62 protein-coding genes, 1 tRNA gene and 1 pseudogene (3 of these 64 running past the window's edge) are annotated in these 55858 nt (G+C 44.2%); 31 read left to right on the top strand and 33 right to left on the bottom strand.

What is annotated here, in order from left to right:
* Positions 1-6, top strand: the final stretch of a protein-coding gene (locus AC08OG_RS00885) for an 8-oxoguanine DNA glycosylase (protein ID WP_482929873.1). Its footprint begins 873 nt before the window's first position; only the last 6 of its 879 coding nucleotides appear in the window; its start codon lies off the left edge, out of view; it ends in the stop codon at positions 4-6.
* Here AC08OG_RS00885 and AC08OG_RS00880 read toward each other — a convergent pair.
* The 9 genes from AC08OG_RS00880 to rpsU all read right to left on the bottom strand — a co-directional run.
* Positions 1-633, bottom strand: the 5' portion of a protein-coding gene (locus tag AC08OG_RS00880; RefSeq protein WP_482929872.1) for a nitroreductase family protein. Its footprint begins 60 nt before the window's first position; only the first 633 of its 693 coding nucleotides appear in the window; its start codon is at positions 631-633; its stop codon lies off the left edge, out of view. The genes AC08OG_RS00885 and AC08OG_RS00880 overlap by 66 nt on opposite strands.
* On the bottom strand, positions 614-1207 hold the full coding sequence (locus AC08OG_RS00875; RefSeq protein ID WP_482929871.1) for a 7-cyano-7-deazaguanine synthase: 594 nt from the start codon (positions 1205-1207) through the stop codon (positions 614-616). Before AC08OG_RS00875 ends, AC08OG_RS00880 begins: the two co-directional genes overlap by 20 nt.
* Positions 1204-2433 (bottom strand): PfkB family carbohydrate kinase, encoded by a 1230-nt coding sequence (locus AC08OG_RS00870; RefSeq protein WP_482929870.1) that lies wholly within the window; start codon positions 2431-2433, stop codon positions 1204-1206. Before AC08OG_RS00870 ends, AC08OG_RS00875 begins: the two co-directional genes overlap by 4 nt.
* A gap of 14 nt (positions 2434-2447) precedes the next feature.
* A complete protein-coding gene (locus AC08OG_RS00865) occupies positions 2448-2774 on the bottom strand; it encodes a hypothetical protein (protein WP_482929869.1) in 327 nt (108 codons plus the stop codon).
* A gap of 267 nt (positions 2775-3041) precedes the next feature.
* Positions 3042-3118 (bottom strand) — tRNA-Ile (locus AC08OG_RS00860).
* Positions 3119-3128: 10 nt separating this feature from the next.
* Entirely contained in the window at positions 3129-4967 is a 1839-nt protein-coding gene (gene rpoD / locus AC08OG_RS00855) for an RNA polymerase sigma factor RpoD (protein WP_292358692.1), read from the bottom strand.
* Positions 4968-5062: 95 nt separating this feature from the next.
* Positions 5063-6787, bottom strand: a complete 1725-nt coding sequence (gene dnaG / locus AC08OG_RS00850) for a DNA primase (protein ID WP_482929868.1) — start codon at positions 6785-6787, stop codon at positions 5063-5065.
* Positions 6788-6855: 68 nt separating this feature from the next.
* Complete coding sequence (locus AC08OG_RS00845) at positions 6856-7317, bottom strand: GatB/YqeY domain-containing protein (RefSeq protein ID WP_292358689.1); 462 nt, start codon at positions 7315-7317, stop codon at positions 6856-6858.
* Positions 7318-7340: 23 nt separating this feature from the next.
* The gene (gene rpsU / locus AC08OG_RS00840) at positions 7341-7556 is read right to left on the bottom strand and encodes a 30S ribosomal protein S21 (protein WP_014705573.1); all 216 of its coding nucleotides are present in this window, start codon (positions 7554-7556) and stop codon (positions 7341-7343) included.
* A 151-nt stretch (positions 7557-7707) separates the two neighbouring features.
* Between rpsU and tsaD the strand changes: the two genes are divergently transcribed.
* Positions 7708-8724 carry a tRNA (adenosine(37)-N6)-threonylcarbamoyltransferase complex transferase subunit TsaD gene (gene tsaD / locus AC08OG_RS00835; RefSeq protein ID WP_292358687.1) on the top strand — a complete coding sequence of 339 codons (1017 nt, stop codon included), beginning with the start codon at positions 7708-7710 and terminating at the stop codon, positions 8722-8724.
* Here tsaD and plsY read toward each other — a convergent pair.
* Complete coding sequence (gene plsY, locus AC08OG_RS00830) at positions 8716-9312, bottom strand: glycerol-3-phosphate 1-O-acyltransferase PlsY (RefSeq protein WP_292358686.1); 597 nt, start codon at positions 9310-9312, stop codon at positions 8716-8718. The genes tsaD and plsY overlap by 9 nt on opposite strands.
* Before the next feature lie 76 nt (positions 9313-9388).
* Between plsY and folB the strand changes: the two genes are divergently transcribed.
* Both folB and folK read left to right on the top strand, forming a co-directional pair.
* A complete protein-coding gene (folB, locus tag AC08OG_RS00825; RefSeq protein WP_292358684.1) occupies positions 9389-9742 on the top strand; it encodes a dihydroneopterin aldolase in 354 nt (117 codons plus the stop codon).
* Entirely contained in the window at positions 9739-10266 is a 528-nt protein-coding gene (gene folK, locus AC08OG_RS00820) for a 2-amino-4-hydroxy-6-hydroxymethyldihydropteridine diphosphokinase (protein WP_292358683.1), read from the top strand. The genes folB and folK overlap by 4 nt, the downstream gene beginning before the upstream one ends.
* Here folK and AC08OG_RS00815 read toward each other — a convergent pair.
* Positions 10198-10917: an SDR family oxidoreductase gene (locus AC08OG_RS00815; RefSeq protein ID WP_292358681.1), complete on the bottom strand. Its 720-nt coding sequence runs from the start codon at positions 10915-10917 to the stop codon at positions 10198-10200. The genes folK and AC08OG_RS00815 overlap by 69 nt on opposite strands.
* 16 nt (positions 10918-10933) lie before the next feature.
* Between AC08OG_RS00815 and AC08OG_RS00810 the strand changes: the two genes are divergently transcribed.
* Positions 10934-12097 carry a class I SAM-dependent methyltransferase gene (locus AC08OG_RS00810; RefSeq protein WP_292358679.1) on the top strand — a complete coding sequence of 388 codons (1164 nt, stop codon included), beginning with the start codon at positions 10934-10936 and terminating at the stop codon, positions 12095-12097.
* A gap of 53 nt (positions 12098-12150) precedes the next feature.
* Here the strand turns inward: AC08OG_RS00810 and AC08OG_RS00805 are convergent, their stop codons facing one another.
* The 6 genes from AC08OG_RS00805 to AC08OG_RS00780 are packed head-to-tail and all read right to left on the bottom strand — an operon-like array spanning position 12151 to position 15619.
* Complete coding sequence (locus tag AC08OG_RS00805) at positions 12151-13026, bottom strand: hypothetical protein (protein WP_292358678.1); 876 nt, start codon at positions 13024-13026, stop codon at positions 12151-12153.
* Positions 13027-13050: 24 nt separating this feature from the next.
* Positions 13051-14085 carry an NAD(P)H-dependent glycerol-3-phosphate dehydrogenase gene (locus AC08OG_RS00800; protein ID WP_292358676.1) on the bottom strand — a complete coding sequence of 345 codons (1035 nt, stop codon included), beginning with the start codon at positions 14083-14085 and terminating at the stop codon, positions 13051-13053.
* Positions 14086-14094: 9 nt separating this feature from the next.
* On the bottom strand, positions 14095-14577 hold the full coding sequence (secB, locus tag AC08OG_RS00795) for a protein-export chaperone SecB (RefSeq protein ID WP_292358674.1): 483 nt from the start codon (positions 14575-14577) through the stop codon (positions 14095-14097).
* 22 nt (positions 14578-14599) lie between these two features.
* The gene (gene grxC / locus AC08OG_RS00790; protein WP_439503074.1) at positions 14600-14857 is read right to left on the bottom strand and encodes a glutaredoxin 3; all 258 of its coding nucleotides are present in this window, start codon (positions 14855-14857) and stop codon (positions 14600-14602) included.
* 16 nt (positions 14858-14873) lie between these two features.
* On the bottom strand, positions 14874-15293 hold the full coding sequence (locus tag AC08OG_RS00785) for a rhodanese-like domain-containing protein (protein ID WP_292358670.1): 420 nt from the start codon (positions 15291-15293) through the stop codon (positions 14874-14876).
* A gap of 35 nt (positions 15294-15328) precedes the next feature.
* Positions 15329-15619: an ArsR/SmtB family transcription factor gene (locus tag AC08OG_RS00780; RefSeq protein ID WP_292358701.1), complete on the bottom strand. Its 291-nt coding sequence runs from the start codon at positions 15617-15619 to the stop codon at positions 15329-15331.
* Between the two features lie 158 nt (positions 15620-15777).
* Between AC08OG_RS00780 and gpmI the strand changes: the two genes are divergently transcribed.
* The 5 genes from gpmI to AC08OG_RS00755 are packed head-to-tail and all read left to right on the top strand — an operon-like array spanning position 15778 to position 21205.
* Positions 15778-17310 (top strand): 2,3-bisphosphoglycerate-independent phosphoglycerate mutase, encoded by a 1533-nt coding sequence (gene gpmI / locus AC08OG_RS00775; RefSeq protein WP_292358669.1) that lies wholly within the window; start codon positions 15778-15780, stop codon positions 17308-17310.
* Between the two features lie 8 nt (positions 17311-17318).
* Positions 17319-18467 (top strand): murein hydrolase activator EnvC family protein, encoded by a 1149-nt coding sequence (locus tag AC08OG_RS00770; protein WP_439503076.1) that lies wholly within the window; start codon positions 17319-17321, stop codon positions 18465-18467.
* Positions 18468-18491: 24 nt separating this feature from the next.
* On the top strand, positions 18492-19823 hold the full coding sequence (locus AC08OG_RS00765) for a S41 family peptidase (RefSeq protein WP_318989100.1): 1332 nt from the start codon (positions 18492-18494) through the stop codon (positions 19821-19823).
* Between the two features lie 11 nt (positions 19824-19834).
* Positions 19835-20389 carry a DJ-1 family glyoxalase III gene (locus AC08OG_RS00760; protein WP_482929867.1) on the top strand — a complete coding sequence of 185 codons (555 nt, stop codon included), beginning with the start codon at positions 19835-19837 and terminating at the stop codon, positions 20387-20389.
* A 12-nt stretch (positions 20390-20401) separates the two neighbouring features.
* Complete coding sequence (locus AC08OG_RS00755; RefSeq protein ID WP_292358661.1) at positions 20402-21205, top strand: response regulator; 804 nt, start codon at positions 20402-20404, stop codon at positions 21203-21205.
* Here the strand turns inward: AC08OG_RS00755 and AC08OG_RS00750 are convergent.
* Entirely contained in the window at positions 21202-22098 is an 897-nt protein-coding gene (locus AC08OG_RS00750; protein WP_292358659.1) for a LysR family transcriptional regulator, read from the bottom strand. The genes AC08OG_RS00755 and AC08OG_RS00750 overlap by 4 nt on opposite strands.
* Before the next feature lie 100 nt (positions 22099-22198).
* On the opposite strand from AC08OG_RS00750, the gene metE reads away from it, so the two are divergent.
* The gene (gene metE / locus AC08OG_RS00745; RefSeq protein WP_292358657.1) at positions 22199-24478 is read left to right on the top strand and encodes a 5-methyltetrahydropteroyltriglutamate--homocysteine S-methyltransferase; all 2280 of its coding nucleotides are present in this window, start codon (positions 22199-22201) and stop codon (positions 24476-24478) included.
* Between the two features lie 60 nt (positions 24479-24538).
* Here metE and AC08OG_RS00740 read toward each other — a convergent pair whose 3' ends face one another.
* The 4 genes from AC08OG_RS00740 to AC08OG_RS00725 are packed head-to-tail and all read right to left on the bottom strand — an operon-like array spanning position 24539 to position 27820.
* A complete protein-coding gene (locus AC08OG_RS00740; protein ID WP_292358655.1) occupies positions 24539-25246 on the bottom strand; it encodes a (5-formylfuran-3-yl)methyl phosphate synthase in 708 nt (235 codons plus the stop codon).
* On the bottom strand, positions 25236-25820 hold the full coding sequence (locus tag AC08OG_RS00735; protein ID WP_292358653.1) for a DUF447 domain-containing protein: 585 nt from the start codon (positions 25818-25820) through the stop codon (positions 25236-25238). Before AC08OG_RS00735 ends, AC08OG_RS00740 begins: the two co-directional genes overlap by 11 nt.
* The gene (locus tag AC08OG_RS00730) at positions 25792-27267 is read right to left on the bottom strand and encodes a DUF6513 domain-containing protein (protein WP_292358651.1); all 1476 of its coding nucleotides are present in this window, start codon (positions 27265-27267) and stop codon (positions 25792-25794) included. Before AC08OG_RS00730 ends, AC08OG_RS00735 begins: the two co-directional genes overlap by 29 nt.
* On the bottom strand, positions 27260-27820 hold the full coding sequence (locus AC08OG_RS00725) for a flavoprotein (RefSeq protein WP_292358649.1): 561 nt from the start codon (positions 27818-27820) through the stop codon (positions 27260-27262). The genes AC08OG_RS00730 and AC08OG_RS00725 overlap by 8 nt, the downstream gene beginning before the upstream one ends.
* Before the next feature lie 138 nt (positions 27821-27958).
* Here AC08OG_RS00725 and AC08OG_RS00720 point away from each other — a divergent pair, with 138 nt between their 5' ends.
* A complete protein-coding gene (locus AC08OG_RS00720) occupies positions 27959-29272 on the top strand; it encodes an NAD(P)/FAD-dependent oxidoreductase (RefSeq protein WP_292358647.1) in 1314 nt (437 codons plus the stop codon).
* Between the two features lie 68 nt (positions 29273-29340).
* Here AC08OG_RS00720 and AC08OG_RS00715 read toward each other — a convergent pair whose 3' ends face one another.
* From AC08OG_RS00715 to AC08OG_RS00695, 5 genes are all read right to left on the bottom strand, one after another.
* Positions 29341-29898, bottom strand: a complete 558-nt coding sequence (locus AC08OG_RS00715; RefSeq protein WP_292358646.1) for a cytochrome b — start codon at positions 29896-29898, stop codon at positions 29341-29343.
* Positions 29899-29991: 93 nt separating this feature from the next.
* Positions 29992-32406: a DNA topoisomerase (ATP-hydrolyzing) subunit B gene (gene gyrB / locus AC08OG_RS00710; protein ID WP_292358644.1), complete on the bottom strand. Its 2415-nt coding sequence runs from the start codon at positions 32404-32406 to the stop codon at positions 29992-29994.
* A gap of 74 nt (positions 32407-32480) precedes the next feature.
* Entirely contained in the window at positions 32481-32696 is a 216-nt protein-coding gene (locus tag AC08OG_RS00705) for a hypothetical protein (protein ID WP_482929866.1), read from the bottom strand.
* A 5-nt stretch (positions 32697-32701) separates the two neighbouring features.
* Entirely contained in the window at positions 32702-33556 is an 855-nt protein-coding gene (recF, locus tag AC08OG_RS00700) for a DNA replication/repair protein RecF (protein WP_482929865.1), read from the bottom strand.
* A 113-nt stretch (positions 33557-33669) separates the two neighbouring features.
* Complete coding sequence (locus AC08OG_RS00695) at positions 33670-33834, bottom strand: rubredoxin (protein WP_292358641.1); 165 nt, start codon at positions 33832-33834, stop codon at positions 33670-33672.
* A 140-nt stretch (positions 33835-33974) separates the two neighbouring features.
* On the opposite strand from AC08OG_RS00695, the gene AC08OG_RS00690 reads away from it, so the two are divergent.
* Positions 33975-34886, top strand: coding sequence for a hydrogen peroxide-inducible genes activator (locus AC08OG_RS00690; RefSeq protein ID WP_292358639.1), 912 nt, complete (start codon positions 33975-33977; stop codon positions 34884-34886).
* Here AC08OG_RS00690 and AC08OG_RS00685 read toward each other — a convergent pair.
* The gene (locus AC08OG_RS00685) at positions 34883-35371 is read right to left on the bottom strand and encodes a hypothetical protein (protein ID WP_292358637.1); all 489 of its coding nucleotides are present in this window, start codon (positions 35369-35371) and stop codon (positions 34883-34885) included. The genes AC08OG_RS00690 and AC08OG_RS00685 overlap by 4 nt on opposite strands.
* Before the next feature lie 187 nt (positions 35372-35558).
* Here AC08OG_RS00685 and murJ point away from each other — a divergent pair, with 187 nt between their 5' ends.
* Entirely contained in the window at positions 35559-37103 is a 1545-nt protein-coding gene (gene murJ, locus AC08OG_RS00680; protein ID WP_292358635.1) for a murein biosynthesis integral membrane protein MurJ, read from the top strand.
* A gap of 46 nt (positions 37104-37149) precedes the next feature.
* Here the strand turns inward: murJ and AC08OG_RS00675 are convergent, their stop codons facing one another.
* On the bottom strand, positions 37150-37830 hold the full coding sequence (locus tag AC08OG_RS00675) for an OmpW/AlkL family protein (RefSeq protein ID WP_292358633.1): 681 nt from the start codon (positions 37828-37830) through the stop codon (positions 37150-37152).
* 100 nt (positions 37831-37930) lie between these two features.
* Complete coding sequence (fnr, locus tag AC08OG_RS00670) at positions 37931-38680, bottom strand: fumarate/nitrate reduction transcriptional regulator Fnr (protein ID WP_292358631.1); 750 nt, start codon at positions 38678-38680, stop codon at positions 37931-37933.
* Positions 38681-38777: 97 nt separating this feature from the next.
* On the opposite strand from fnr, the gene hisB reads away from it, so the two are divergent.
* From hisB to tatC, 10 genes and pseudogenes are all read left to right on the top strand, one after another.
* Positions 38778-39371: an imidazoleglycerol-phosphate dehydratase HisB gene (gene hisB, locus AC08OG_RS00665; protein WP_292358629.1), complete on the top strand. Its 594-nt coding sequence runs from the start codon at positions 38778-38780 to the stop codon at positions 39369-39371.
* Between the two features lie 49 nt (positions 39372-39420).
* Positions 39421-40056, top strand: coding sequence for an imidazole glycerol phosphate synthase subunit HisH (hisH, locus tag AC08OG_RS00660; RefSeq protein WP_292358627.1), 636 nt, complete (start codon positions 39421-39423; stop codon positions 40054-40056).
* Between the two features lie 25 nt (positions 40057-40081).
* A complete protein-coding gene (gene hisA / locus AC08OG_RS00655) occupies positions 40082-40831 on the top strand; it encodes a 1-(5-phosphoribosyl)-5-[(5-phosphoribosylamino)methylideneamino]imidazole-4-carboxamide isomerase (protein WP_292358625.1) in 750 nt (249 codons plus the stop codon).
* Between the two features lie 64 nt (positions 40832-40895).
* Positions 40896-41605 (top strand): annotated as a pseudogene (hisF, locus tag AC08OG_RS00650) (imidazole glycerol phosphate synthase subunit HisF).
* Positions 41602-41985, top strand: a complete 384-nt coding sequence (hisI, locus tag AC08OG_RS00645) for a phosphoribosyl-AMP cyclohydrolase (RefSeq protein ID WP_292358622.1) — start codon at positions 41602-41604, stop codon at positions 41983-41985. Before hisF ends, hisI begins: the two are co-directional and overlap by 4 nt.
* Positions 41982-42302 (top strand): phosphoribosyl-ATP diphosphatase, encoded by a 321-nt coding sequence (locus AC08OG_RS00640; RefSeq protein WP_292358620.1) that lies wholly within the window; start codon positions 41982-41984, stop codon positions 42300-42302. Before hisI ends, AC08OG_RS00640 begins: the two co-directional genes overlap by 4 nt.
* The gene (locus tag AC08OG_RS00635) at positions 42299-42637 is read left to right on the top strand and encodes a histidine triad nucleotide-binding protein (RefSeq protein WP_292358618.1); all 339 of its coding nucleotides are present in this window, start codon (positions 42299-42301) and stop codon (positions 42635-42637) included. The genes AC08OG_RS00640 and AC08OG_RS00635 overlap by 4 nt, the downstream gene beginning before the upstream one ends.
* Positions 42638-42646: 9 nt before the next feature.
* Entirely contained in the window at positions 42647-42892 is a 246-nt protein-coding gene (gene tatA, locus AC08OG_RS00630) for a Sec-independent protein translocase subunit TatA (RefSeq protein ID WP_292358616.1), read from the top strand.
* A gap of 5 nt (positions 42893-42897) precedes the next feature.
* Positions 42898-43221, top strand: a complete 324-nt coding sequence (tatB, locus tag AC08OG_RS00625) for a Sec-independent protein translocase protein TatB (RefSeq protein WP_292358614.1) — start codon at positions 42898-42900, stop codon at positions 43219-43221.
* Positions 43211-43954: a twin-arginine translocase subunit TatC gene (tatC, locus tag AC08OG_RS00620; RefSeq protein ID WP_292358612.1), complete on the top strand. Its 744-nt coding sequence runs from the start codon at positions 43211-43213 to the stop codon at positions 43952-43954. Before tatB ends, tatC begins: the two co-directional genes overlap by 11 nt.
* 51 nt (positions 43955-44005) lie before the next feature.
* On the opposite strand, the gene AC08OG_RS00615 is transcribed toward tatC, so the two are convergent.
* On the bottom strand, positions 44006-44350 hold the full coding sequence (locus tag AC08OG_RS00615) for a pentapeptide repeat-containing protein (protein WP_292358609.1): 345 nt from the start codon (positions 44348-44350) through the stop codon (positions 44006-44008).
* A 12-nt stretch (positions 44351-44362) separates the two neighbouring features.
* Positions 44363-44611 carry a hypothetical protein gene (locus tag AC08OG_RS00610; RefSeq protein ID WP_292358608.1) on the bottom strand — a complete coding sequence of 83 codons (249 nt, stop codon included), beginning with the start codon at positions 44609-44611 and terminating at the stop codon, positions 44363-44365.
* 173 nt (positions 44612-44784) lie between these two features.
* Here AC08OG_RS00610 and AC08OG_RS00605 point away from each other — a divergent pair, with 173 nt between their 5' ends.
* From AC08OG_RS00605 to AC08OG_RS00590, 4 genes are read left to right on the top strand one after another with little or no spacing between them, the layout of a single operon-like run.
* Entirely contained in the window at positions 44785-45579 is a 795-nt protein-coding gene (locus AC08OG_RS00605) for an ABC transporter substrate-binding protein (RefSeq protein ID WP_482929864.1), read from the top strand.
* Between the two features lie 2 nt (positions 45580-45581).
* A complete protein-coding gene (locus AC08OG_RS00600) occupies positions 45582-45731 on the top strand; it encodes a hypothetical protein (RefSeq protein ID WP_482929863.1) in 150 nt (49 codons plus the stop codon).
* Positions 45732-49709 (top strand): sensor domain-containing protein, encoded by a 3978-nt coding sequence (locus tag AC08OG_RS00595; RefSeq protein WP_292755106.1) that lies wholly within the window; start codon positions 45732-45734, stop codon positions 49707-49709.
* 25 nt (positions 49710-49734) lie between these two features.
* The gene (locus AC08OG_RS00590) at positions 49735-49971 is read left to right on the top strand and encodes a TIGR02647 family protein (protein ID WP_292358603.1); all 237 of its coding nucleotides are present in this window, start codon (positions 49735-49737) and stop codon (positions 49969-49971) included.
* On the opposite strand, the gene folA is transcribed toward AC08OG_RS00590, so the two are convergent.
* Positions 49968-50453, bottom strand: coding sequence for a type 3 dihydrofolate reductase (gene folA, locus AC08OG_RS00585; RefSeq protein ID WP_292402503.1), 486 nt, complete (start codon positions 50451-50453; stop codon positions 49968-49970). The two genes, AC08OG_RS00590 and folA, sit on opposite strands and share 4 nt — an antisense overlap.
* A 98-nt stretch (positions 50454-50551) precedes the next feature.
* Between folA and AC08OG_RS00580 the strand changes: the two genes are divergently transcribed.
* The 3 genes from AC08OG_RS00580 to argS form a co-directional block, all read left to right on the top strand.
* Positions 50552-52165, top strand: a complete 1614-nt coding sequence (locus tag AC08OG_RS00580) for a Na/Pi cotransporter family protein (RefSeq protein ID WP_482929862.1) — start codon at positions 50552-50554, stop codon at positions 52163-52165.
* Positions 52166-52398: 233 nt separating this feature from the next.
* A complete protein-coding gene (locus AC08OG_RS00575) occupies positions 52399-54573 on the top strand; it encodes a primosomal protein N' (RefSeq protein WP_482929861.1) in 2175 nt (724 codons plus the stop codon).
* A 77-nt stretch (positions 54574-54650) separates the two neighbouring features.
* Positions 54651-55858, top strand: the 5' portion of a protein-coding gene (gene argS, locus AC08OG_RS00570; RefSeq protein ID WP_482929860.1) for an arginine--tRNA ligase. 556 nt of this gene lie beyond the right edge of the window; the window shows 1208 of its 1764 coding nt (coding positions 1-1208); it begins with the start codon at positions 54651-54653; its stop codon lies off the right edge, out of view.

The following is a 55858-nucleotide window of genomic DNA, read 5'->3' as shown; positions in this document are numbered from 1 at the left end:
ATTTGAAAAAATTTTAGCCTGGTCGCCCCCTATTACCCCAAGCATGCAAAACGCCAAACCATAATTTTCTGCTATAAGGCTCTGAATCGCTGCTAATGCTCCAGACTCTCTGAGAGCCAATGACTCAGCGTTTTCATATTTACAATTTAATCTATCCATATCGCACACATACCAGATTAGATACGCAGAATCAGAACAATCAATTAAGGCCTTACATTCCCGTTTAAATTGCTTGAGTAAAGAAGCATTGACATTGAGCCGGTCAAATGTGTGGCTTCGTGAGTTATAGACATACCATATATCACTCTCGAACTTAGAAACCATACAATCTATTGTATGCATAGCACCACATGAAGGAGAATTACGTTTCTCTATAACCAATCCGTAATCGTTCGTCGTCGAGCATTTTGTACGGCTAGAAAAATAAAACAGGGGTCCAAGCTTTTGAAGGGGAATATTAGAAAAGTCCCTTCTTGAGCTCCTGGATTCGATGACTTCTAAAAATGTATTTGAATCATCGTTGTCATAGCTGGGTAAATTCAAACGTGTCAAAACGTTATACTTAAAAGGCTCCAAAGGGATAATTTCATCTTTTACCTTAGCTTCCCTAATTCTAGCCATTGTAATGGCCAAGCTCCTTTAAGGTCGAGTAATGCTTGTTACATCCTCTGCAGTTAGCACAAGGTAAATTTGCTTTGTGACATGAGTGACTTAATGCCAATAATTCAAAAGGCACATTTGAACTTCTTATTAATTCGGTAGTAGTCAAATTTATGTCCGGCGCCTCAATTTTGAGGCCTCCTTCTTGACTAATCATCAATTGATTTATATTTCTAACAAATTCCGGAGTTCCATCTGTATGGTATTGATCTGACTTGACTGTACCAATCAATATAGATGAACAATCGAATTCAACAGCTTTCATTGCGCAAAGTGTAATTAATAATTGGTTTCGAAAAGGCCACCAATCACTTTTTGGCGCAATGCCAATAGCTGGTCGACCAGTTAGATCCCCACTTCCTAAATCAGAGCAATCAATCTCAATACTGATTAATTTGATGCTGAGGGCATCACAAACAGCATGAGCAGCTCTATTTTCAGCCTCAGCAGCACACTGTCCGTAATTAATATTAAACGCTATGTCCGGTTTATGTTTATAAGCAAGTGCTGTTGAATCTAAGCCACCAGATAATAACAATCCTTTCATGGCGTCAACCACGCTAAATGATAAATTGATGTTGAGAAATCACTAAGAATGTTACAACCAGAACCATCGTACATTTTTAACTCTTCAGCCTTTGGGTTTTCTGCCAAAATAATCACAGGTTTATTAATGCTTCGCGCATACCCTATTTCAAATAATGTTCCTGGATCTGTGCCATCAAATAGCGAATACATTACATCGCACTGAGCAATTGCTTCTATATCTTTGTGCACTACCTCTTCTGCAGTTCCGACTCCCAACTCGTGATATGGTGAAAAAACTGTCATCCCAAGAGACTCTATATGTTGTTTTGCCTCATTGATCATCCACAATTCTGCTAATGTGAAAAAAGGCCCTGCTAAGTAAACCTTTTTCTTTTTTGGGTTGAATGTCACTGGTTCTAGATTGTTACTAAACAGTCTAAGACCTTCTTCATTATTCATCATTCCATTACTTACATAATAAGCAGCAGCAATACTTGAGTTTCGAGCAGCATCAAGGAAGCTCATTTTTTTTACAAGCAGATAGTAAGCAAACGCCGCAACAAAGGAGTCCCCGGAGCCTATAGGAAATACTGTTTTTGTCTTATAAGGAGAAAGCCAACCTTTTTCGTGCTCTGAATATACAAATAACCCTTTTTGTCCACATTTAACAATGACAGCTTTAGCTTTTTCGAAGTTTGATAGCCACTCCGCCATCTCTTCAATAGCATCTATTTTCGCTTTCTCTCTTTTGTAAAATATAGACAACTCATTACTGTTGGTTACATATACCAAAGTATTAGCAGTACTTTCTGTTTTAGAAAATAAAACAGGATCATATGTGTTTTGCGGGTCATAAATTGCCATTTTACAATTTACAGCTGGTGTTGCTTCAATCATTCCAAAGATCACAGCTGAATTAAATAAAGTGGCGGTTAAGTCAAATATAGGCAAGATACCGCATGTAACATTCGGGGATATTCTCGGTTCAGAGAGTGGGTGTAAATATTCAAATGAAGTAGTGCTGTCACAATCAGTTACCTCCAGTTCACATTTCTCATTGAATGCAAAAACCTCTTCTAATTTTGACTTATCATTTATAGATATCCTCGCATGAAGTTTAATATCTAAAGTAGGATCAAGTTGCGATAAACATAGAGCCGCTCGCCCAGCAGATCCTTGCAGCGTTGAGTATTCAGGCCATGCACAGGATTCTTTATACGTTCCCCCAACAATATTAATTGTCACAAAATCTCCTTATTTTATGCAGATTCAACATATATCTTTACAGCAGCACCGGAAATACTTCTCACAGTAGCAGTGAATTTAAATCCCTTATCTAAACATTGTTTGAGGCTAGGAGCGCGATCAACTATTCCTCCAACTACATTACTTCCATTTAAAACCTGGACAACTTCAACAGTGCCACGAATTGCCAGCACAATTTCTAAGATATCTCCTACACTCAATTTAGCTACTTCTGTCGGATCTGGGCTATTGATATGAGTCTCAAAAGAAAATTTACTGCAATCTATGTGACCACCATTTCCACCTGAACCGAAACCTCCACTTGAACCACTTCCTGACATGATTATTCTCCCTCATAATTTTTATGTGCTCAAAAACTATAAACAACCAGAGCATTTATATCCACTTTGTATATAAATCTGTCTAATCGCATTACCCAGATGGAATAAATCTGTAAATGAAATTTTAGGAGTTAATTTGATTGATGTAGCCACATATGAATTATGTTTATCGCATACCTTCTAAACAGATTTTGTCTACATAGTGTCTACATGGGATAAAAACAAAAAAGCCTTAGAGCTAAAAACACTCTAAGGCTTTGATTTAATTGGTGGGCCCACCAGGACTCGAACCTGGGACCAAGGGATTATGAGTCCCCTGCTCTAACCAACTGAGCTATAGGCCCGATTTTGAAATCAGCTGTCTGAGTCGAGGAAGCTTCTCAGTTGATCCGAGCGTGATGGGTGGCGCAGTTTACGTAACGCCTTGGCTTCGATCTGACGAATGCGCTCACGGGTAACATCAAATTGTTTACCAACTTCTTCGAGCGTGTGGTCAGTATTCATATCAATACCAAACCGCATACGTAGTACTTTGGCTTCTCGCTCGGTCAGGCCATTCAAAACGCCCTGAGTGGCTTCTCTAAGGCCTTCGATAATAGCAGAGTCTGCTGGTGACATAACGTTGATATCTTCAACGAAATCGCCCAGATGTGAATCTTCATCATCACCGATTGGGGTTTCCATCGAAATCGGCTCTTTGGAAATCTTCAGTACTTTACGTACTTTGTCTTCCGGCATTTCTACACGTTCTGCCAATTCATCCGGAGTAGGTTCACGGCCCATTTCCTGGAGCATTTGACGGGCAACACGATTGAGTTTGTTGATGGTTTCAATCATATGTACCGGAATACGAATGGTACGTGCCTGATCGGCAATCGAACGGGTAATCGCCTGACGAATCCACCAGGTTGCATAGGTAGAGAATTTATAGCCACGTTGATATTCGAATTTATCAACCGCTTTCATCAGACCAATGTTACCTTCCTGAATCAGATCCAGGAATTGCAAACCACGGTTGGTATATTTTTTAGCGATAGAGATAACCAGACGCAAGTTGGCTTCGACCATTTCTTTCTTGGCACGACGCGCTTTGGCTTCAGCAATCGACATCTGACGGCTGATTTCTTTAATCTCGGAAATATCCAGTCCACGATCTTCTGCAATTTCCGCTAATTTGCTTTGTGCAGCCAGAATATCATCAAGATTTTTCTTGATGGTGGATGAATAATGTTTTTTAGCGCGAATGAATTTATCTGACCATTCAAGATTACTTTCATTACCCTGGAATGCATCGATAAAGTCACGGCGATTCATACCCGCCTGCTCTACAACGATGTCCATAATGATTTTTTCTTGTTTACGCACTTCGGCGATGGTTTCTGCCATCAAGCCATTCAAGTAAAGCAGTGTTTTTGGTGTCAATTTGAATTCCATAAACAGGTTACTAGCCTGTTCACGAGATTCGATCATGGCGTCACCTTCGGTGGCCAGAACGTTTTTGTATGCTTCTTTCAACGCGGTAAAGCGAGCTCGGGCTTCTTCTGGATCGATTTCACCAGAATCATCTTCATCATCGCTTACGCCACCAACATCATCGTCATCATCGTCATCGCTGTCAGAATCATCGGAATCTGAGCTGCTGGTAACATCATCATCGTCGTCATCACTTGCGACCAGTTCTTCAGGTGCCACAAAACCACGAATAAGTTCATTCAGGCGCATTTCGCCTGCTTCAACCGCATCGTAGAATTCAAGGAATGACGAAATAACCGGTGGGTAAGTTGACAGCATCAGCAGACTTTCGCGGAGACCTGCTTCGATGCGTTTAGCGATAACGATCTCGCCTTCGCGAGTCAATAATTCAACAGAGCCCATCTCGCGCATGTACATGCGCACAGGATCGGTTGTACGACCAAACTCACCGTCGGAACTTGCCAGGACAGCTGCAGCTTCTTCATCAGAGACTTCGTCATTTGATGAAACAGCTTCGGCGAGACGTTCCATCTCATCGGTATCCATCCCATCTTCATGGACCATGATACCCAGGTCGCTGAACATACTGACGATGTCTTCGACCTGATCCGCATCGACCAAATCTTCTGGAAGGTGGTCATTGATCTCGCCGTAGGTGAGATAACCGCGCTCCTTTCCAAGGGCGATAAGTTCTTTAACGCGTGATTGCTGATCTTTCATTCGGCCTCTTTATGCATGGTGACGCTGTTTTTGGCGGTAACACTATATTATAGTGAAAGCACTTTGTTATTGCATCATTTTTGATTACAAAACACTCACTTATAAGAATTAATTTCAATTCTTTCCGACTCAGTCAACTGGCTGAGTCCTTTATTTATCAAATAAGTATAGCGTTCATCTCGTGCTTGCTTGTTTAGACGACTCACAATTCCAATGAGTTCATGCTCCAGTTGTTCTGGCGACAAATTCAACGGTTGCATTGCGAGCTTTTCCATATAGGGAGCTTGTTGAGTATCTCGCCAACGCTCTAAAAGCTGTGCGGTTTTAAGATGGGGATGCTCACGCATGGTTTCAAGTAGCTGAATTAAAATCGCTAAACCGGGCATATCCAGCCGATGTAAATTATCTGTATCCGGAACAGCCTCATACAATTGTGGATGCTGTAACAGAATCATCACCGCCATGCGCACAGGTGTCATATTGGCCATTGCATTTTGTTTGGCGTTTTTTACTGGAGGTGGTGGCGCAGGCTTTTCCAAGTGTTTGTTTAAGGTAGCAATATTGGTTTTAGCATGGTCTGCCAGCTGCTGCTCCAGCATATCGCGATACAAACCTGCAGGGATATGTCTTAGATAGGGTTTGGCAATTTCAACCAGTCTGGCGCGGCCATCCATCGATTGACTGTCTACCCGGGAAAGCAATGTCGCAAAGAAAAAATCAGAATAGCTTTGCGCCTGACTGACTAACTTATGAAATGTGGCGGCCCCCTGCTCCCTTACCAGGGTGTCGGGATCCTGACCTTCCGGTAGAAACATAAATTTCAGTTCAAAATTACCACCGAGTATCGGCATCGCATTTTCGGCGGCTCGCCATGCGGCTTCTTTGCCTGCGCGGTCACCATCAAAACAAAAAATAATTTCCGGTGCGCTGCGAATCAATTGGCGTAAGTGTTCTGAAGTTGTCGCCGTACCTAACGTTGCCACTGCATTGTTAATTCCAAACTGTGCCAGCGCAATAACATCCATATAACCTTCCACTATCAGGATGCGTTCCAGTCGACGATTGGCTTTACGGGCTTGATACAAACCGTAAAGCTCCTGTCCCTTGTGAAAGATAGGCGTTTCAGGAGAGTTCAGGTATTTCGGCGTGCCGTCGGCATCAATAACGCGTCCACCGAAAGCGATAACGCGGCCACGACGATCGCGAATAGGAAACATCAGTCGATCACGAAAACGGTCATAGGTTCGACCTTTATCGTTTTTAATCAACATTCCCGCTTCAAACAACTGGTCCTGACTTTGCTGATTATTGCCAAAAGTACGTAATACATTGTCCCAGCCATCCGGAGCCATACCAATATCAAAAGCAGCTACGGTTTCAGGGCTAAGACCACGCTGTTGGATATAATCCTGAAAAGCCTGGCGCTGCGGGTGGTTTTGTAATTGATGTACGTAGTAGCGACTGACTTTATCCATCAAGTCGTAAAGGTTTTGTCTGGCGGGAGTAAGTGCAGCTTGTTGCGTGACTGGAACCTGCATACCGACGGTGTCCGCAAGCTCCTGAATCGATTCAGGAAAGCTGAGCTGGTCGTACTCCATGAGAAAGCCGATCGCAGTGCCGTGCGCACCACAGCCAAAACAGTGATAAAACTGCTTATCAGGGCTGACAGTAAATGACGGGGTTTTCTCGTTGTGGAATGGACAGCAGGCGTGCAGATTTTTACCGGCTTTTTTCAGCGGTACTCGCGCATCGATAATATCAACGATATCGACTCGTGAGAGCAATTCGTCAATAAACTGTGGAGGGATTTGTCCGGCCATAAATCAATTATGGCCGAAGTCTGTCTTGAATGTTAACCACGTCTGAAAAAAGACCTGGCATTGCTGGCTTAAGAACTGAGCGCGGCCTTAACCTGGCTGCTCACTGCGCCCATATCAGCGCGTCCTTGTACTTTCGGACGCAACACATTCATCACCGCACCCATGTCTTTCTGGCTACTAGCGCCTGTCTCTTGAATTGCATCAGCGATAGCTGCCTGCAATTCTGCTTCGCTCAAGGCTGTTGGCAAAAATTCTTCAATTATTGCCAGTTCAGCTTTTTCGATGACCGCTAAATCATCACGGCCAGCTTGCTCAAACTGCGATAAGGCATCTTTGCGCTGTTTAGTCATTTTGGTCAGCACAACGATAATGTCATCATCTGACATATCCTGGCGATTATCGACTTCAACTTGCTTGATGGCAGCAGTAATTTGGCGCAATGTGCCAAGACGATCTTTGTCTTTGGCGCGCATTGCATCTTTTACGCTATCTTGAATTCGAGCTTTGAGTGGACTGGCTTCTTGAGGCATTAGAATAAGATTCTAATCAGCAATTAGTACATGCGAACGCGGCTAGCGTTTTCACGTGACAGTTTCTTTTGGTGACGCTTAACAGCCGCTGCTGCTGCACGTTTACGAACAGTTGTTGGTTTTTCATAAGCTTCGCGAGCGCGAGCTTCTGCAACCGTACCGGCTTTTTCACAAGCACGTTTGAAACGACGTAAAGCTACGTCAAATGGTTCGTTTTCTTTAACCTTAACAGATGGCATTCAATACATTCCTAAACAGACAATGACGGAAAAGCCCTTAATTGTACGAGATCTATTTAGGAAAGAAAATACTAAATGCTAATTAGTTGGCTGAGACCACCACCATCAAGGCATAATAATCGCCATTAATTAATGCAGTCAGAATAAATTTATGCGTGTTTTAGGAATTGAATCATCTTGCGACGAAACCGGTATTGCACTCTATGATACTGAAAAGGGGCTGTTGGCTCATGCCCTTTTCAGCCAGATAGAAATGCATGCCGAATATGGCGGTGTGGTGCCTGAACTGGCTTCCCGTGATCATATTCAAAAGGCATTGCCCTTGATGCAACAGGTTTTGGACGAAGCGGGTCTGCACCGAAAAGATATTGATGCGGTGGCTTATACGGCGGGGCCGGGCTTGGTCGGTGCTTTACTGGTGGGCGCCGCAATTGGTCGCAGTCTGGCCTGGGCGTTACATATTCCAGCCTTGCCAATTAATCATATGGAAGGGCACCTTTTATCGCCGTTACTGGAAGCCAATCCACCGACATTTCCATTTGTATCTTTATTGATTTCCGGCGGCCATACCTTACTGGTTGATGTTAAGGGTGTTGGTGAATATGAATTAATGGGCGAATCAATTGATGATGCGGTCGGTGAAGCATTCGATAAAACGGCCAAAATGCTGGGGCTGGGTTATCCGGGTGGCCCGGCCTTAGCGGCTTTAGCGGAAAAAGGACAAGAGGGCGCCCATATCTTTCCCAGACCAATGACCAATCGTCCGGGTTTGGATTTCAGTTTCAGTGGTTTGAAAACATTTGCTTTAAATACCTGGCATAACAGCGATCAGAGTGAACAGGCCAAAGCCGATATTGCGCTGGCGTTTCAAACAGCGGCGGTGGAAACCTTGGTGATTAAATGTCGCCGGGCATTAAAACAAAGTGGTCATAAACGTTTGGTCGTGGCCGGTGGAGTCAGTGCCAATAAATCCTTGCGCGCGGCTTTAGATGCATTACCGAAAGTGCAGGTTTATTACCCACAATTACAATTCTGTAGCGATAACGGAGCGATGATCGCGTTTGCCGGAGCGATGCGTCATCAGGCCATGGTTGTTGAAACTGAAGCAACATTTAATGTGCGTTCACGTTGGCCCTTAGATGAGCTAACGCCGCCAGCTTCAGCCTGACTTTTTCTCTTCACCGGCCAGCAAACGCTGGATATTACTGCGGTGCCGCCATAGCAAAAGCAGTGCAATTACCAGAATAACCGCACGTGCAAAAACCGTATCTATAAGCCACAAGCTATAAACCGGTGTCATTGCCGCAGCGGCAATGGCCGATAAAGACGAAATCCGACTAATGGCAAAAACCACAATCCAAGTCAGTAACGCCGCTCCAGCCAAGGCAGGTGACAGCGCCAGAAACGCGCCCAAAGCCGTTGCCACACCTTTGCCACCTTTAAACTGAAAAAATACAGGGTATAAGTGCCCAAGAAATGCAAAAAAAGCAATTAAAGCCAAGATATTAATATCAAAGTCCAACATTCTCCCGATTAATACCGGGACGACGCCCTTTAACACATCGATCAGTAAGACCATTGCCGCGAGCTTTTTGCTACCCATCCGCAACACATTAGTCGCGCCTGGATTGCCAGAGCCTTGAGTCCTTGGATCCGGTAAACCAGAGACCTTACAAAGCATGACAGCGCTCGATAATGAGCCTATGAGGTAGGCGCCGAGCAATGCAAGCAGCGCGATGGCAGTTAATTCAGGCATGTTATGATGTGACCTTTGAAAATGTAGCGGTATTATTCAGTACCATTATCACTTTTGCCAACATTGAAGCGACATCATGGACAAAATTTTTCTAAATGATCTGAAAATTGACACGATTATCGGCATTTATGATTGGGAGCGCGAAACGCTGCAAACGTTACGCTTTGATTTTGAAATAGATTGGGATATCAGTAAAGCCGCGGCATCGGATGATATTACGAACACCTTGGATTATGGTTCGGTGGCCAATGTCGTTGTCGAGTTTGTCAGTAATAGTCGATATCTGTTGATAGAAACCCTGGCTGAAGAGGTAGCGCAACTTTTACTCAAGACATTTGACATTCCTCGGCTCAAGCTTACTTTGACCAAACCCGTCCAATTGCATGGAAAAAATCAGGCACAAATTGTGATTGAGCGCACCAGCGAATGAGACAGCAGAAAGGTTATCTGCTTGGTTTAGGCAGCAACATAAATCCTCAGCAAAATACCGAGAAAATGGTCATTGCGCTGCTACAAGAGTTTAAAGCACTAAAACTAAGCCGAGTATTAAAAATCCCGCCAGTGGGTATGAACAGTCATCGGGATTTCCTCAATACCATCGTCTTCGTTGAAACCGATTTATCACAGAGAGAATTAAAGAGCTTTTGCAATCAGATTGAAATCAATTTAGGTCGGGATCGGGACGATCCGTTAAGCAAAACCAAAGATCGACCAGCCGATATCGATATCCTGAAACAGCTGAGTTTGCCAGAAGAGGCTGATATCGCTGTCAGCAGCATTACTGATGAGTATTTTCTTTACCCCATTATTCGTGAGCTGCTCAGTTATCTTACTGACACTGCAGAAGTCACGCCTCCTGCAGGGGTTTTGATACAAACGTCTGAATTACGCTTTGGAGAGACGGCGACCACCATCTACTGGGATAGTCGCGCCGGTAATAAAGGGGTTCTCTAACAAGCTTTTTATGGCGAGATACACAGGTTCCGCACCACCTTCACGAGCCAGTGGGGTTTCAGACAGCATTTTCTGCCTGGCTTCTTGTGTATGAGACTCAGTAAACAGAACCGGGCCCGGTGCCACTGAATTCACCTTGATCTGCGGAGCAAGTTTTTTGGCCGATACCAGCGTCAAATTATGCAATCCTGCTTTGGTTGTGCCATAAATATCAAAACGTGGGGTAGGATTTTCAACATTGATATCGGTGATATGAATAATGTCGGCCGGATCGTTTCCCGGTCCTATTAACAGCGTTGATAACGCCTGATTGATAAGAAACGGCGCTAACATATGTATGGTGAAAAAATGTTGATATTGCTCAGCAGCCTCAAACAAATCTTCTGCTGTCGGTGTAAATGCTGAGGCATTATGCACAATGCCTCGATAAGCCAGACTGAATTGCTGCAGTTTGTCGATAAACGCCATAATGCTGGCAGTATCCTGCAAATCCGCCTGAATAGTCTGTATGCCTAATTGTTTTAGTTTTTGGACATCATCTGTTTCAGTACGGTAATGTGCCAATACATCATAACCATCCTGCTTTAGCCTGGAAGCAATATGAAATCCGACCCGCTTTCCGGCACCTGTTACTAAAATGGGATTATTCACTGAAATTACCGACTAAATGAAAGATACCGCCAAGTTACCTGCACCTGACCCCATTGCGCAACAGCATAGCGATCAACTGTTGCAACTGATTTTTCAGACCATAGAAGACCGTAATGGTTGGCTGAGCTTTGCAGAATTTATGCAGATGGCTTTATACCAACCTGGACTAGGTTATTACAGTAATGGCTTAAGTAAGATTGGCGAAGCAGGGGATTTTATTACTGCCCCGGAAATAAGCCCGTTATTTTCACAGGCGCTGGGCAATCATATTGCGGATATACTGAGACAACTACCCGCGGCAGATTGCCTGGAATTTGGCGCGGGCAATGGGCAAATGGCGGTCGATATTCTGCAGTATCTGCAGGAAATTGATTGCCTGCCGGCACATTACTACATAATCGAAGCAAGTGCCCACTTACGTCAACAGCAATATGAAATAATACATAAACTTTTTGGAAGTGACCAGAACCGCGTGATCTGGCTGGATCAACTGCCTACTGAATTCACCGGAGTGATCATTGCAAACGAAGTGTGCGATGCCATGCCAGTGCATCGGGTGCAGTTTGAAGAAAACCAGATTCTGGAGGTTGGAGTAGGGCGCGAAGAAGGGCAACTGGCATGGCTTTCACAAACCGTGACTGATCCTTTTTTACAGACACGTTGCGAACAAATTCACCCCTTACTGCCGCAGTTTCCTTATCAGACAGAAGTTGCCATGCAAGCACCTGCCTGGCTTGGCACCATCGCCGAAAAACTGACCCAGGGTGCTATATATTTAATTGATTATGGCTATGAAGCCAGTGACTATTTTCATCCCATGCGGCATCAGGGCATGCTGCGTTGCCACTATCAACATCAGGCACATAATGATCCATTGGTCTTGGTCGGCCTGCAGGATATCACCGCTCATGTGGACTTCACTGCGTTAGCTGAAACAGCCCATGTAATAGGATTGCAAGTTGAGGGTTATCAAAGGCAGAGTGATTTTCTGCTGGCAGGTGACATTCTCAATCTCAGCCAACAAAATGCGCCAGATTCCTTTCAGCAGATGCAACAGGCCGCAGCTTTGAAACGTTTATTATTGCCAGAACAGATGGGAGAACTGTTTAAGGTGCTCAGCCTGTCAAAAAATGTCGAAATGCCTCGCTCGAAATCTGCTGATTTGCGCTATCGTCTTTAAAGATTGCAATAAAAAAGGCGCCGAAGCGCCTTTATTGATGTGTTAAGAAATCATTATTCCTGATTACTTTCTTCTAATTGTTGTTTGAGCTGTTCAAGCTGCTCAGACATTTCAAACAGGACTTCCTTAATATTGGCCACATCATCGGTCAAATTATCTGTTTGACGTTTGGTTCTGGCTATTTCTTCACGCATTTCAGGCGTTAATGCGCCGGTATCCTGTCCTTTACGCTCAGCTGCAGAAGCTAATACGGTTGGGATATCAATCACTACCCAGTCAGACCGTTCAGAGCCATCCTCTTGGTGATATGAAATGCCATTATCTAAAGCAATTTTGGTTGCTGGTTCAGAATCGGATTTACGGGTACCCGGTAATAATGGATTTACCCGACGATCAATCTCTTGACCGGTATATTGCTCTTTATCACGGTATTCCTCATGAACAAGGCCGAAGATAATGTTCAAGCGGCCATTGTTATCAACAAACACGCGACCACTGTTGGTTTTGCGTTCCGCTGCAATCGCTCCGGCATGAACCCCTAGCGTGACAAAGGTAATATCTTCATCGGGTTGAGCACGGTTTAAACCCTGTGCCAACGTTGAACTTAAAATTTGCAGTTCACCCGGTGAAAACAACGGGACTTGCTGAGTTCTCAGTAAGACGCGCTGATTGACGTAAAGTGATGAAAGCACTTCACGCATTTCATCCTGATTGATTGGTAAAGGGTGCTGATTGGTTCCAGGCTGATCCCGCTCTACCATACGAACGTATTGCAGATTTGACTCCCACAGTATCGGACCACTTTGTGACATAACGACTTCATCATCATCTGATGATTTTTTACTGAATGGGTTGCCACAGGCAGACAAGCCGACAGTCATTGCCACACTGAGTGCAATGATGCTGCTGTATTTCACAATGCCTTGCATATAATTTTCCTCAATTAATTCGTATCACGATTTTCCGATTACCGGAGATTCTGCTTTTTGTTCACGACATAATAATGCCTGAACCGATTTGCGCGGATCGTACCCTTCAAACAGGATTTTGCATACCTGCTCAACAATTGGCATCTCAACACCCGCCTGTTGAGCGCGCAATAAAACTTCTCTTGCAGCGTGCATACCTTCTACCGTCTTACCGACTTTTGAAACCGCTTCATCAACTTTAAGACCTGAACCAATCGCTAAGCCCAGCTGGCGATTTCGGCTCTGATTGTCGGTACAGGTGAGAATCAAATCCCCCATACCAGACAGACCAAACATGGTTTCCGGTTCAGCCCCCAATATACTGGCTAAACGCATAATTTCTGCCATACCGCGGGTCAGCAGAGCGGCACGGGCGTTGGCACCATATCCTAATCCGTCACAGATACCTGCGGCAATTGCCAACACGTTTTTCACCGTGCCACCAACTTGCACTCCTAAAACATCCTCCGTGGTGTAAGCCCGCAAAGCTGGTCCATGAAGCGCATTTGCCAAGGCTTTGGCAAACTCTGTATCGCGGGAAGCAACTGTTAAAGCGGTAGGTAACCCGGCCGCAACCTCCGCGGCGAACGATGGACCAGAAACGACAGCTAAAGCATGTTTAGGCCCCAGAATTTCAATAGCCGTATCGTGCAGAAATTGACCATTGTGGGGCGTTAAACCTTTGGTCGCCCAACTGATCGGGATATCTTCAGACAGAAAAGGTTTAATGCAATGCAATATTTCGCTAAACGCCACACTTGGCACTGAAATCATTACATGTCTGCAATTTTTCAGAGATTTTTCCAAATCCATTTCAATTTTCAATGTATCCGGAAAAATAATTTCCGGTAAATAGCGGCTGTTCATCCGTTCAGCCGCTATCCGGGAAAGCTGTTCTTTGTCACGACCCCACAGCCAGACTTCATGCCCATTGCGAGCCATGGCAATCGCCAGCGCCGTACCCCAGGCTCCGGCACCAATGACAACTGTTGGCATTAAAGAAGAAGCGGTCATGGCCATCTAGACAAGCTAGTGAGTAGCCTGTGCTGCTTCCATCTGCTGACGCGCCTGATCAATCTGATGTTTGTATACTGCATCAAAGTTCACGGGTGCCAGCACGAGTTGTGGGAAACCACCTTTAATAACCACATCAGAAATCACTTCACGTGCAAATGGGAAAACAGTATTCGGGCAGTAACTGCCAATCAGGGGACCCATTTCTTCCTTGCTATACCCGGTCAAAGTGAAAATTCCAGCCTGTTTGACTTCCGCCAGAAATGCGACTTGATCATTAACTTTCGCGGTGACTGTGACGACCAGAACAATTTCATGGGTATCTTCATCAATACGGTTATATTCATTACCCAATTGCAGATCCAGTTTGGGTTTCCATTCTTCACGGAAAATGGCTGGAGAATTAGGTGTTTCAAATGAAATATCTTTGGTGTAGATCTTCTGAATGATGAACTTTGGTTGTTGTTCTTCTGTTGCTGCTGTGTTTTCTTCAGCCATGATTTTCCCTCTCTAATAGAATTTAATTATTTGTCAGTAAAACATCGAGCTGACCCGAACGATCGATATCAACCAAATCGGTATATCCACCCAGTGATTTACCATTAATGAATATTTGCGGCACGGTACGTTGCTGACTTTTTTGCATCATTTCCTGGCGTTTTTCAGGATGCTGATCCACACGGATTTCGTCATAACTGACACCTTTTCGATCCAGTAACTGCTTTGCCATGGTGCAATACGGGCAATGCGCAGATGAATAAATGATGACTTTGCTCATAACAACGCTCCAAGTCTTAAGTGAATAATGGCAGTTTGGCATCTCGCCATGCGTGCAGACCACCTGACATTACATAAATATTGGTATAGCCATGTTTTTTGAACTGTTTGGCAGCAGCTTTTGAACGCTGACCACTGTCACACACCAGAACCAGAGGCTGATCCTTATTTTTTAGCGACTTGAGATTCGCCTCGATATCAGCCACCGGTACATTAACGGAATCGACTATATGTGAAGTTTCAAATGCAGCTTTATCGCGAATATCAACAAAACAGCCTTTTTGCTGATTCACCAGATTAACAGCTGTTGGCACATCAACGGCATTAAACCCACCCAGTTTGCGAGTGAGTGAGTCAGAAAAAACCAAAAACAACAACACCACAAACAAACTGGACAGTATCCAATGATTAACAATAAATTCGCCCAGATTTTCCATTAAACAACCCTAAATTTATGAATAAATAATGATTTCTATTTTACGCAAAACAATTCGCACATCATGCTGATTAGCCGTAAAAGGCGCTCATCGTTGACCCGGTAAAATATACGGTTTGCATCTCGTCTTGCCGCCAGAATGTTTTTATCTTTGAGTTTGGCAAGATGCTGCGACACATTGCTTTGTGTTGTGCCAACCTGATCAACAATATCCTGTACTGATAATTCCTGATCGCCCAACGTACAAAGAATTTTCAAACGCAATGGATTCGACATTGCTTTCAGCGCAAATGCAGCGCGTTCAATATCGTCATTAATGGCATGCATTTGCGGGTTTCCGGATTGTGAAATGATGTTAGTCAACGAGATTGCAACTGTAATTGATTACAAAAGCCCATATAATACACAGCATTGTTGTTGATTTGCAGTGTTCACTGTTTTTCACAACCCCAGGTCGTCGTAACCCGTGATTAAAGGATAGTTTCATGAGCCACATGCACCGCCCACTTGCGCTAATCATTATGGATGGTTGGGGTTATAGTGAAGAGGTCCAGCATAATGCCATTTTGGCTGCCAATACCCCCGTTTGGGATCACCTCTGGAATGATTACGCACATACATTGATTAACGCCTCCGGCGCTGGTGTTGGCTTGCCGGGCGATCAGATGGGAAATTCTGAAGTTGGTCATCTCAACATTGGTGCTGGCCGGGTGGTTTATCAGGAATTCACCCGGATTAGTGTCGCCATTCGAAACGGATCTTTTTTTACCAATCAAACACTGACTGATGCGGTGGATGACGTGGTGAAAAATGATAAAGCCCTGCACATTCTGGGCTTGCTATCCGATGGCGGCGTGCACAGTCATGACAGTCATATTCAGGCCATGGTAAAACTTGCTGCAGACCGCGGGGCGACTAAAATTTATTTGCACGCTTTTCTGGATGGTCGCGATACGTCACCCAAATCTGCTCAAAAGTTCATTGCGGACATGCAAGCCTGTTTTAACGAAACCGGTAAGGGCCGTTTCGCCAGTATTATCGGGCGCTTTTATGCGATGGATCGTGACCAGCGCTGGGATAGAGTTCAACAGGCTTATGAACTGATTGCTAATGGTAAAGCCGTTTATCAGGCAGATAATGCACTTGAAGCTCTTCAGGACGCCTATGCCCGAGAAGAAACGGACGAGTTTGTTAAAGCCACCAGAATTGGTGATGCCGTGCCGATTGAGGATGGTGACAGTATCGTATTCATGAATTTCCGTGCTGATCGCGCTCGTGAATTAACCCAGTGTTTCATTGATACTGAATTTACTGGATTTCCCATATTGGCAGCACCAAAACTGTCAAAATTTGTCACGCTGACGGAATATAAGAAGGATTTTGATGTACCGGTGGCTTTTCCGGCTGAAAAGCTCAAAAACCTGCTGGGCGAATGTATTTCTGCTGTTGGTTTGCGCCAGTTGCGTATTGCTGAAACCGAAAAATATGCGCATGTAACGTTCTTTTTTAATGGCGGAAGCGATGTTCCTTACGAAGGTGAAGATCGGATTCTGGTGCCCTCGCCAAAAGTCGAAACCTACGATTTACAACCGGAGATGAATGCTCCGGAAGTGGCCGAAAAACTGGTCAAAGCCATTCACAGCAATCAATATGATGTCATCATCTGTAACTTCGCCAATGCAGATATGGTAGGCCATACCGGTAATTTTGATGCGACAGTTAAAGCCATTGAAACACTGGATAACTGTCTCGGTAAAATCTGGTCCGCATTAAAAGAAAGCGGTGGCGAAATGCTGGTAACAGCTGATCATGGCAATGCTGAAAAGATGGTGGACAATGAGAAAGGCCAGGCGCATACAGCCCACACCAGCAACCTCGTGCCGTTAATCTATGCGGGACGTTCGGCAGTCTGTGCCGAACAGGGTGGTTTATCTGATATCGCACCGACCATGCTGAGCCTGCTTGATCTCCCGATTCCAGCGGAAATGAATAATCACCTTCTGGTGAAACTCACCTGAACGTGCAGATGATGATTCGTGGTTTAATCTTGTTTTTCTGGCTTTTTGTGCCATTAAATCTTGCTGCTGAACCTTCGTCAGCAAAAAAGCTCGAAGCGGTACGGAGTGAAATATCTGAGCTTGATAAAACGATTAACCTTAACAAGAAAACCAAAGCGGAATTACAACAGCAATTAAAACAGCAGAGTCTCAAGGTTTCCGAAATAAGTCGCGAGTTAAATCAGATTAAACAATCTATTGCGGTTAAAGATGATGAATTACTTAATCTTCAACAGCAGTTGGGACTGACGCAAAAGCAGCAGGCAAAGCAACTGGAGGCATTAAATCAACAAATTCGCTCTGCATTTATGAATGCTCAACCCAGTTATCTAAAAATATTATTGTCTGAACAGTCTCCTGAGCGTGTCAGTCGAAGCAACACGTATTACCGTTATTTTCACTCGGCCCGCCAGCAGCAGCTCGAAACCTTGCACACGACTTTGCAAAACTTAACGGAGCAGGAAAAAGCTGTTTATGCTGTTAAAAGAAATCTGGATGAACTGGAACAACAACAGCTCTCGCAGCAAGAAGCTTTTAAACAGCAAACGGTTGAACGTGAGAGAACACTTGCCGCGCTGAATAGAAAAATCTCAGGGCAGGATGCACAACTGGCTGCATTAAAAGAAGAAGAGAAAAACCTGCAGTCATTATTAGACTCACTCGCCAAAAAAGCAGCAAAAAGACCTCCGCCATCAAAAACGGTGAAACCAAGTGAACGATTTTCGAGTCTGAGTGGGAAGTTACAATGGCCGTTGTCTGGAAAAATACTGGCAAGCTATGGTAGCCAGCGTAATCTTGATAAACTCAGCTGGAAGGGCATACTGATAGCCTCTGAAAAAGGCACGTCTGTTAAAGCCAGCGCAGAAGGCAGGGTGGTTTTTGCCGATTGGATGAAAGGCTTTGGCTTGTTAATCATCATTGATCATGGCGAACAGTTCATGACGCTGTATGGCAATAATGACAGTCTGCTGAAAAGCACGGGGGATACCGTGAGTGCTGGTGAGGTTATCGCTCAAAGTGGTGATCAGGGTGTCAGACAAACCGCTGGATTATATTTTGAAGTACGTCATAAAGGCAGTCCGACCAATCCTATGCAATGGCTGCGCAAGCAAGGTTAATTTGAAATAAGGAATAAAGTTCATATGCGCTTTTTGAAACGTGATTTTGCGCTGGTAACAGCGGGTGTCATTATCGGCATCACATTGATTTTTGGTCAAATGGTATTAGCCGAGAAAGACACTGTCGCAAAGCCTGACTTGCCAATAGACGATCTAAGAGCTTTCTCTGAAATTTTCGGCCGCATCAAAAGCAGTTATGTGGAGCCGGTGGAAGACAAAGCTCTGCTGGAAAATGCCATTCGCGGCATGCTTTCTGGACTGGATCCCCATTCATCCTACCTTGATCTCAGCGAATTCAAGGATCTCCGTGAAGGCACATCTGGAGAGTTTGGTGGCCTAGGGATAGAAGTATCAATGGAAGATGGCTTCGTCAAAGTGGTTGCACCAATTGACGAAACACCTGCTGCTGAAGCAGGTGTAAAAGCCGGTGACCTGATTATCCGTCTCGATGACACCCCTGTTAAAGGTCTGACGCTGACTGAAGCCGTAGACATCATGCGTGGTGAACCGGGCAGCAAAATTGTTCTGACGATTATTCGTGAAGGCGCCGATAAACCGCTGAAACTGGAACTGACTCGCGCCATTATCAAAGTGCAAAGCGTGCGTACCGAAGTTCTGGAGCCCGGTTATGGTTATGTACGAATCACTACTTTTCAATCACCAACCGGTGAGAATCTTCGTGATGCCGTTAATCAACTCAAGACTGATAATGGTGGCAAATTAAAAGGTCTGGTGCTTGATTTACGCAATAATCCAGGCGGCGTTTTGGATGCAGCGGTTGAAGTATCTGATGCTTTCCTCAACAAGGGAATGATTGTTTACACTGAAGGACGTATTGAGGATGCCGATCAAAAATTCCATGCCAAACCTGGTGATATGCTGAATGGCGCGCCTATTATTGTGCTGGTAAATGGTGGCTCAGCTTCCGCTTCTGAAATTGTTGCCGGGGCTTTGCAGGATCATCAACGGGCCGTGATACTGGGTACTAAAACCTTTGGTAAAGGGTCGGTACAAACGGTTATGCCTTTAACCAATGATACCGCGGTCAAGATGACAACCGCGCGATATTACACCCCTTCTGGACGATCTATTCAAGCGGAGGGTATACATCCTGATATCGTGATTGATGCCTTACAAATCAGTGCAGCTGAAGATAATGGCTTCCAGCCGCTGCGAGAAGTTGATCTCAGTCGTCATCTGGAAAATGGTTTACTGGAAGAATCAGACGAAACTCCGGCCGACGCGGAAGCGGGTATCGATGAAGAAGAGGAAAAACAGCCTTTAGCACTGCGTGATTACCCGCTTTCTCAGGCATTGAACCTGCTGAAAGGCATGAACATTATGAGCAAACGTTAAACGCTATTTTCATGGCAACGGTATTAATCCCACTCGTTGAGGGCTTTGAGGAAATTGAGGCGGTCACGCTGATAGATGTTCTCAGACGGGCTGAGATAGATGTTGTTACTGCCAGTTTGACGGATGATCTACACATTACTGCCAGCCGTGGTGTCCGCTTGGTGGCGGATGCCACACTGGATGCAGTGATTGATGATGAATTCGACATGATGGTTCTGCCGGGCGGACAACCCGGCACCAACAATCTGAATGCCGATCAACGGATTCACGCGTTGCTCAAACGGTTTAACCAGGCTGATAAATGGCTTGGAGCAATATGTGCAGCACCCATGGTTCTCGCACATGGTGGGCTGCTAGAGGGGTTGAGTGTGAGCTGTTACCCAGGTGCACTGAAGCCCAGCGAATGGCCAGAAATTCAATTCAGTAATGATGCTGTCGTCTGTGATAATAAAATCATTACCTCCCGCGGACCGGGAACGGCAATGACTTTTGCGTTAACAATTATCGAAAAACTTATGGATGAAGAGACTCGCGAACAAGTGGAAACCAGTCTCGTTATTCGCTAAAACGGAACCAGCATGTACTCACTTAATGAATCAGAACTCTCGATATTACTGGTTGAGCCATCTTCCGTTCAGCTGAAAATCATCATGCGTGAATTACGCCAGGCGGGAGTGAATAAAATTGATGGTGTTCACGATGGCGCGCAGGCTATCGTGGCTATGCAAAAGTATCCCCCGGATCTGGTGATCAGCGCCATGTATTTGCCTGACATGACCGCGACTGAACTACTCTCATCAATTCGTCGACTGGATAATCTGGAAAACACCCATTTTATGCTGATCTCCAGCGAATCAAATATTGAAGCACTTGAGCCTCTTCGCCAATCCGGTGTCGTGGCCATTCTGCCCAAACCCTTTGATCACGCTAATCTGCAGCGTGCCATCCGTACCACCCTGCAGCATATTGATCCAACTGAAATTGAATTACAGAATTACGAAGTAGAACAGCTGGAAGTTTTACTGGTCGATGACAGTCTGGTATCACGTAACCATCTAATGCGCGTGTTTCAGAACATGGGCATAAACCAGATTCATCAGGCTGAAAATGGTATTGAAGCGATTGAAATGCTCAAACAACAGAGTTTTGATTTGGTGGTGACCGATCTGAATATGCCAAAAATGGATGGTCAGGCGCTGGTTGAACATATCCGCAGCGAGATGGGCAATACTTTTGTGCCCATTTTGGTTGTGACCAGTGAGCAGAACCAGACCCGATTGGGTCAGGTTGAGCAGGCGGGCGTATCGGCTATTCTGGATAAACCTTTTGAACCTGAGTCTATCCGTGAAATCCTTTATCGAGTGCTTGACGAACAAACTTAATCGGTCACAGCATTGCTGGATTTCACGCCAAGGGAAATAAATTTTTGCAGGTAGCTGACGTCCTGGTCTAACTCTCTTATAGCAGCATAAAGCGTTTTCGCCAAACCGCCTCTTCCAAGCCGTATCGCTTTAACCGGAAGCGTTTGACAAAACTCATTGGCCAGCCAGTTAGGCAACACTGTCACCGCTCTTTGTAACGCCACCATCTGCACCATAATATCCATTGATTGCATGGCTTTGGTTCGAGGGTTAATACCTGCGGGCATCAAAAACTGGGTAAACACATCAAGTCGTTCATGGGCGACGGGAAACGTCAGCAATAATTCCTTGTGCAGTGCTTCAGGCTGAATAAATTTCTGCTTACTTAATGGATGACTTTCAGCCACCAGCAAAACCAACTCATAATCAAACATCGGCTGATAAATTACGCCGACCTGTTTAACGGCATCCGGCGTCACCAGCAAATCAATATGATGATTCAATAACCCTTCCATGCCTGAAAACTGAAATTGATGCACAATATCCACATCCATTTGCGGCATTTCGCGTAGATAGTCTGCCAGAATTTTTTTCAGCCATTCATAACAGGGGTGGCACTCAACTCCCAGACGCAAAATACCTGCGCGTCCCTCCGAATAGGCCTGTAAGGTCTGCTCAGTTTGCTCCAAAACCGGTAAAACCTGCTGAGCAACCTGCAACATCAGTTCACCTGCCTGTGTCAGTCTTAACTTACGACCATCCCGCTGCCATAAGCTTATTTCCAACTTTTGTTCCAGATAACGGATCTGATGCGATAAGGCGGATTGTGTGAGAAATAAGGCATTGGCTGCTGCCGTTAAACTGCCATTTTCTGCCAAGGCTCGAATAATTCGTAAATGCGCGCGCTCAATCATATATGAACATCTCTCATGAATAAGTAAATAATCATCATTATTGCTCATCAATAAGACTGATTACAATGAAGCTTTTTGAAACCGACTGAGAGGATATCGAATGGTCACCACACATAATCTTGGCTTTCCCCGTATAGGCGGCCAACGAGAATTAAAATTTGCTCTGGAGCGCTTCTGGCGTGGTGAAACGTCTGTTGAGGATTTAGAACAAACTGGTAAAACATTACGTTTACGTCATTGGACATTGCAAGCTGATCTGGACCTGGTGCCTGTTGGAGACTTTTCCTTTTATGATCACGTTCTGGACACCAGTCAGCTGCTGGATAACCTGCCATCACGGGTTGATAAAAATGCTGATGCCATGACACAGTATTTTCAGGCATCGCGTGGACAAGCAGGTTCATCCTGTTGCAATCACCAGGTCGCCGCTGCAGAAATGACAAAATGGTTTGATACCAATTACCATTATCTGGTGCCGGAATTTAACGCGGAAACTGCCTTTAAGGCATGTCCGGAACGATTGCTGGCGCAAATCAAAGAAGCAAAAGCTGCAGGTTTTAAGATAAAACCCGTTCTGGTTGGTCCGGTAAGCTATCTCTGGCTGGGGAAAACCAAGGACGAAACTGACAAACTCGCTTTGCTGAATAAATTATTACCGGTTTATGCAGAAATTCTCGATCAATTGGCAGATAACGGTGTCGAGTGGGTACAAATCGATGAACCTGTTCTGGTCACTGAGCTGTCAACGGAATGGCAACAGGCTTTGCAGAAAGCCTACTTCAGTTTAGCGAAATGTCGTGTCAAATTGTTGCTGACGACCTATTTCGGCCAACTTCAGCAAAATCTGCAGCTAGCTTGTGAATTACCCACAGCAGGACTGCATATTGATGCGATCAGTGCTGCAGATGAACTTGTCAGAGTGGTGGACTGGCTGCCTTCACACAAAGTTTTATCAGTGGGCATTATTAATGGCCGTAATATCTGGAAAACCGATCTGAATAGGGCGCTTGAGCTGCTGGAGCCGATTCATACGCGACTTGCTGAACGCTTATGGCTGGCTCCAAGCTGTTCGTTGCTGCATGTGCCTATTGATTTAAACTCTGAGCATAATCTTGCTGAAGAAACACTTGACTGGCTGGCCTTTGCGGTACAAAAGCTGGAAGAGTTATCGATATTAGCTCAGGCGCTCAATCTGGGGCGTGAAGGTGTTGCCGCACAGCTAGCAGAAAACAAACAATCCATTCAACGTCGCCAGCAGTCCACTCGCGTTCATAACCCGGCCGTTAAACAGCGCTGTGAAGCAACTCATTCCGCATCAGGCCAGCGGCAGAGTACTTATTCACAACGAGCAGCCCTTCAACAGCAAGCGCTACAGTTGCCGGCATTCCCAACGACTACCATTGGCTCTTTTCCACAGACCAATGTTATTCGACAGACACGTAAACAGTTTCGCCTGGGTCAACTGGCTGATGCTGAATATCGCCAGCAAATGCAGGCGGAAATTCGCCATGCCATCGATAAACAACTCGAGTTGGGCCTTGATGTACTGGTACATGGTGAAGCTGAACGCAATGATATGGTCGAGTATTTCGGTCAACAACTACAGGGTTTTGCATTCACCGACTATGGCTGGGTTCAGTCCTATGGTTCCCGTTGTGTGAAACCACCGATCATCTATGGTGATGTCTCACGTCCTGATCCGATGACCGTTGAGTGGATTCAATATGCCCAATCATTAACCGACAAACCAGTAAAAGGGATGTTGACCGGGCCAGTCACCATTCTTAACTGGTCTTTTGTCAGAGATGACCAGCCACGTAGCGAAACCTGTAAACAGATTTCACTGGCGATTCGGGATGAAGTGATCGATCTGGAAAGTGCCGGGGTCAACATCATTCAGATTGATGAAGCCGCCTTGCGGGAAGGTTTGCCACTTCGTCAATCTCAATGGCAGACATATCTGGAGTGGGCTGTGGAATGCTTCCGAATCACCGCTAATGGCGTGTCAGATGAGACACAGATCCATACCCATATGTGTTATTCCGAATTCAACGATATTATCGAAGCTATTGCCGCCATGGACGCCGATGTCATCACCATTGAAACCTCACGTTCGCAAATGGAATTACTGGATGTTTTTCAGGAGTTTGACTATCCCAATGCGATAGGTCCGGGTGTCTATGATATTCACAGTCCGAATATTCCATCAGAGCAGGAGATGGTGGAATTGCTCAAACTGGCCGCACAGCGAATTGATAAAACGCTGTTATGGGTGAATCCTGACTGCGGTTTAAAAACCCGTCGCTGGGAAGAAGTGGAGCCTGCATTAAAAGCCATGGTTTCAGCAGCAAAATCACTAAGAGTAAAACTGGCTGCTTGATAAAGATATGAACCGGGTAGGGGAGGTAACTTTCTCTATCCGGTTTTTTTGCGTCTGCGTCTAACAGGCCAAAACTTCAGGTAAAGCCACGTTCAATTTATTTTGAATTTGTTTGGCCAACTCCGGATCCAGACGATTAGTGCGACGATGCTGCTGACATAACGCACTGCGAAACCCAAGGTAATCCGGCTGCAATGGACTGAGTGTTTCAATATCTTCAATCCTCAGTGCGCCGGCCAAACCGCACAACATTCCAGCGGATTTTGCCTCCACAACAAACTGTTGCAGAACTTCTACCGATAAATGATTCAACAATCCCTGACCATCTTTGCGGGCAGTATCCAGCATCACGCCAGCGAATCCAGATTTTGCCAGTAATGGAATTAACTTCTGCTGTGGTAACTGATCAGCAAAGATAACGGCAATCACCGGTGTGCTAAGACTTTTGATAGTAGGCTCAAGTTGTTGAATGCATTGGATAAGGCCTGGTTCATCAAATAGCCCGATTTTGACATAATCCACACCTGTTTCAGCCATGTTGCGAATGGCTGCTGAAGTTATCTCAGCTTGCATGGGTAAATCACCCACCGTTGCACTGCAAAGACAACCTTTGTTGATCCAATTAACGATCTCAGTGACAGTTTGATGGTTTAAAGCTCCCAGAGCACCTTCTGACGGGTTTTTCATATCAAGGATATGTGGCAACTGCTCCACTAGAGATTTTGCTTCATCAAGCGATTCTACGCTGGCTAACCACTTAGTTATCATTTAGCTTTATTCCGGATTGTTCAACTTTTTCCATTAACCAGCTCCAGGCCTGGAGCTCACGTTCACCGGCCGTTTTCTCAATAGCGATAGTCAGGTAGTCAATTTCGTCGCGAACTTTATGCTCTGGCAACATGCCCAGCCGACTCACCAGAATGGCAGCCTCAATCACTGCATTCTGGGCACGATTAAAACCTCTGAAGGGCTTATGGTTTACATCGCAAATTACAGCGCCGTAAAAACAGGCTCGTGGGTCATCATCTTCCAGACGAACAATTTCCAACTCAATATGTGATAGCGCATCTGCAATATATTCACCTTCAATCTGCTGACAGGGGGAGGTGGGCCAATCACGATGCCCGGTTAACGCACCAGCAAAAATCCGTACATCATCGACAAAATTTATTGAACACTGACCATGCCGAAGCAGGTTATCGTAAGTACTGGATGGTTTGAAAGGCTTTATATGAAAGTGACCGTTTACTTCGCTTATCCCCATTGGTGCAGAATGCACCTTTCCATTTTCTGATATCGTGGTGACGATAACTTCATGTATCCGGCTTGTCAGCAGTGCCACAGGCGCGCTCCTGTTTTTTGGTTTTTTTAATATCGGCCGTGCCACAGGTCCGTTGCTGATCTTTTTGCATCGTAGTGCCTTCAGCCTTCTGCCGGGTCAGATCTTCCTGTTCGGTTTCAACAGCACAACCCCATTGCAGATCTTCATCCTGAGTATAACGTTTCCCTAATTGCCAGGCGATCTCGGCACGTGCTAATTCCACCCCCAGGTAGAAGGCATGGCCCGGATCATCTTTCACTTGCAGCTGAGGGTAAAAAGCAAACGGATCGGTATCCTGCAACAAACCATCCCGATTAAAAACAAATATCCCTTTAGGGGCAATTTTTATTCGATAGTTTGGATCTTTTATATTCTCAGATAATTGAATAATTTCCTGTTCAGTATCGGTAAAAGGTCTGCGTTCATGGCTAACCAATAAATCTGCAGTGAAATCCCGTGGCAGGCTATTGTCATCGCGAGCGGCAAACATCATGCGTCGTGCCACATCAGCTTCTTTGATGGCCCGCCTTGCATGAGGACTGACTTCCGTCGCCAGCACATTGGTAATGTTTAACTCAGAAATAATGCCAAACAGCAGTGCATTAATTCCGCTGGTATCAGCATCCGTTAACTCGGTCAGATTACCTATTCCCATCATCATGGGTGCTTCTGGGTATTTTTGACGTAAGGTGTGATAACGAACTATCGACTCTGTAAGGCCAAAATGGATTGGATCCAGAATAGGATCGGCTATCCAGGGTTTTCCCAGCTTGTCCATTGCCTCCATAGCCCGTTCGAGCGAAGCCAGTGAACCCGGCTGCGCTGGAACCAGTATCGGGATGGCATCGGTTTCTTTCGCAAGGTCGATGGTTTTTTCTGTCAGACTCAGCAGGTAATCTGCACCCGCATTGCTAGCACGCCTTAAGTCATCTATTGAAAGTGAGTCCACACTAACTTTAAAACCATTTTCATGTAGGGCTGCGATAGCTTCTTCCATCAGCGGAAATTTTTCTTCCGGAAGACAACCAATATCAATGACGTTGGCCCCTGAATCACGGTAATAATTTGCCCGCTCCAAAATACCTGCAATATCCCTTTGGGGCGCATCAACAATCTCGGCGAAGATATTGACATCATAACGACTTAAATCAGGGATTTTCCGCTCCTTACCAAAGAATATCGGTAAATCTTTAATTTCATCCGGCCCCCGCACTACCTCAATCCCCAGCGTTTTACTCAATTCAGCCAAATCTCCACGGCAGCGACCGGGAACAATGATCTGTTTACAGTCCGCATAATCATCCGGCTTGAGCCGCCGGGCGATCATCTTATCGGTCATTAATGCGGCAACTGATAGACCCAATTGATGCACTCTATACTCGAATGGCAATGGCGCCATTTCCTGCAAAACCTTTTCAACACTGGGTTGAGCAAGTTTTCCGGTGAGAAAGAGAATGGTCTCAGCCATGATCGGCGTTAACGTGTTCCAGACGCTTTTTCAAAGTTTCGTATAAAGCCTCAGCTGATTCCACGACGGTGGTTGCTTCAAAACTACGCAGAGTTTCTGTATGCGCCAGATCAATGGCTCTTGGCCATAATCTCACCATACGGTCAGGGGCAGGTGTATCGACTTCGGATATGGCATCACAGGCAAGCACAATACTCGGAACACGGCACTTGCCTGCCTGAGCATACACGTTGGTAACCAGTGTGTCAGACAAGCCCATAACCATTTTCGCCACGGTGTTTGAGGTGGCTGGTGCTACCACCAGAGTATGATAATCCCCCCGATAGAATAATCCGACCGGAGGTGAGCTTGCGGCTCTATCACGATAAATATGACCTTCGTTGTTCAAGGTTTTTGGATCGTGACCATACATACGGATAACTTCTTCTCCAGCACGACTGTAAAACAGGTCTACATCCGGTAATTCACGGATAATTTCCAAACATTCATCCAGATAATGTCCTGAACCCGTGATTGCCCAGGCCAATTTTGGCTTTTCCGGCCTTGATTGCATGCTGTTATCTCAATTGATATTAAGCTGTGAATTTTGCCAGAGTCTGACCTACTAGTAAAAATTAGATAGGTCGATCGATTATATATAAGTTAAAATTAACCACATAATTTGCAACGGATTGATGGGAGTCGCATATCTATGTCAGAAGCAGTGCCAAAAATAGTTGTTGTTGGTGGTGGAGCAGGTGGCCTGGAACTGGTTACCAAACTCGGAAAAAAACTTGGTAAGAAAAAGAAAGCGGAAGTTACTCTGGTTAGCAGTACTCATACGCATATCTGGAAACCACTTTTACATGAAGTTGCAGCTGGAACCCTCGATTCTCATGAAGATGAAATTGAATACTTGAGCCAAGCCATGTGCAGTGGGTTTCGGTTTCGTCTTGGCCGAATGGAAGGTCTGGATCGCCAAAATAAACAGATAACGGTTGCGCCAACCTTCAATGAAGACGGTGTGGAAATCATTCCCCGTCGTAGTTTTGATTATGACTATCTCATTATTTCTGTTGGCAGTGTCAGTCATGACTTTGGTATCAAGGGTGTAAGCGATCATTGTCTGTTCCTGGATACCACTAAACAAGCCGAATATTTCCAGAATCAGTTATTGGAATCTTATCTGCGTGCGCATACCCAAGGACGTCCTCTCGATGAGGGTCAGTTAAATATTGCCATTGTCGGCGCTGGTGCTACAGGTGTCGAATTGTGCGCACAACTTTACGAAGTATCACATCTGTTAAATGCTTATGGTCTTGATGAAGTTAAACCACAGGATGTAAAACTTACTTTAATTGAAGCTGCTGATCGTATTTTGCCTGGGTTACCTGAAAATATTTCAGCTGCTGCTCAGGAGGAGTTAAATGATCTCGGCGTAGAAATTCTTGCTGGTGAGCGTGTTATTGAAGTTACCGAGACAGAGATCAAAACTCAAAGTGGTCGTAATATTCCTGCAGCAATCAAAGTCTGGGCAGCCGGCATTAAGGCTCCTGAGTTTTTGAAAGATATTGATGGTCTGGAAACCAACTGGATGAATCAATTGGTGGTAAAACAGACCCTGCAAACCACCTTTGATGATGATATTTATGCCATTGGTGACTGCTGTGCATGTAAATGGATTGGTCAGGATCAGAATGTACCGCCACGCGCCCAGGCAGCCCATCAAATGGCGTCTCTGGTTTATAAATCAATCGTTAATCGAATGAAGGACAAGGAGCTTCCTGAATATCATTACCATGATTATGGCTCTTTGGTTTCTTTAGGTCGCTACGGTACAGTTGGCAACCTGATGGGAAATTTAAGTAAAGGTAGTATGAAAGTAGAAGGTTTAATGGCCCGACTGATGTACCTTTCACTGTATAAGATGCACCAAGTTGCCTTATTTGGACCGTTTCGAGTGTTGATGTTATCGCTATCTCATCTTTTTCGTCGAAGCGTACATCCAAAAATTAAGCTACATTAATAATCATTGTCATTCATACAAAAAAGGCCCTTTTAAGGGCCTTTTTTAATTTCATTGCAACTACATCGTTATTTCCACAATGACATCCTACGGGTCACTTCTGTGCCATTTAATCGATGTTTTATGGCTGCCCCGATATGTATAACCAACAGTGTAATAAAAATATACGCTAACACCTGATGAATATCGGTAAACGTTTCTCTTGCAGAAGCATTTGCTTCAGCAAGGCGTGGTAACTTCATTCCCCATAGTTTGGTGTCATATTTACTGTACATGGATTGTAGATAACCGGTTATCGGCATCGCCACCATTACTCCATAAAGTAAATAATGTATTCCGCTGGACAGCTTCTGTTGCCAGTTTGCAATACTTGTCGGCAGTGGGGGAGTCTTATGTGTTAACCGCCAGACTACCCGTAACAAAATGAAGACTGCGACGGTGATACCCATTGATTTATGCAATAAAAACCAAAATGCTCGTACGCTTTCCTGGCCCGGCGCTAATTCTGACTCTTTTGGCAGACCAACCATCCATAGACCTAAGCCGATCATAAAGAAAATCATCGCCGCGATTAACCAATGCAAAATTATCTGCCCTTGATTGTAGCGTACGTCACTCGTCGTCATTATTTGCTCCTGAATACATGAAAAAAGGCCATCCAGCATCACTGAATGGCCTTCATAACCGACCGTTGGGTTGGGGAACAATTCCCGAATGGTTTAAATATCTAGATTAGATGCCTGTAAAGCATGCGTTTCAATAAACTCTCTACGAGGTTCAACATTGTCGCCCATTAGAGTATTGAAGGTTTCATCTGCTGTTATCGCATCTGAGATCCTGACCTGTAACAACCGACGCTTGGATTTATCCATTGTCGTTTCCCACAATTGTTCAGGGTTCATTTCACCCAAGCCTTTATAACGTTGTACATGCTGACCACGTCGGGCTTCAGCCATCAACCATTTAACTGCCTGTGAAAAATGCTGAACATTTTCATTTCTTTCACCACGTTCGATCTTCGCACCTTCACCAAACAAGCCATTGATTTTGTTAGAAAAAGACATGATCTTCTGATACTCGGTACTGGCAAAAAACTCTCCCGGAACATGAAAATCGTTACTAATCCCATGTCGGGTGAAACTGATATTCACATGAGGCATTGGTTCATTTTCATTTTTTTGTAGATCAAGAACGTAATATGTTCCTGTGGGCATGATGTCATTCATGCGTTGTTCTATCGCTTTCAGCCACTCTTTCATAGCGCCAGTTTCGCTGAAATCAGGTATTGCTGTTTGATAAATCAATTCGTCCAGGAAAGCAGGGTAATAATGATTTGCCAGCCGGGTAATAATGGCTCTGATGGTTTGATATTCATTGACCAGCTGCGCTAGAGCATTACCTTCAATAGGTGCTGCATCCGTTGTTGGATAGAGCACGGCATTTGTTAAAGCAACTTCTGTAAGGTAACGCTCCATTTCTGCGTCATCTTTTACGTAACGCTCCTGTTTACCTTTTTTGATTTTATATAACGGTGGCTGGGCGATGTAAACATGGCCTCGTTCGATTAGTTCCGGCATCTGTCTGTAGAAAAATGTCAGTAGTAACGTTCGGATGTGAGAGCCATCGACGTCCGCATCGGTCATAATAATAATATGGTGGTAGCGGAGTTTTTCCGGATCATATTCGTCACGACCAATACCGCAACCTAAAGCAGTAATCAACGTGCCCACTTCGGCCGATCCGATCATCTTATCGAAACGGGCGCGCTCAACATTTAAGATTTTTCCTTTCAGCGGAAGAATTGCTTGTGTTCTTCTATCACGGCCTTGTTTGGCACTGCCACCGGCCGAGTCCCCTTCCACCAGGAACAGTTCTGACTGGGCCGGATCTCTTTCCTGACAATCCGCCAGCTTGCCTGGTAAACCTGCAATATCAAGAACTCCTTTACGGCGAGTTAATTCTCTTGCTTTTCTGGCAGCATCACGTGCACGTGCTGCATCAATCATTTTGTTGGCAATCAGTTTGGCTTCACTTGGGTTTTCAATCAGAAAATCCTGGAAATGCTCATTAACTAAAGATTCTACAATGGTGCGAACTTCTGATGACACCAATTTATCTTTGGTCTGAGATGAAAATTTCGGGTCGGGCACTTTTACTGACAGTACCGCTGTGAGTCCTTCACGCGCATCATCGCCGCTGGTAACGACTTTAGATTTTTTTGCCAGACCTTCGCTTTCAATGTATTGGTTGAGGCTTCGGGTTAACGCCGCTCTAAATCCGGCTAAATGTGTACCACCGTCACGCTGGGGAATATTGTTTGTAAAACAGTAAATATTTTCTTGATAAGAGTCATTCCACTGCATTGCTAATTCGACCACGACATCATCGCGTAATCCGGAAATGCCAATGACATGCTCGTGAACAAATGTTTTATTTTTATTCAGATGGGTAACAAACGCTTTTATCCCACCCTCATAATGAAATACTTCAGTTTTCTCATCTCTTTCATCTGTCAGGACAATTCTGACACCAGAATTCAAGAAGGCTAGCTCACGAATGCGCTTGGCCAATATTTTGTAATCGTATGTGATGTGGGTAAAGGTTTCTTCGCTTGGCCAGAATTGAATTTTGGTACCTGTATCCTGCGTTTCTTCAAAAGCTTTTAACGGTGCATCCGGCACACCATGTGTATAATTTTGTTTGTGCAAAAAACCATTACGTTTGATTTCCAGTGTTAGTTTTTTGGATAACGCATTTACGACTGATATACCAACACCGTGCAATCCGCCTGAAACTTTATAGGAATTATCATCAAATTTACCACCGGCATGTAAAACAGTCATGATAACTTCAGCTGCAGATACTCCTTCACCTTCATGCATATCGACCGGAATACCACGACCATTATCCTCAACAGAAACGGAATCATCCGGATGAATTCGAACGTTTATTTCCGTGCAATGGCCAGCCAGAGATTCATCGATTGAGTTATCCAGCACCTCAAAAACCATGTGGTGCAAACCGGTTCCGTCGTCCGTGTCGCCGATGTACATGCCCGGCCGTTTTCTGACAGCGTCCAACCCCTTCAGTACTTTAATATTGGAAGAATCGTAACTATTATTTTCAGTGGTCATAAATTAGTCCATTTACAGCAAGGTGAAGCCTAATCGTTCATTCTACTATGTATCGTCTCCGGTTGACAGCTTGACTATACTTGCTCAATCACACCTCGTTCCACGTGGAACATAATGTCATTTTCTTCTTTTACCAACCTTGCTGATAACTCTGTATTTGTCGTCGTGATAAAGGTTTGCACCTTCAATTTTTTGATCGCTTGTAACACAGAAACCTGGTGCTCACGATCAAGTTCTGAGCTTAAATCATCAATCAACAATACGCTTTGTTGTTTATTTATCTGTTGCATTAAAGTTATTTGTGCCAGGCTGATAGCAAGAAAAAAAGTTTCTGCTGTCCTCTTGAAAACAATTCTGCAGGATCTTGCCCATCTACTCTTAATGACCAATCTGCTGCATGTGGACCTGATCGGGTATAACCAAGCGCACGATCTCTATCAATTGTTTTATTCAAAATATCAGCAAAATCTTCCCCTTTAGGCCAGCCTGATAAATATCGTAATTCAAATTTTGAAGTTTTATAATCATTGCAAAGCAACATGAACCATTCTTTAAAACTAATCACTAATTGGTCCAGGTATTCATTCCGATAGGTTGCCAGTTTCAAACCATGCGCATTTAGCGATGCGTCCCAAACTTTTATTTCACTGTTCGGTTTTGCATTGCGCAATGCTGCATTACGTTGGGAGAGAATTTTTTTGTATGCTTGCCAATGATAAAAAAAATCTTGTTCCACGTGAAACAATCCCCAATCCACAACTTTTCGCCTAAACCGCGGACCCAGTTCAAAAAATTGGTGACAATTAGCCGGAATAAATTGAAGGGGAAGATGCGTAGCTAATTCAGATAGCTTTTTTAATGGAGCATTGTTAAGACGAATCTGTAAACCACTCGCATTCCCAAATTGTAATCCAACAGGAATACCCTGAATAATTCTGGCAAATAATTGAAAATATTGTTCTTCGTTTTGAATTACATTTTTCAAATTACGCGAACGAAAAGAACGCCCCATTGCCAGCAGATAGATAGCTTCCAACACACTGGTTTTTCCAGAACCATTTTCTCCAACCAGTAAATTCACACCAGAACTGGGGTAGAGTATTGATTTATGGATATTACGAAAATGCGTAAGGGAAAGTTCTGTCAGCACGTTGCGTTGCCAGATAATAATACGATTAGTTCGTTTTAAGTTTAAGAATTGAAAACAATAAGCTATATCGAAAAACGCTTAAAAATAAAGAAGCTGGATTTACGCGTCGCTGATCAAATTTCCAACATTTCAAAATCTTCTTTGCCCACACCACATTCCGGACATTCCCAGTCATCTGGAATATCGTCCCATGAGGTGCCCGGTGGAATGCCTTCTTCAGGTAATCCTCTGGCTTCATCATAGATGAACCCACACACTAAACACTGCCACTTACGCATGAAACCTCCTGACAAAAAAGTAATAATATGAATACATCTTACAACAAACGAATTTTGTATTGGCTGACGATTTGTCATTATATTTATGCTAACTTATATAAAACAAATCATTTTCAACTTAATAAGTGGATAGACCGATTATGAGACTTCCCACCTTACGGCAATTACAGTATTTGACAGCAGTCATTGATGAAAAACACTTTGGTCGTGCCGCAGAGAAGTGCCATGTGACACAATCCACTCTAAGTGCAGGCATTCAGGACTTAGAAGACTTACTGGAAGTTGGTTTACTAGAGCGTACCAATCGAAAAGTACTCACAACACCCATTGGCGAAGAAGTGGCTGACCGCGCCCGACAAATTCTCTCTTTAAGTGATGATTTGGTGGATTTGGCGCAAGCTGAGAAAAATCCTTTAGCCGGCAGAATCAGAATTGGCGTTATCCCCACTATTAGTCCGTTTCTACTGCCCCGTGTATTGCCCAAAATTCGTAAACAATTACCAGAGTTAGAGGTTTTACTGATTGAAGATCAGTCGGAAAGATTATTAGTACAAGTAGAAAATGGCACCATTGATGTAGCAATACTAGCCTTTCCGTTCAATACGCGAAATTTGAATTACCGGGTAATCTCACAAGAAGCCTTTTGGGTAGCCTTACCCCGACAACATAGTTTAAGCAAATATGAGTCACTGCAACCACATCAACTGCCAATAAACGAGTTATTACTATTAGCCGAAGGGCATTGTATGCGTGAGCATGCTATCAGTGCCTGTCAATTACCCGCTTCAGCACAACGGCGCAGTGTACAGGCGACCAGCTTGTACACGCTGATAGAAATGGTGGCAAGCGGTTTAGGGATTACCTTGATTCCACAAATGGCTATTAATTCCGATATGGTGCGTCATGCCGATATCTGTTTGCGACCGTTAAAACAGGATAGTCTGGCAAAACGTGAAATTGGCCTGGTGTGGCGTCCTAGCTTTCGCCGAACCAGTACACTTGAACAGCTTGCCTTGAGTTTTGCTGAAGCAATGGACGAAACATCTGATTAATGGTTAACCGCATAATCTGAACGCAGTTGTATAAAGCTTTGACGGATTAACACCGAGGTAAAAGGTGCTTGAAACCTTGCGGCAAGCAAAGCTCTTGGATTGATTAAAAAAACGGCATTTTCCAGGTCCTGTTCGGGGTAGGCTCTGCTTCTGGTAAAAAAATTCTTTAACGATTTATTTTCCGATGGTGTGCCATTAACAGTGATAATTCGAGCATCAACATCATGGGAATGGACAAGTGCAGTCAGTTCATCTATTTGCTGGCCACCAATATCTATAAGCACCAGTTGAACTGATCGATTTGCTAGCCCATCTTTAAGGTTTTTTAATACACGGAAAATAGCCTCACAATCATGGCAGCCAACAGACGGAATAAAGACAAAGCTCCACTTGCCAGAAAAAGCATCATTGGTAAATACGGAATGATCACTGGTATAAGCAAGAAACTGGGGTATTTCCAAGGTTGGCTCAAAGACTGTCAACATAGAACTGCTGCTATTTGATGATTCTGCTGGCGGCGGCTGTTGACTCAGTGTTAAAAAAAGCAATAGCAATAAAACAACCAAGCTAAGATATGTCAGTAAAAAACGCTTAGAATGAACATTTTTAAACATATTTTGCATTTTTAGCGCCTCACACGCTGAAAGCGTTTATCCAATAAAATAAGCGACTATGAAAGAAAAACTGCTTAAGTCTACCTTGGTTGTCAGTTTAATGACCTTTTTATCCCGAATTTTGGGATTTGTTCGAGATATTGTCATTGCCAGACTTCTTGGGGCAGGGATGGGCGCTGACGTATTTTTTGTTGCCTTTAAGATTCCAAATTTTCTCCGTCGCCTGTTTGCAGAAGGGGCTTTTTCACAAGCGTTTATCCCTGTTCTTGCTGAATATCGCGAACGCGGTGATCAGGATCTGAAACAGCTTATTGCCGCAACCAGCGGGACTCTTGCAGGCGTATTATTTTTTATTACGCTGATAGGAGTAATCGCCGCCCCCATAATTATTCTGATTTTTGCTCCAGGATTTATTGATCAGCCTGAAAAATTACAACTGGCCAGAGAACTGTTAAGGATTACTTTTCCATACATACTGTTCGTTTCACTTACCGCATTGGCCAGCTCCATTTTAAACAGCTTTGGTAAGTTTGCCGTGCCGGCATTTACACCCGTTTTTCTCAACATTTCAATGATTGGCTGTGCGTTATGGCTGGCACCACATCTGGATGAACCGGTAAAAGCGCTTGCCTGGGGGGTGTTTATCGGCGGGGTAGTGCAGCTACTGTTTCAAATGCCATTTTTAATGAAAATTGGCAGTTTGCCAAAACCACATTGGGGCTGGAAAGATGAAGGTGTGCAAAAAATTCTGCGATTGATGATACCAGCCATGTTTGGTGTATCGGTTTCACAAATCAACTTATTGCTGGATACGTTACTGGCTTCTTTTCTCATCACCGGCAGCATTTCATGGCTGTATTATTCTGATCGACTGGTCGAATTTCCATTAGGCATCCTGGGGATTGCACTGGCCACTGTAATATTACCCAATCTCTCGAAGAAACACGCCACAGCCTCCATGCAGGAGTTTTCACACACCATTGACTGGGCGTTACGCTGGGTATTTTTAATCGGTACTCCTGCTGCTATCGGCCTGATTATTCTTGCTGAACCGTTGTTGCTTACCTTGTTTCAATATGGCGAATTCACGCCAAATGATGCCCATCAGGCATCATTAAGCTTGATGGCATATGGTTTGGGCTTATTGCCGTTTATTTTTATCAAGGTACTTGCACCGGGCTTTTATGCCCGTCAGGACACCAAAACCCCTGTCAAAATCGGCATTATTGCGATGATAAGCAATATGGGACTGAACATTGTGTTGATGATTTATCTGGCCCATGTGGGGCTGGCTTTAGCCACGGCTTTATCAGCGATGCTCAATGCTGGCTTACTGTATTACACACTTCGAAAAAAAGCAGTCTATCAACCCATTGCTGGCTGGGGCTTATTTTTTGTCCGTATGCTGCTCGCCAATATCGTATTAGTAGCGTTCTTGTTATGGGTAACGCCGATTAATGGCGATTGGATAAGCTGGAGTGGCTGGCATCGGTTTGGCATATTGATGGGGCTGATAACGACTTCTGCAATTGTTTATTTTGCTGTATTAACGCTATGTGGCGTCAGGCTGAAAACATTAGTCACACCACAAAGCCAGGAATAAAAAAAGCCCTCCATCAGGAGGGCTTTTTAGGGCCTTAGAGAGGAATTTAGAAACGGCGGCCTATACCGATACCATAAACAAAGGGATCAATATCAGCATCAATTTTTGCGCTATTGGTGCCAAGTACATTTTTGAAACTGGCTGTCGTATCAATGTCCAGATATTTGACATCCATATTGATAAACCAATCCTGATTGATGGCAATATCCACCCCGGCTTGTGCAGCCCAACCCCAGGAGCTGTCCAGTTTGACCTTATCGCCTGGACTGCTAAGTAAAGAACTGCTCGGAACTTCTTCATCAAAGAAGTAGGTGTAGTTCACCCCGGCCCCGATATAAGGACGAATATTTGAGCCTGGCAAAAAGTGATATTGCAGCGTCAATGTGGGTGGCAGTACTTTAGTATCAATGACGTCACCCAGAGCAGCCCAGCTTTTCTCACCGGTAACCGTGTGTTCTGAATAACCTAAAATCAACTCTACTCCCCAGTTGCGGTTGATCATATAGGTAATATCCAGTTCTGGAACCGTATCGCTATCGACTTTTACCCCTTTAAATCCAGTATCTGCACCATTGAGGCTGAGAGTGCCGCTGCTATCATTTGGATTCACATTGATAACACGTCCCCGTATTAACCAGTCACCGGCCTCATAAGCCATCACGGTTGAAACAGGGCTGGCAAGACCAGCAGCAAGCAGGATTGAGGAAATCAGGGGAATTTTTTTCATGGCACGACTCCGAATAATGATCTGTTGTGGAACACAATTTCAGATCATACGGAGTATCTGGAGATCAACATTGATCCAGGTCAATAAAGTGCGGTTCAGGCTATCCGCAGCGTTGTTTTAATGCTGGCAGGTCTAAAATCGTTACTTCTTTGCCCTGAATCGACAATAGCTGCTGATCCTGTAACTGGGTAAATAAACGACTGACCGTTTCAATCGCCAATCCCAGATGGTTGGCAATATCCCCACGGGACATGGTCAATTGAAATGACATCGACGAGTAACCACGTTCACTGAAACGTTGTGATAGAGACAGTAAAAAACTAATCAGCTTTTCCTGGGCGGTTTTTTTGCCGAGAGACAACAATAAATTTTTATCCGATGACAATTCTTTGCTCAAACGGGTCATCAATTGATTTTGCAACTCCGGGATAGTCGCACTGAATTCCTGCAGGCGCTCATAAGGCAATTCGCAAACACTGCTGGCTTCAAGTGCCCGGGCTGTGGATAAATAACGTTGCTGGTAAATTGCATCCATACCAATAAATTCACCGGGGAAATAAAAGCTGGTGACCTGTTCGCGCCCATCCGTCGCAGAGATCGTGGTTTTGAACGAACCAGAACGAACAACAAAGATTGTTTTAAAAGTAGAGGAGGGTTCAAACAGAATCTGGTGGCGTTTATATCCAGCACTGCGTTTAATGATTTGATCGAGCTTGGTCAGGTCATCCCGATGCAGCCCCAAGGGCAGGCATAACCGATACAAAGCACATGATTGACAGGCGAGCTGATGATGATGTTCAACCTTAGCCAAGTCCTCAAATAATGGCGTAATCACCCGAGCTTGTGTCATTTTATTATCCGTAAAAAAGTCACAGGACATGATAACGCTTCAAACCCGCCACTGAAACAGTTATTATTTGTTTTTATTTCAGTTTTCAGGAAAGCAAATGACCGTTCGTAGCGCCACTGTTGCGCGTAACACGCTCGAAACTCAAATTGAAGTCTCCATCAATCTGGATGGAAGCGGAAAATTTCAATCCGAAACCGGCGTGCCATTCCTTGATCACATGATGGAACAGATTGCCCGTCACGGTTTATTCGACCTGCAAATCAACGCCAAAGGCGATCTGCACATTGATGCTCATCATACCGTTGAGGATGTTGGTATCACAATTGGTCAGGCATTAAAAAAAGCGCTGGGGGATAAAAAAGGTGTGGTCCGTTATGGTCATTCCTATGTCCCACTGGATGAAGCTTTGTCTCGTGTAGTATTGGATTTATCTGGCCGACCCGGCTTTGAATTCGATGTGACATTTACTCGAGACAAAATCGGTGAATTTGATGTTGATTTGTTTTATGAATTCTTTCAGGGTTTAGTCAATCATGCCGGTATTACATTGCATATTGATAATCTTAAAGGCCGAAATGCGCATCATATTGCTGAAACCATTTTTAAAGCGTTCGGTCGGGCCCTGCGAATGGCTGTCACATTAGATGAACGAGCCTTACAGCAATTGCCATCCACCAAGGGCGCATTATAATCGGTTAACGATTTTATAACTCTCACATTCTAGAGCAGGTCTTTGTTTTATGCGTTGCGTTGCAGTTATTGATTACGGCATGGGTAATTTACGCTCAGTCTCCAAAGCATTGGAAGCCGTAGCTGATAACCACACTAAAATTCTCGTTACCGCTGATCCGTCAGAGATTCGGGCAGCAGATCACATCGTATTCCCGGGTGTCGGCGCGATTCGTGACTGTATGGCGGAACTCAAAAAACTTGAACTCGACAGGCTCATCTGTGAAATGGCCAGCAAAAAACCTTTTCTGGGAATTTGTCTGGGTATGCAGGCTTTATTAACGCATAGTCAGGAAAACCAAGGCTCGGCTGGATTGGACATCATTGAAGGTGACGTTCTGTATTTTAAAGAAGCGGTTGAGCAGGGCCTGAAAGTACCACACATGGGCTGGAATGAAGTCGAACAAACCTGCGTCCACCCCTTATGGCAAGATATACCACAGAATAGTCGCTTTTATTTTGTTCATAGTTTTTATGTACAGCCTGCCGATGAAACCAAAATCTCTGGTCGTAGTCATTACGCTTTACCTTTTGCAGCAGCGTTGGCGCATGAAAACCTTTTTGCAGTACAGTTTCACCCCGAAAAAAGCCAGCATGCCGGCTTACAGTTATTGAAAAATTTTATTAATTGGGACGGTCAGTCCTGACATTTTGTTTGATGGAGAAAGCGTTATGTTATTAATCCCTGCCATTGATCTTAAAGAGGGTCACTGCGTTCGATTGCGTCAGGGACGCATGGAAGATAACACCGTATTTTCAGAAGATCCGCTGGCGGTTGCAACCAGATGGGTTGAAGCCGGTGCCAAACGTTTGCACATGGTGGATCTGGACGGTGCTTTTGCGGGTAATCCGGTTAACGCTGATGTTATTCATCGAATTTGCGCTGCATTTCCTGATCTTGATGTACAGGTTGGTGGTGGCATTCGTGATGAAGACACCATCCAAACCTACCTGGATGCTGGTGTTCGCTATGTCATTATTGGCACAAAAGCCATCAATGCTCCGCATTTCGTTGGCGATGTTTGTGCCGAGTTTCCGGGTCATATTATTGTTGGTCTCGACGCCAAAGACGGCAAGGTTGCAATCGATGGCTGGTCCAAGTTGTCCAATCACGATGTCATCGATATTGCCCAACAGTTTGAACAGGATGGTGTTGAGGCTATTATTTACACCGATATCAGCCGAGACGGCATGATGCAGGGTGTTAATCTTGAGTCCACTCGTGACCTTGCTCGCGCCATTAATATCCCGGTAATTGCTTCCGGCGGTGTCAGCAACTATGACGATATCAAGGCCCTTTGCCATTACGAATCAGAAGGTGTTATGGGGGCCATTATCGGCCGTGCAATCTATGAAGGCACCATCGATCTGGCGGAAGGTCAATCGCTGGCTGATCGTTTGAATCCACCGTTACAGTTCTGATATGGCACTGGCAAAACGCATAATTCCCTGTCTTGATGTTGATGCCGGTCGTGTCGTAAAAGGTGTGCAGTTTGTCGATATACGTGATGCCGGCGATCCAGTTGAAATTGCCAAACGTTATGATGAACAGGGCGCAGATGAACTGACTTTTCTGGATATCACTGCCACACATCACAACCGTGACACCATGGAAGATGTTGTCAAAGCTGTTGCCAGTCAGGTATTTATTCCACTGACGGTTGGTGGTGGCATTCGAACTGTAGCGGATATTCGTCGCATGCTGAATGCTGGCGCAGATAAAGTTGGTATTAACTCTGCAGCGGTTAAAAACCCGGATTTTGTTCGTGAAGCTGCCGAAAAATTTGGTTCGCAATGCATCGTGGTCGCTATTGATGCCAAACGTGTTTCTGCAGAGGGTCAGACACCAAGATGGGAAATTTTTACCCATGGTGGTCGCCAACCAACCGGCATTGATGCCGTAGAGTGGGCCAAAAAATGGTTGAGCTTGGCGCTGGCGAAATTTTACTGACCAGTATGGATCGTGATGGCACCAAATCCGGTTTTGATTTAGAGCTAACCCGAGCTGTCAGTGATGCGGTTGTGGTACCGGTGATAGCCTCTGGTGGTGTGGGTAAATTGCAGGATCTGACTGATGGTATCAAATTAGGTCATGCCGATGCGGTACTGGCCGCCAGCATCTTTCATTTCGGTGAACATACTGTCGGCGAAGCCAAGCAGCAAATGGCAGAACAAGGCATTGAGGTACGTTTATGACGGCATGGCTGGAACAGGTCAATTGGGGAAACGATGGCTTGCTTCCCGTTATCACACAAGAGTTTTCAACTAAGCAAGTACTTACTTTAGCCTGGATGAACCGTGAGTCATTACAGCTAACGGCTGAAACTGGCCACGCTGTTTATTGGTCAAGATCCCGGCAAAAACTGTGGCATAAAGGTGAACAATCCGGCCATCAGCAAATCATCAAATCTATACGTATTGACTGTGATCAGGATGCCATTTTGCTTGAAGTTGAACAGATAGGTGGCATCGCCTGTCATACTGGTCGGCATCATTGTTTTTTCACGGAACTGCAAAATGGTGAGTGGCAAACCACGGAGCCAGTGCTAAAAAACCCCGATGAGATATATAAATGAGTGATACCTTGCAAAAACTGATGTCGGTACTCAATGATCGTAAAAAAGCAGATGCCGATAGCTCATATGTTGCCAGCCTCTATGCCGCAGGCACGGATAAAATTCTGAAAAAACTGGGCGAAGAAGCCACCGAAACGGTTATCGCCGGAAAAGCTGGCGATAAAGATCAAATTATCTATGAAACAGCCGATCTTTGGTTTCATTCAATGGTATTACTGGCGCATAATAATATTGATGTTGATGACGTTCTACATGAGCTGGATCGTCGGTTTGGCTTATCAGGCCTCGAAGAAAAAGCCAGCAGGAGCAAAAAATGACTGATTGTATTTTCTGCAAAATTATTGCCGGTGAGATTCCATCCGCGAAAGTTTATGAAGATGAACTGATCTATGTGTTCAACGATATTAACCCCAAAGCTGCCGTGCACCTGTTAGTGATTCCAAAACAACATATTGCCAGGCTGGATCAGCTTGATGAGAGTCATCAGGAATTAATTGCACATATGTTTCTTAAACTTCCTGAACTAGCTCAGTCTCAAGGCCTAACGACGGGTTTTCGTACTATTATAAATACCGGACCCGGTGGTGGTCAGGAAGTCGATCATTTACATATTCATTTGTTAGGCGGCAAAAACCTGCCTGGCTTTCATTAGGAGTGCACCATGGGATTTGGCGGAATCAGTGTATGGCAATTATTGATCGTCTTGGTCATCGTCATTTTGCTTTTCGGCACTAAAAAACTGCGTTCTCTAGGCGGTGATCTGGGCAGTGCCATTCGCAGCTTTAAATCCTCAGTCCGTGATGGCGAAGAGGAACAAAAAAACGATTCCAGCAATCTTAAACATGACGATGACAGTGAAATCCAACAAAAACAGCAGCACGAAGAACACGACTCAACTAAACGTTAATCGCCGTGTTTGACGTAGGTTTTTGGGAGTTACTGTTAATTGCCGTAGTGGCTTTAATTGTTGTCGGGCCGGAAAAGCTCCCTAAAGTTGTTCGCGTCTGCGGTTTATGGATTGGCCGTGCCAATGCCTCACTTCAGGCGGTCAAAAACGACATTGCAAAAGAATTACGGGCCGAGGAAATCAAACAAGCGTTCAAAAAACCGGATGATTTACCCGATCTGAATGAAGTTATTGATATCGATGAACCGGTAAAACCCAAACAGAATCCTTCAGCTAAAACTGATAATGATTCTGATGAAGATAAAAAGCAGGCTGAAGATGGAAAATAGTGAACAACAACCACTGATTTCCCATCTGGTTGAACTTCGGGATAGATTATTGAGAGGCATTCTGGCGGTGTTAATCATTGCCGTGTGTTTGTTACCGTTCGCCAATGAGCTTTATCTGATTTTATCAGCCCCATTGCTGGAGCATTTACCCGAGACCAGCTCGATGATTGCCACCGAAGTGGCTTCACCATTCCTGACACCTTTCAAACTGACCCTGACGGCCGCCATTATGCTGGCGATGCCCGTCTTGTTATATCAACTGTGGGCGTTTATTGCTCCCGGCCTCTATAAACATGAAAGACGTATTGTCTTTCCTTTGATGTTCGCCAGTACAGTGTTGTTTGTTCTCGGCATACTATTCGCCTATTACGTTGTTTTCCCACTGGTGTTTGGTTTTTTGACGCAAGCGGCACCGGAGGGCGTGGCTGTAATGACCGACATCAGCAGCTATCTGGATTTTGTACTGAAACTGTTTTTTGCCTTCGGATTGGCGTTCGAAGTGCCCATCGCGACGTTACTATTGATTTGGAGCGGTGTTTCCACACGACAAAGTCTTATTGAAAAAAGACCTTATGTGATCGTTGGAGCATTTGTGATTGGTATGTTACTGACACCACCCGATGTGATTTCTCAGACGCTTCTGGCCGTGCCTGTCTGGTTATTATTTGAACTGGGCCTGCAGGTATCAAGATTACTTCCCAAGGCAAAAGATTCTACCGAAGAGCTATCCTAAGGCTTGCTGATCTTTTATTGCAGTCTCTGTACTTACTGATAGATGAAAAACCTAGTCTCTATAACGCATTCGGGTGCCATGTTGCAGTGAAAGGTTAATTTCATCAGCTGTTAGCGATGCTGGAAAGTAAACGCCGGAAATTTTCGCCCCATGAATACTGGCACCGCGCAGACTGATGCTTTGACTGAAATCAATCCCGCGTAAATCTGCCTGACGAAAATAACTGTTACTGAAATCCAGACCGCTGGCAATTAGTCCCTGAAGATTGAGATGACGAAAATCACAACTGGTTAAATCAACAGTTTCACCCTTGGCGATGCGATGATTAAATTCTTCAACTTTTCCATCACGTAACAGTTGGTAAAGCGGATCTTGTGTGATTTTTGGTTCAGCCATCGTTGTAGCGCCTTAAACAGTAATATCTATCGTTCCGCCTGGATTTTCCGGATCAAAGCCAACGGATTCATTTTGGGTCGCTTCATTTACCACCGCCGTTGTCTGTAAACTGGTTGGCGCCTGCTCCTGAGCAACCGTTGTCGATGCCGTTTCGCTATTCTGCTGAACAGGTGTCTGACGGCCTACCAGCTGATTTTCAGAGGATAGGGGATTGGTCAATGTGGGCTGACCACTAAAAGGGGCAATGCCTGGAATTTCCATTTTTCTGCTCCTGATTAAAACAACAATTACAGCTTACTCTTATAATTGCGATATTGTAAACGCATGTATCTGAAAAACCATGGGTTTTCTCTCAATTTTAAGCAATATTAGCAAATACTATTTTAGTGTGGTTTTTATGCTATCGTTGGGTTTACTCAACTAAGAGGGAGTGGATGATGCCCCCGGGTAAACGGATTTTGTATTTTCTGTTCATTTTATCCAGCCTGATTGCCTGTAATCCGCAGACAGAAAAACCGTTGCGAGTAGGGACTGTTCCGTGGGCAGGGTACGAATTACTCTATTTAGCGCGTGATCTGCACTATTACAATAACGCACAGATCCAACTAAAAGAGTTGGCTTCCAGCACAGAAGTTATGCATGCCTTCCGCCAGGGCCAGCTGGACATGGTAGCGACTACCCTTGATGGTGCACTTAGGATGGCTGAAACCCAATCCGATATCAAAATAATCCTGATCTTCAATATTTCCAACGGAGCCGACAAACTGATGGTTGAGCCCACCATCACTTCACTCAAAGCGCTAAAGGGTAAACGTGTTGGCGTTGAACAAAGTGGCGTCGGCGCGTATATGATGTCGCAGGTTCTACAGCTGGCAGGGCTAGATAGAAAGGACATTACCATCATTCCTACCACGGTGAATCAGCATTCTTCTTTGCTAACAAATCAACTCGTTGATGCGGTTATAAGCTTTGATCCTGTTGCGTATAAACTTCAGCAACAAGGTTATATTAATCTGTTTGATAGTCGACAACTGCCCGCGCCAATCGTTGATGTGCTGGTGACACGTGATAGCGCTTTAACATTACAGAAAAAAGCATTCAACAACTACTGGAAGGCTATTGGCAAGCTCGGGACTACATGGCGAAAAATCCACAGGACGCTTTCATCAGAATTGCCCCACGTCTGGATATTTCAACTGAAGAACTTGAGCTTCTTTATCAGCAGCTGATTTTGCCGGAAAGAGAACATCAGCAAAATATTTTTAATCAACAGCTGAAAACCATTATTGAGTCTGTTGCAAAGATGATGATAGAAGTTGGATTGTTAGAGAAAAAACTTGATAGTCGGCAGCTTCTAATTGATGAAACAATGGATTTATAGATGAATCCAATTCAAACCTATCGACTGACATTATGGCTACCACTGGCCATCACCCTGTTGTTTGTTTTTATTTTGTTGTTTTATTCAGTCAATGAATACCGGCATCGGCTGTTAGATATAAAAGAAGTCTCCAAGATTCAACTCCAGGAAACAGCATTACAACTGGGGCATAGTCTTGAATATGCCCTTGCCAATAATGATTCACAGCATGCACGAAGTAGTGTTGCCAGATTTTCATTACGGACTGATGCACAACTGGCAGTATTGATTGATGCTAATAATGTCATTGAATCATCTTCGTATTTTATCTGGCAAGACCAACCGGCCGAGAAGGTTCTCGATGATGAAATGTTGCAGTATGTAAAACTGGCCCGCTCACAAAAGAGATACTTTGAAACAAGTAATGAAAAAGGGGATTCGCTAACCTTTTTTTTACCTTTGCTTGAAGCGGATCAACAAAAGGTTTTAGTACTGCAGAATTCCATTAAGAACAAACTCGAAACAGCCAAAACAGAGATCCTCAATGCCATTGCTCCTTTGCTTTTGCTGATAACGATAGCCAATATCCTGATGATTTTTCTGATTCGTAAATTGGTTATAAGGCCATTAAACGCGCTGCAATACCTGACTGAACAGATCCAGAATCAACAATTTGAGTTAATCAATCCACTTAAAGGTGACACTAAGCAAGCACAAGTGGGCCAGACATTAGTCGATGCTGCCAGACAACTGCAATCTCATATCAGCATTCTGACTGAAAATGAGCAGCGTTTACGCATCACACTGGAATCTATCGGTGATGCCGTTATCGTTACCGATGCCTCAGGCAATATCACCCGTATGAATCGCGTTGCCAGCGAATTAACTGCCTGGCCGGAAGAGGATGCCATTGGACTTCCGTTACTCAATGTTTTTGACATATATCAAGCCGAGACTGGAGAGAAGCTAACCAATCCGGTAGATCTGGTCATACAAAATGGTGAAGTGGTTGAATTATCCAATCACACTGTACTGAAGGCCAGAAATGGCGTGAGCTATCACATATCTGATAGTGCAGCACCAATTCGGCTGGATCATAATCGCGGAACCGAAATTCTTGGCGTGATTCTGGTCTTTACCAATGTGACTAACCAATATCGCTTACGTCAAGAGTTACGCCAGTCAGTCGATTTTCTGAAAAACCTGCTCACCATTAGCCCTTGTGTCACTTATATTCTGGACGTAAAGCAAGATACCACGACTGAATTTCGTCTGAGCTATGTGAGCGAATCCGTTATTCATTACTCTGGGCATCCTGCCGAATACTGGTTAAGCCAGCCAGAAGTCTGGCAACAATCTGTTCATCCCGCTGATATTAATAAGGTTAAACAGACGTTGTTGACTGTATTGCAGTCAGATAAACCGGTGAGCAATCAATTTCGTTTTCGTCACCGTGATGGTCATTACATTACCGTTGAAGATCACCTGTCAGTAGTAAAAGACCAACACACAGAAAAACTGCAAATTGTCGGCGTTGTACTGGATATTAGTGAACAAAAGCATACTGCCGAGCAGAATGCATTGTTTGGCGAAATCCTCGAAAAATCACTTAATGAAATATATGTGTTTGATGCCGAAAGCTTCCAGTTTATTCATGTAAATCATGGTGCTCTCATCAATCTGGGCTATAGCCTTGAAGAGATACATAAGCTGACTCCCCTGGATATCAAAACAGACTATAACCTCACAACGTTAAAAGCATTAATTTCACCATTACGCAGTGGTGAAACGCCAAGGTTAATTTTTGAAACCAATCACCGGCGTAAGGATGGCAGTCAGTATGCCGTTCATGTTGATTTGCAAACAGCGTTCTATGGCGAGAGAGAGGTATTTATCGCCATTATTGAGGATATATCTGAACAAAAACAGGTGGAAAAGATCCTTTCTCAGGAACGTTCCTTGTTGCGAAGTATTATCGACTCATCACCCGATTTGATTTTCTGTAAGGATGATCAAGGCAGATATATCCGCTGTAATAAGGCCGTAATGGAGTTTTTGGCTACCACAGAATCAGACATTATTGGAAAAACCGACTTTGAGTTTTATCCGGAAAGAGAAGCACGCAATTATCGGCACAGCGATCAACTGACGCTGCAACATAACACCAGCCAGTTTTATGAAGAAACCGTATATGGAGCAAAGGGACAAAAAGGATTATTTGAAACCCTGAAAACCCCTCTCAAAAATGAAGCTGGCAAAACTATAGGGGTTCTGGGCATCAGTCGCGACATCAGTCGGCAATATGAAGCGGATAAGGAGTTACGCCTGGCCAGTCTGGTATTCGAGAATAGTAATGAAGGCATTATTATCACCAATGAAAACAACCTGATTATTACCGTTAATCCTGCCTTCACAACCATGACCGGCTATTCTCTCGATGATGTGGCCGGGAAAAACCCTTCGATTCTTAGTTCTGGGGAGCATGATCAGTATTTTTATGAACAAATGTGGACGCAACTTGAGCAGCAGGGATTTTGGTCGGGTGAGGTACAAAATCGCCGGAAAAATGGTAAAACCTATCCACAATGGTTATCGATCAGCCGTGTTGAAAACGCCCAGCAGCAACTGCAAAACTATGTCGCCATCATGTCTGATATCAGTAAATATCGTGAAGCCGAACAAAAAATTAACTTTCTGGCACATCACGATGTTCTGACCAGTCTGCCGAACCGGGCATTACTTAAGGATCGTGTGGGGCAAGCACTGATTTCTGCTGAACGGCATCGGCAAAAACTGGCTTTACTCTATCTGGACCTGGATCGCTTTAAATTTATCAATGACAGTCTTGGGCACGCCATAGGGGATCAATTACTGATTAAGGTCGCGGAAAGGTTGAACCGGCAAATGCGTGAGGAAGACACGGTATGTCGCACCGGTGGTGACGAGTTTATAATTTTATTACCGGATACCGACGCTGATGGAGCTGGCCATGTGGCTCAGAAACTGGTTGAAAATATCACCACACCTTTTGAAATTGATGGGAATCAGTTATTTGTCACCGTTTCAATCGGTATCAGTATTTACCCTGATAACGGTAGGGATGCGGAGAGTCTAAATAAACATGCTGATACGGCAATGTATCGTGCAAAACAGGCCGGTCGAAATCAATATCAGTTTTTTACTGCAGAAATGCACTCACAAATTGTTTATAAACTGGAACTTGAACATGCCTTGCGTTTTGCTCTGGCTCGCAATGAGCTTTCTCTGGTCTATCAACCACTGGTTGATATCAAACTGAATAAAATCACCGGTGCCGAGGCATTGATACGCTGGAACCACCCGGAACTCGGGATAATCTCTCCACTGGAATTCATACCCATTGCAGAAGAAACCGGGATGATTAATCCGATAGGTCAGTGGATATTGCACACCGCAATAGGTCAATGTAAACAATGGGTAGATGCCGGACATACAGATTTATTAATTGCTATCAATCTCTCTGCGGTGCAATTCAATAATCCCTTGCTGGTCACTATGATTAACACCATTCTCCACGAACATCAGTTACCAGCAGATAATCTGGAGCTGGAAATCACAGAATCGGTCGCCATGATCAATATAGATCTGACAATAAAGCAATTAAAATCATTGGCAGATGCAGGTATCAGGTTATCTCTGGATGATTTTGGTACTGGCTATTCGTCGTTAAATTATCTGAAAAAATTCCCCATCAATAAACTAAAGATTGATCAAAGCTTTGTGTTTGACATGCTCACCGATGAAGATGATGAAGCCATCGTCGATGCTGTTATTACGCTGGCACGCTCACTCGGTTTGAAAACTCTGGCAGAAGGGGTGGAAACACCTGAACATCTTCGGGCATTGAATAATAAAGGCTGTGATTTTATGCAGGGTTATTTGTTTAGCAAACCTGTTCCAGCAGAACCATTTTTAAATTTATTAAATCATCCACCCTTCGGTAATTTAGGCGTAGACTGAATACAAACAGGTAATGGAGCCGGATATGCAACAGCAAAAAATTGATCAGATCGAAGTGTTATTACAATTTGATCCCAGTAATAATTTGCAAGGAATCAAAATTCACCATTCAACCGCTCGTGATGGTCTGGTGGAAGCAGCACAGAAATTATTTGATAACGGACTGATCAGCCAACCTGATGGCGGTTATCTGACCGATCTCGGCCATGAAGCATCTGAACATTTACATACCGCTTTACAGCTAATGTCACCACCGAATTAAACCCGCTGATATACCTCGAAGCTGTAGGCATAGTCATTTTTCTCATCAGCCGGGTGGGATTCCTGGCTGAGTAATTGCCATTGACTTTCATCCCATGCGGGAAACCAGGTATCCCCTTCAAGCTCTGCATGCACCCGAGTCAGGTAGAGTATATCGGCGTCATCAAACATTTGCTTAAACAGCGATGAACCGCCAATGACCATCAACTCTTCAGCATCCCCTGCGGCATTTAAACCATCCTCAATGGAGTGAACAACATCACAGCCCGGCGCCTGATATTCCGGCAGAGAACTCAGCACAATGTTTTGCCGTCCCGGAAGAGGCCGGCCAATAGATTCATGAGTATGACGCCCCATTAAAATGGGTTTACCCATGGTGATACGGCGAAAGTATTGCAAATCAGCAGAGAGTCGCCAGGGGAGATCATTATCCCGCCCAATTAATCCATTTTCATCCATTGCTACTACAAACGCCGTTTTCATCGGTCACCTCATTCAATAACTTTGGCATAGCATAGCATCGCTGTTTTTTTATCCGGTATTATCAATTCAATTAATAAAATCAATAAGTCGGGTAATAGATGATGAATATGCTGGGATCGCTGATAGGTGGCTTGGGTTTATTTATGCTGGGGATGTGGTTGATGTCTGACGGCCTTAAACAAATTGCCGGGGACAGGCTCAACCAAATCCTTAAAAACTGGACTAACAGCCGTCTGCGCGGCTTAAGTGCGGGTTTTCTGCTGACCGCGTTTATTCAACATTCCGGTGCCGTTACTCTGGCCACTATTGGGTTTGCCAATGCCGGTATTCTTAGCCTCCGAAGAGCTATGTGGATTGTGTTTGGCAGCAATGTCGGTACGACGGTCACAGGATGGTTGGTTGTGCTGATAGGTTTCAACCTGAATATTGAACATTTTGCCTTACCGCTGATTGGAATCGGCATGGCGATGCGCTTATTAAACAGTAATCGAGCCTATGCAAATATTGGATTGGCATTAACCGGTTTTGGCCTGCTGTTTATGGGAATTGCGGCTTTAAAAACGACCTTCTCAGGCGCGGATAGTTTATTTGATTTGCACTTTTCCAGTGGATTGCTAGCGGTTGATATTTTGTTGTTTGCATTGGCTGGTTTGGTTCTGACCACTTTACTGCAATCGTCCAGCCTTACTTTAACCCTGGCATTAACTTCGCTTGCTGGCGGAATTATCGACTTATTACCCGCGGCAGCGATTGTGATTGGTAGTAATCTCGGTTCAACGACGACGGCTATATTCGCCGTTATTGGCAGTCAGCCCGTCGCAAAACGTATTGTCGCCAGTCATATTATTTTTAATCTGCTAACAGCCATTGTCAGTCTGATTATTCTGGTGCCGTTAATCTGGAGTATCCATTGGTTTCAGCAATTAGTGGTTGATGATGTGCAATTTACGACCACTTTGGTTTTATTTCACACCGTGTTTAATTTATTAGGCGTAGCACTTATCTGGAAGCTGGCCGATCCACTGGAAAACTGGTTGAAAACGAAATTTTCAACAACCGAAGAAAATATTGCCGAAACCAAATATCTCGATAACACCACGTTAAAGATTCCAAACCTGGCGATTACATCCATCCGACTTGAATTAATCCGCCTGAATAAACATGTTTTAAAAATGGTGACTCACTGTATCCATAAAAACCGTTCCATCAGTTGGTTAAAACAGCAACACGCCTTTACCGAGCAAAATATTTTAAAAATTGGCAACTTCAGTCGCAAACTCTATCAACAGCACATTAATGAACAGATAGCTGAAAAAACGGCTGATTTATTAAGGGTTTCGCAGTACTGTGATGCCATTTCTGCCTTAACCGTTACTATCGCTGAGAATCGTGCTTTATCCGGTCATCCGATTGAGGCCCAACTCCAGCAACAGCTCAACAACTTTAATGTGGAGTGTTTATTGCTGATTGATATTTCGGCATTAGATAAGCCTAATCCTTCCTTAAAAAATCAGCTCGACACTCTGGAAAAAACCTATCTTTCTTTAAAGTCTTTGTTATTACGTCGAGGTGCTGAGGGAAGACTTTCAATCGCCCGCATGGAAAAAGAATTACAAGCCATATCTCAACTTAGAAGAATATGTCAGCAGGCCGTAAAAGCCAGTCTGTTTTTTAATAACAGTCAAAAAGATCATGCTATAAAACAGGCTTAACAACTACGGTATGCTTTGCTTATAAAACGAGGCATAAGCTGTGGATAAAATTACCTGTGGATAAGTCGTAATGTTATCCACAAGAGATCGATCCCGCAAGGATAAACTTATACACAATTGGATTGGTATTTAACTTAATGAATAAAAAGGCTTTTCAGGATTAATACAGCTATCCACAGGACTAAAGCATTAACATCATTAAAAGATCTCTTTTATTTAATTAGTATTGTTTAATGAGTTGCATCGTCGAAATTGCCTTAGCTTGCCCCTTGCGTCAGACATTTGATTATCTGAGTGATCAATCCGTTGAACACTGGCAACCCGGTATGCGTGCTGTCATTCCATTTGGCAGTAGACAATTGGTAGGGATCGTAATCGCGATCAAACCTGCCAGCGACATTTCTACTGCTAAACTCAAAAAAATCGAACAGCAAATTGATAAACAGCATTTTTTACCAACAGAAATCATGCAACTGGTTCAGTGGGTAAGTCGTTATTATCATCATCCTATTGGCGAATGCTTTCAGGCGGCATTACCCAAGAAACTCCGACTGGGTGATAGCGATGAAATGCAAACCGAAACCTATTGGGCTTTGCAGCAGATTCCGGCGAATAAACCGGGTAAAAAACAGCAACAGATTCTGGATTTACTGGAAGACTATCCGGAAGGACTCAGTGAAAAAGCATTACGGGTACAATTAGGCAATGTAAAAAACAGTTTGTCTGCTCTGTCACAACAAAACGTAATTACTGCCAGACAACACGTTGCATTACCAGTACCCTGTCTTGAATTACAACAAACCGTATCGTTAAATAGCGAGCAAAAACAGTCTATTGAACAAGTTCTTGCAACAAGAGGGCAATTTTCATCTTTTTTATTGCACGGTATTACCGGCAGTGGCAAAACTGAAGTTTATATTGAAATCTGTCGTGAATTTGTCGAAAACCAGCAACAGGTTTTAGTATTAATTCCAGAGATTGGATTAACCACACAGTTTGTTGAACGTTTCCGTCATTCCCTTGCGGCCAATATCGTTGTTATAAATTCATCGGTTTCAGATGCTGATCGTAAACAAGCCTGGTTGCTGGCCAGATCAGGAAAAGCGGACATTATTATCGGTACCCGCTCTGCAGTTTTTACTCCTATGCTCAATCCGGGACTGATTATCATTGATGAGGAACATGACAGTTCCTATAAACAACAGGATGGACTGCGCTATCACGCCAGAAATGTAGCATTGATGCGGGCTAAATCATTGAATATTCCCATTGTGCTGGGCAGTGCAACACCCTCTCTGGAAACACTTTACCAGGTAAAATTAAAGCGTTATCAATTACTTAAACTAACAAAACGTGCGGGTGGAGCTACGCTGCCCAACGTTAAACTTATTGCTGCCAATAAAACAGCGGATAACAATGGTTTAAGTTCAGTGTTAATTAACTCTATTGAAAAACATCTGCAGCAAAATCATCAGGTTTTGTTATTTATAAATCGTCGTGGATTCGCACCGGTTTTGATGTGTCATGAATGCAACTGGCAGGCAAATTGTCGAAGTTGTGATGCCAAAATGGTGGTTCATCAACATCAAAACCGTTTGTTTTGTCATCATTGTGGTTTGATCCAGACCCTGCCGAAAAAATGTCCTGAATGTGGTCATTCCGAACTTAAAAGTTATGGCGTCGGAACAGAGAAAATTGAGCAGGCTCTAACAGCCATTTTTAAAGATATACCGGTTTTACGGATTGATAGGGATAGTACCCAACGGGTCAATGCTTTTGCCAATATGGTCAAACAGATTAATCAGGGACAAGCCGCTATTTTGGTTGGTACACAAATGCTGGCCAAAGGGCATGATTTTCATGATGTGACGCTGGTTGGTGTTGTGGATGCGGATCAAGCGTTATTCAGTGCTGACTTTCGAGCCACTGAAGGGCTGGCACAGTTAATTACTCAAGTGACGGGTCGGGCTGGCCGTGGTAAAAAATCGGGTGAAGTGTTGATACAAAGTGAACAACCTGAGCACCCTTTCTGGAAAAATTTACTGCAGGATGGGTATGAAGCTATCGCTGAAAATTTATTAACAGAGCGAATTCAGATGGAGCTGCCACCTCATGGTTTCTGGGCAGTCTGGCGTGCTGAGGCAAAAGAAGCCGATTTGGCTATGCAATTATTACAACAGGTTGCCGAATTATTGCAGCAAACCGCATCACCGGTAATGATTTTAGGGCCGGTTCCAGCGTTAATGGAAAAACGGGCCGGTCGATATCGGGCACAATTGCTGATGCGATCCGCAGATCGTGCATCGTTGCACCAATTAATCGATCAGCATATCGAAGCCGTCAGCAAGCTTAAACTGGCGCGAAAAGGACGTTGGTCGATTGACATCGATCCTACTGAATTAATCTAATCCGCTCGATGATGTCATCCGCTAGTCTGATCGGTTAAAATGCGCCATCACAATTCTGTTATCCGGACTGCATTACCTTGAAAGACCAATTAAAAGAACTTATTGAAAGTGCTTTAGCTTCGTTGATTTCCCAACAAAGCCTTCCTGCAGATATTTCATCGGCTGATGTTCAGCTGGAGCGAACCAAAGATCGCAGCCATGGTGATTTCGCCAGTAATATTGCGATGGTATTAGCTAAACCCGCCAAAATGAATCCCCGGCAGATAGCCACTTTGATTGTTGATGCGCTTCCACAGCATGAAGTGATCGAGAAAGTAGAAATTGCCGGTCCGGGGTTTATTAATTTCAGCTTATCCGCTAGTTCAAGACAGCAGGTGGTGGCAGATGTCCTGAAAAAAGCCGGTCAATTTGGTCTGAGCCATTACGGCAATGGTCAGAAAGTTCAGGTGGAGTTTGTTTCGGCCAATCCAACCGGACCATTGCATGTCGGTCATGGACGTGGCGCGGCCTATGGCTCGGTGGTCAGCAGTTTGTTAAAAGCAGTAGGGTTTGATGTTCACCGTGAGTATTACGTAAATGATGCCGGTCGTCAGATGGATATTCTGGCCACCAGTGTCTGGCTGAGATACCTGGAAAAATGTGGCGAGCAGTTTACTTTCCCAAGTAACGGATATCGTGGTGAATATGTCTTAGACATTGCTGAAACATTAAAACAACAGCATGGAAATGCATTGTTGCATCCAGTATCTCTGGTTTTTGAGGGTGTTCCGGCGGATGAACCCCAAGGTGGTGATAAAGAGCTGCATATCGATGGCCTGACCCAACAGGCCAAAAGTCTTCTCGGTGCAGATATGTATCGTCAGTTGTTTGATTTGGGCCTCAATGCCATTCTGGATGATATTCGTAATGATTTGGCTGGTTTTGGCGCCGAATACGACGAATGGTTTTCTGAGCGTTCACTGGTGGAATCCGGTGTAGTTGATAAAGCTGTTGAACAACTGAAAGCCGCCAATATGCTTTATCAGCAGGATGGTGCCTGGTGGTTTAAATCCACTGATTTTGGTGATGAAAAAGACCGGGTGGTGGTTCGTGACAATGGTCAGGCAACTTATTTCGCTTCTGATGTCGCTTATCACCTGAATAAATTCAATCGCGGCTTTGATCAGATTATTGATATCTGGGGCGCCGATCATCACGGTTATATAACGCGGGTTAAAGCCTCCATGGAGGCGCTCAATCAGGATGTCAGCAAGCTGAAGGTTTTGCTGGTGCAGTTTGCTGTGTT

The sequence above is a fragment of the Methylophaga sp. F7 genome, from assembly GCF_056863975.1.
The sequence above is the reverse complement of the archived record's forward strand: the minus strand, read 5'-3'. Positions and strand labels throughout refer to the sequence as shown.

What these genes read in the sequence shown, in the direction of transcription:
- AC08OG_RS00875 (WP_482929871.1), bottom strand. Translation starts at nt 1,207, where the DNA reads ATGAAAGGATTGTTATTATCTGGTGGCTTAGATTCAACAGCACTTGCT.
- AC08OG_RS00865 (WP_482929869.1), bottom strand. Translation starts at nt 2,774, where the DNA reads ATGTCAGGAAGTGGTTCAAGTGGAGGTTTCGGTTCAGGTGGAAATGGT.
- rpoD (WP_292358692.1), bottom strand. Translation starts at nt 4,967, where the DNA reads ATGAAAGATCAGCAATCACGCGTTAAAGAACTTATCGCCCTTGGAAAG.
- dnaG (WP_482929868.1), bottom strand. Translation starts at nt 6,787, where the DNA reads ATGGCCGGACAAATCCCTCCACAGTTTATTGACGAATTGCTCTCACGA.
- AC08OG_RS00845 (WP_292358689.1), bottom strand. Translation starts at nt 7,317, where the DNA reads ATGCCTCAAGAAGCCAGTCCACTCAAAGCTCGAATTCAAGATAGCGTA.
- rpsU (WP_014705573.1), bottom strand. Translation starts at nt 7,556, where the DNA reads ATGCCATCTGTTAAGGTTAAAGAAAACGAACCATTTGACGTAGCTTTA.
- tsaD (WP_292358687.1), top strand. Translation starts at nt 7,708, where the DNA reads ATGCGTGTTTTAGGAATTGAATCATCTTGCGACGAAACCGGTATTGCA.
- plsY (WP_292358686.1), bottom strand. Translation starts at nt 9,312, where the DNA reads ATGCCTGAATTAACTGCCATCGCGCTGCTTGCATTGCTCGGCGCCTAC.
- folB (WP_292358684.1), top strand. Translation starts at nt 9,389, where the DNA reads ATGGACAAAATTTTTCTAAATGATCTGAAAATTGACACGATTATCGGC.
- folK (WP_292358683.1), top strand. Translation starts at nt 9,739, where the DNA reads ATGAGACAGCAGAAAGGTTATCTGCTTGGTTTAGGCAGCAACATAAAT.
- AC08OG_RS00810 (WP_292358679.1), top strand. Translation starts at nt 10,934, where the DNA reads ATGAAAGATACCGCCAAGTTACCTGCACCTGACCCCATTGCGCAACAG.
- AC08OG_RS00805 (WP_292358678.1), bottom strand. Translation starts at nt 13,026, where the DNA reads ATGCAAGGCATTGTGAAATACAGCAGCATCATTGCACTCAGTGTGGCA.
- AC08OG_RS00800 (WP_292358676.1), bottom strand. Translation starts at nt 14,085, where the DNA reads ATGGCCATGACCGCTTCTTCTTTAATGCCAACAGTTGTCATTGGTGCC.
- secB (WP_292358674.1), bottom strand. Translation starts at nt 14,577, where the DNA reads ATGGCTGAAGAAAACACAGCAGCAACAGAAGAACAACAACCAAAGTTC.
- grxC (WP_439503074.1), bottom strand. Translation starts at nt 14,857, where the DNA reads ATGAGCAAAGTCATCATTTATTCATCTGCGCATTGCCCGTATTGCACC.
- AC08OG_RS00785 (WP_292358670.1), bottom strand. Translation starts at nt 15,293, where the DNA reads ATGGAAAATCTGGGCGAATTTATTGTTAATCATTGGATACTGTCCAGT.
- AC08OG_RS00780 (WP_292358701.1), bottom strand. Translation starts at nt 15,619, where the DNA reads ATGCATGCCATTAATGACGATATTGAACGCGCTGCATTTGCGCTGAAA.
- gpmI (WP_292358669.1), top strand. Translation starts at nt 15,778, where the DNA reads ATGAGCCACATGCACCGCCCACTTGCGCTAATCATTATGGATGGTTGG.
- AC08OG_RS00770 (WP_439503076.1), top strand. Translation starts at nt 17,319, where the DNA reads ATGATGATTCGTGGTTTAATCTTGTTTTTCTGGCTTTTTGTGCCATTA.
- AC08OG_RS00765 (WP_318989100.1), top strand. Translation starts at nt 18,492, where the DNA reads ATGCGCTTTTTGAAACGTGATTTTGCGCTGGTAACAGCGGGTGTCATT.
- AC08OG_RS00760 (WP_482929867.1), top strand. Translation starts at nt 19,835, where the DNA reads ATGGCAACGGTATTAATCCCACTCGTTGAGGGCTTTGAGGAAATTGAG.
- AC08OG_RS00755 (WP_292358661.1), top strand. Translation starts at nt 20,402, where the DNA reads ATGTACTCACTTAATGAATCAGAACTCTCGATATTACTGGTTGAGCCA.
- AC08OG_RS00750 (WP_292358659.1), bottom strand. Translation starts at nt 22,098, where the DNA reads ATGATTGAGCGCGCGCATTTACGAATTATTCGAGCCTTGGCAGAAAAT.
- metE (WP_292358657.1), top strand. Translation starts at nt 22,199, where the DNA reads ATGGTCACCACACATAATCTTGGCTTTCCCCGTATAGGCGGCCAACGA.
- AC08OG_RS00740 (WP_292358655.1), bottom strand. Translation starts at nt 25,246, where the DNA reads ATGATAACTAAGTGGTTAGCCAGCGTAGAATCGCTTGATGAAGCAAAA.
- AC08OG_RS00730 (WP_292358651.1), bottom strand. Translation starts at nt 27,267, where the DNA reads ATGGCTGAGACCATTCTCTTTCTCACCGGAAAACTTGCTCAACCCAGT.
- AC08OG_RS00725 (WP_292358649.1), bottom strand. Translation starts at nt 27,820, where the DNA reads ATGCAATCAAGGCCGGAAAAGCCAAAATTGGCCTGGGCAATCACGGGT.
- AC08OG_RS00720 (WP_292358647.1), top strand. Translation starts at nt 27,959, where the DNA reads ATGTCAGAAGCAGTGCCAAAAATAGTTGTTGTTGGTGGTGGAGCAGGT.
- AC08OG_RS00715 (WP_292358646.1), bottom strand. Translation starts at nt 29,898, where the DNA reads ATGACGACGAGTGACGTACGCTACAATCAAGGGCAGATAATTTTGCAT.
- gyrB (WP_292358644.1), bottom strand. Translation starts at nt 32,406, where the DNA reads ATGACCACTGAAAATAATAGTTACGATTCTTCCAATATTAAAGTACTG.
- AC08OG_RS00705 (WP_482929866.1), bottom strand. Translation starts at nt 32,696, where the DNA reads ATGCAACAGATAAATAAACAACAAAGCGTATTGTTGATTGATGATTTA.
- AC08OG_RS00695 (WP_292358641.1), bottom strand. Translation starts at nt 33,834, where the DNA reads ATGCGTAAGTGGCAGTGTTTAGTGTGTGGGTTCATCTATGATGAAGCC.
- AC08OG_RS00690 (WP_292358639.1), top strand. Translation starts at nt 33,975, where the DNA reads ATGAGACTTCCCACCTTACGGCAATTACAGTATTTGACAGCAGTCATT.
- AC08OG_RS00685 (WP_292358637.1), bottom strand. Translation starts at nt 35,371, where the DNA reads ATGTTGACAGTCTTTGAGCCAACCTTGGAAATACCCCAGTTTCTTGCT.
- murJ (WP_292358635.1), top strand. Translation starts at nt 35,559, where the DNA reads ATGAAAGAAAAACTGCTTAAGTCTACCTTGGTTGTCAGTTTAATGACC.
- AC08OG_RS00675 (WP_292358633.1), bottom strand. Translation starts at nt 37,830, where the DNA reads ATGAAAAAAATTCCCCTGATTTCCTCAATCCTGCTTGCTGCTGGTCTT.
- fnr (WP_292358631.1), bottom strand. Translation starts at nt 38,680, where the DNA reads ATGACACAAGCTCGGGTGATTACGCCATTATTTGAGGACTTGGCTAAG.
- hisB (WP_292358629.1), top strand. Translation starts at nt 38,778, where the DNA reads ATGACCGTTCGTAGCGCCACTGTTGCGCGTAACACGCTCGAAACTCAA.
- hisH (WP_292358627.1), top strand. Translation starts at nt 39,421, where the DNA reads ATGCGTTGCGTTGCAGTTATTGATTACGGCATGGGTAATTTACGCTCA.
- hisA (WP_292358625.1), top strand. Translation starts at nt 40,082, where the DNA reads ATGTTATTAATCCCTGCCATTGATCTTAAAGAGGGTCACTGCGTTCGA.
- hisI (WP_292358622.1), top strand. Translation starts at nt 41,602, where the DNA reads ATGACGGCATGGCTGGAACAGGTCAATTGGGGAAACGATGGCTTGCTT.
- AC08OG_RS00640 (WP_292358620.1), top strand. Translation starts at nt 41,982, where the DNA reads ATGAGTGATACCTTGCAAAAACTGATGTCGGTACTCAATGATCGTAAA.
- AC08OG_RS00635 (WP_292358618.1), top strand. Translation starts at nt 42,299, where the DNA reads ATGACTGATTGTATTTTCTGCAAAATTATTGCCGGTGAGATTCCATCC.
- tatA (WP_292358616.1), top strand. Translation starts at nt 42,647, where the DNA reads ATGGGATTTGGCGGAATCAGTGTATGGCAATTATTGATCGTCTTGGTC.
- tatC (WP_292358612.1), top strand. Translation starts at nt 43,211, where the DNA reads ATGGAAAATAGTGAACAACAACCACTGATTTCCCATCTGGTTGAACTT.
- AC08OG_RS00615 (WP_292358609.1), bottom strand. Translation starts at nt 44,350, where the DNA reads ATGGCTGAACCAAAAATCACACAAGATCCGCTTTACCAACTGTTACGT.
- AC08OG_RS00610 (WP_292358608.1), bottom strand. Translation starts at nt 44,611, where the DNA reads ATGGAAATTCCAGGCATTGCCCCTTTTAGTGGTCAGCCCACATTGACC.
- AC08OG_RS00605 (WP_482929864.1), top strand. Translation starts at nt 44,785, where the DNA reads ATGATGCCCCCGGGTAAACGGATTTTGTATTTTCTGTTCATTTTATCC.
- AC08OG_RS00595 (WP_292755106.1), top strand. Translation starts at nt 45,732, where the DNA reads ATGAATCCAATTCAAACCTATCGACTGACATTATGGCTACCACTGGCC.
- AC08OG_RS00590 (WP_292358603.1), top strand. Translation starts at nt 49,735, where the DNA reads ATGCAACAGCAAAAAATTGATCAGATCGAAGTGTTATTACAATTTGAT.
- folA (WP_292402503.1), bottom strand. Translation starts at nt 50,453, where the DNA reads ATGAAAACGGCGTTTGTAGTAGCAATGGATGAAAATGGATTAATTGGG.
- AC08OG_RS00580 (WP_482929862.1), top strand. Translation starts at nt 50,552, where the DNA reads ATGATGAATATGCTGGGATCGCTGATAGGTGGCTTGGGTTTATTTATG.
- AC08OG_RS00575 (WP_482929861.1), top strand. Translation starts at nt 52,399, where the DNA reads ATGAGTTGCATCGTCGAAATTGCCTTAGCTTGCCCCTTGCGTCAGACA.